A 56589-nucleotide genomic window follows, 5' to 3' on the forward strand; every position below is an offset into this window, starting at 1 on the left:
GCGGGGGGGTGCCCCCACGCCGCCCTTGGCCGGGGGGGGGGGCGGGCCCGGGGGGGGGGGGGCCCCGGGGGCCCCCGGGGGGGGCGGGGCCCCCTCGACTCCGTCGACGACTACCAGCGGCGGAAGTTGTGGCTGCTCAACGGCGCGCACAGCCTGCTCGCCTACGCCGCGCCGGGCCGCGGCCGGGCCACGGTGCGGGAGGCGATGGACGATCCCGTGCTCGCGGGGCTGATCGAGTCGTGGTGGGACACCGCCGCGCGGCACCTGCCGCTGCCCGCCGCGGAACTCGACGAGTACCGGGCCGCGCTGCGGCGGCGCTTCGCGGCACCGGGCGTCGAGCACCGGTTGCGGCAGATCGCGGTGGACGGTTCGCAGAAGATCCTGGCGCGCGTCCTGCCGGTGCTGCACCGCGAACGCGGCGCCGGTCGGCTGCCGGAGGCCGCGGTGGTGGTGCTCGCCGCGTGGATCGCCCACTTCCGCGGCGGTGACGTCCACGATCCGACGTCCGCGGACCTCGTACCGGCGGCGCGTTCCGGCGCCCGCGCGGTGCTCGCGGCCCTCGACGCGGACCTGGCCTCGGACGACGAGCTGATCGCGGCGATCGACGCCGAGGTCCCGGGCACCGCCGGCGACGAGCCCTAGCGGCGTGGGGGGGGGGGGCCGCCGCCCGCGACCCCGTGGCAAGTAGTGGCAACCGATTGCCGCGGATGTCCCGCCTCCCTAGCTTGAACGCACTCCGCACCGCCCGAGAGCCGCGCCGGCGGCGAACCCCCACAACGACGTGAGAGCCGGATTCCTCCGGCCAGGGAAGGGACACCACATGCACCCGTTGGACTGGGTGATCATCGCAGGGTACCTGCTGATCATGCTGGCGATCGGTGTCTGGGCGCATCGCCAGGTCGCCGACACCGCGGACTTCTTCACGGCGGGCGGCCGGATGCCGTGGTGGCTGGCCGGGATCTCGCACCACATGTCCGGCTACAGCGCCGTCGTGTTCGTCGCCTACGCCGGGGTCGCCTACGACCAGGGCATCGTGTCCTACGTCGTGTTCATGTTCCCGCTGGCCGTCGCCACCGGCATCGGGGCCTTCCTGTTCGCCCCCAAGTGGAACCGGCTGCGCACGCACTACCGCATCGCCTCCCCGCTGGAGTACCTCGCCCGGCGGTTCAACGTGCCGACCCAGCAGGTGCTGGCGTGGAGCGGTTCGCTGCTGAAGGTGTTCGACGTGGCGGCCAAGTGGTCGGCGATCGCGTTGCTGCTCAACGAGTTCGTCGGCATCCCGCTCGGCTGGGGCATCGTGATCACCGCGGCGGTGACGCTGGTGTACTGCACCGCGGGCGGGTTGTGGGCCGACGCGCTCACCGAGCTGGGGCAGTTCGTGATCCAGGGGGTCGCGGCGTTCGCGATGATCGGTGCGGTCGGCATCGCCTTGGCGGACCGGGGGTTCAGCTACGCGAACTTCTGGTCCGCGTTACCGGCGGGCCACACCTCGCCGACCACGAGCAGCTATCCGGCGTACTTCCTGCTGGTGTACGTGCTGGTGAAGACGTTCGAGTACAACGGCGGCATGTGGAACCTGGCGCAGCGCTACATCGCCACCCCCACCTCGGCGGCGGCGCGGCGCACGGCGCTGCTGTCCAGCGCGCTCTACCTGGTGTGGCCCGTCGTGCTGATGCTGCCGATGTTCGCGGCGCCGTTGCTGGTGCGGGTGGAGAACTCCGAGGACGTCTACGCCGAGATGGCCTTGCAGTTCCTGCCCGCCGGGCTGCTGGGGCTGGTGCTGGTCGGCGTCTTCTCGCACACGATGGCGATGGCCGCGTCCGACGCCACCGCGATCTCGGCGGTGATGACCCGCGACGTGCTGCCGCGGGTGTGGCGCCGTGCCGGGGAGTTCACCGACGAGCAGTTCCTGCGGGCGGGCCGGGTGCTCACGGTGGTGTTCGTGTTCCTCAGCGTGGTGCTCGCGTTGAACGCGGAGAACCTCGGCGGCGTGCTGGGCATCATCGTCGCCTGGGTGGGCGCGCTGATCGGGCCGATCTCGATCCCGATGATGCTGGGGATGCTGCGGCCGTTCCGGCACGTCGGGCCCACCGCCGCGCTGAGCTCCTGGGCGGGCGGACTGCTCACCTTCGCGCTCGCGAAGTACGCGTTGGGGCTGTCCGAGGCGATCACGGTGGTCTCGCCGGTGCTCGTGTCGTTGCTGCTGTTCGTGGCGGTCGGCGCCTGGTACCGGGATGCTCCGCCCGCGGCGGAGGAGATCGCCGAGGCGCTCACCCGCGATCCGGAGCCGGAGCCCGCCGCGACGTGAGCCCGCGGCGGCCGCGCGGGGTTCGGCGTTCGCGGCCGCTCGAACGCGGGTCACGGTTGCGATCGGGGCCGGGAGCGCGCGCCCCGCCCCGACACCGGTGCGAGCGCACCGATCGACAGCGACGCACCCACCCGGAGGAGCACCGGGCGACGGAGCCGTCCATCCGCGAGGCGGCCGGTGGCTCAGGCGGCGCCGGGGCCGGTCGCGCGGTGCGGGCGGCGGGTGCGGGCGCTGATCGTCTCGACGTGCCCGTCGGTGCCGGTGACGTGCGCGGGGCCGGTGACGGCGTCGCCGAGCGAGGTGCGCAGCGCCCGCGCGGCGAGCTGCCTGCGCACCGAGCGCGGCGAGAGCTCCGCCAGCAACCAGGCGATGGCGGGCGGCAGCACCCGCGGCAGCCGTTCCCGCGCGCAGTGCCCGGTGCCGGGCACCAGCCAGACCTCCGCCTCCGGCCGGTCGGCGAGCGCGATGGTGTCCCGCAGCGGCACGTACGGGTCGCCGGTGCCGTTGATCGCCAGCAGCGGGGCCGCGGACCGGGTGCTGAGCAGGCCCTGCCTGCGCAGCGAGAACTCCAGGGAGAACCGGTCGGCTTCGGCCCGCCCGGGCAGCTCGGCCAGGTGCAGCGCGTTGCCGACGGACCCGGCCATGCCGTGCGGCAGCCCGAGCACGTCGACGGCGGAGCCGCACGCCCCGATCGGCCCGCCGAGGTCGATGGCGGCGTCGACCCTGCCGGTGAGCGCGAGCTTCGCCGCCCAGTGCCCGCCGAAGCTCAGGCCGAGCACCGCGGTCTTCGCGCACCGGGTGCGGTCGGCGAGCTGCCGGGTGGTGCCCGCGAGCAGCAGGTCGGCGTCGGCGGCCAGCGGCACCCGGGATTCGCCGGTGCCGGGCATGTCGACGGCGGCGACGGTGAGCCCGCTGACCAGCGAGATGCGCAGCGCCATCCGGTGCAGTTCGACCTTCCAGGTGTCGACGCCGCCGCAGAGCAGCAGCAGCTGGTCGCTCACGCCGCGGCGCCGCCGGTAGACGTGCGCGGTGACGCGGGTGGACCGCTGCCGGTAGGGGACGTCGAGCTGGTAGCGCCGGAACGCGACGGGCAGGTTCGCGGTGGCGTGCCGGAAGCAGTCGAGCTGGCGGGCGTAGGCCTCCCGCCGGTCCGCGGTGGCGAGGCAGGGGAACCGGGCGGCGCCCCAGCAGGCGGCGGCGCGCGCCCAGTCCTGCTCGATCTCGGCGCGCCGGGCCTCCTCCGCCCAGACCGGGACCCAGCCGGTGCGGCCGCGCCCCCACACGTCGTCGACGCGGTGCCGGACGCGGGCGATCACCGCCGTCGGCACGCCCCAGCTCCGGAAGTTCCGAGCACGCTCGGTGAACAGGTCCGCTGGTTCCACGGGAAAGGTGAACATGGCCGCCTCCGTCGGCTCCGGGTGGGCTTGTCCGGTCCAGGAGGGTGGGTGGACCGGTGCCGCGAGCCTTGCTCCGATGGTCCCGCGCCAGGTGGGACCGTCCAAGCGCCGCGGCCGCACACTACCCGAAAGAACGTGCGCGAACGTGCGTCGATCTTGAAAACCCGCGCGTCCTCCCCCGTTCGAGAGCCCTTCCCGTCGCCAAGAATCGATTACGCAACGTTATGTAAGCACCGCAAAGCCGATCACCACCCCCATCTCTTTCCTGTCAGCGGCGAAGCCGCTGAGCCGCCGACCACCAGATCAACCGGACCACCCGCGGGTTCGCAGCGGCCGCCTCGCGAGGACGGCGTCTTCTCCTGTGGCGGAGCCACCGGTGAAAAAGATCCCGCAGCGAGGAGGCCGCTGAGGTTCCGTCACCCGCTCAGCAAGCAGCAGAAGGCGGATCAGCCTTCCGGGTAATGCCAGTTCGAGCCGGTGCCGCGGTACTGCTCCACCGGGATCGGCGCCACGTCCGGCGGCAGGTGGTCGCTGCACAGCACCCCGTAGAGGTGGTCCACCTCGTGCGCCACCAGCCGCGCCACGCCCCGCTCGAAGATCGTGATCCGGCGTTCCCCGGTGATGTCCTGGTGCTCCACGTGCACCACCGCCGGGCGCGGCACGAGGCAGCGCACGTCGAAGAAACTCAAGCACCCCTCGTACTGCTCGTCGCCCTGCTCGCCGGATTCGATGACGCGCGGGTTCAGCAACGTGATCAGGTCGTCGCTGCCGGGCGGGCGGACGATGGCCGCGGCCCGCTCGATGCCGATCTGCGGCGCCGCGATGCCCATGCCCTTGCCGAAGGTGTGCGCCTTCGAGATGCGCTGCGTCGCCGAGTGCAGCTCGTTGATCACGCGGCGGGCGTCCTCTGCCTCGGCAGGCAGCGTGAACGGCCGTGCCGAGCGGCGCAGCATCGGATCGCCCTCCTGCACGATGCCGAGCGCGGTCATGGTCTCGCTGGGTTTCGGCGGCCCGGACGGCGTGGTGGGGGAGTCGTTGCGGAAGTGCCACTCCAGCCGGTACCGCGCGTGCAGCGGCGGATCTTCGGTGGACCACGCGTAGATCGTGCGGCCCTGCTCGTGGCGGGTTTCGATCGCGGTGTGGAACGGCATGGATTCCGCGGTCATCGAGGTGTGCAGGCCCCACACCGCGGGGTCCAGCTCGGTGGGGAAGTTCAACGTCACCGATAACCGCGTCGTGGGCAGCCGCACGGCCCGCCGGAACCAGTGGCCCCACTTGTCGTCGCTGACGGTGTAGGTGTACTCGATCCACGCGCTTTCCCCGGGATACAGGGGAAATCGGCCCGAGTCGTTCGCGAAGAGCAGCCACACCTCCTTGAACGCGTCCCGGTCGTGCTGCACGCTCCAGCGCATCGGTTCCTGGCGCTTCTCCCCGTGCCAGGCCTGGAGGTCGATCTCCTCCCACGTCAGCGGATTGTCCCGGTACAGCCGGTTGGAGCGTTCGGGGTCGCCGGGGAACCGGTCCACCGAGACGCGGATCAGGTAGCGGGTGATCGGCTCGGTGCCGTTGTTGACCAGATGTCGCCGCATGGTGGCGCGGTAGGAACCGTTGACGTAGAACAGTTCCGCGTGATCGTGCTCGACCACCAGCCCGCCCGCGGGTTCGATGGCCGGGGCGGCGTGCTGGGGCGGGCTGGGCTTGCGCGGAGCGGGAACCGCGTTCTGCTCCCGCCAGGCGCGCCGCAGCGAGCCGCCTGCGTTCAACGCGCCGTCGGCGGCCTGCGCGAACTCGCGGGAGGCGTGCTCCCCGCCGCTCTCGACCTTCGACACGTACGACCGGCTGTAGCCCATCTCCCGGGCCAGCGCGGATCTGGAGAGGCCGCGAACGTCGCGCCAGCGCCGGAATTCGGCGACGAACGCGTCTTGTTCGGCTGCGGCGTCCAGGTCCGCTTTCGCCTGGCCGGTCATGGTCACCATCCCCATCGTGTCCGGCGTGCGTGTGCGTGAGCTCACCGTGAGCGAGCGCTCAGCCTACGCACACTCCCGGGGCGTGCGATCCCCTTGAGTCGAGGTTCTCCGACGGCGACGGCACGTTTCACACAGATGGCGGGTAGCTGAGCGAAAAATGTCCCCAGAAGTCTTCGCACGCACAACTATTTCGCGCCTTCCGGCCCCGTTCCCGCGGCGCGGACCCGAAGGATCTGATCATGTGAGCAGCCCCTTGGCGATCCACGGCGGTCCCCCCGTGGTGCGGACCGCAGGCCCGCAGATCTCCTGGCCGCCGGTGGACATCAACACCGCGGTCGCGGTCACCGCGCAGCTCTACAGCGCGGTGTCGCTGCCCGGCCGCACCGGGATCATCGCCGAACTGGAGGGGAAGCTGGCCGAGTTCTTCGGCGTGCGGCACGCGGTCGCCACCTCGTCCGGGACGGCCGCGCTGCACGCCGCGTACTCGGCGCTGGGGCTGGCCGAGGGCGACGAGGTGATCGTGCCCGCCTACACCGCGCACCCCACCGCGACGCCGCTGTTCCACCTGCGGGTCAAACCGGTCCTGGTCGACTGCGACGAGCTGGGCAACATCGATCCGCTGCAGGTGGAAGCGGCGATCACGCCGTTCACCAAGGCGATCGTGGCCACCCACCTGTGGGGCGTGCCCGCCCGGATCGAGGCGCTCGCGGAGATCGCCGAGCGGCGCGGGCTGCGGCTGGTGGAGGACGGCTCGCACGCGCACGGTGCCGCGGTCGGCGGGCGGCGCGTCGGCACCTTCGGGGACGTGGCGGCGTTCAGCATGGGCGGGTCGAAGCCGCTGTCGGCGGGGGAGGGCGGGTTCGTGCTCAACGACGTCGACGACCTGCACCACCGGGTGCTGCTGCACGGCCAGGACGGCGCCAGGTGCCGCGGCGAGATCCCCATCGACCACCCGCTGCGCCGCTACGTCGTCACCGGGACCGGGCTGGCGCAGCGGATCCACCCGCTGGCGGCGGCGCTCGCGCTGGGCCAGCTCGACGAGCTGGACCGCAGGCTCGGCGGGCGGCGGCAGCTGGCCGCGCACATGATCGCGGAGCTGCGCGGGTTGCCCGGCATCGGTGTGCCGGAGGTGCCGGCGCGGGTGGCGCCCGCCTGGTACGCGCTGGCGCTGGTCCACCGGCCGGAGGAGCTGGGCGGGCTGCCGGTGGACGCGCTCGTCGCCGCGCTGCGCGCCGAGGGCTGCCTGGAGGTGGACCACCCGCGGGCGCCGCGGCCGCTGAACGAGCACCCGCTGTTCGACGCGCCGAACCGGATGTTCCCGAACCTGCCGGAGGGGTGGCCGCGCTACCGCGCCGGGCAGTACCCGCGGGCCGAGCGCAGGCACCGCAACACCCTCACCGTCACCGTCCCGCACGACGACCCGGCCTTGGCGGAGGGCTACGTCCGCGCCTTCCGGAAGGTCGTCACCCACCACCGCACGCTGATCGAACCCACCTGATCGCCGGCGTCCGCTCCCGTGGCTCGGGCGCGGGCATTGCCCCGCCCCCACTTCCGCCGCGCAGCACCAGGTGGCGGAACCTCAGCGGTTCGCCCGCCCCGCGGCGGGACGGGACAGGCCGATCAGGGGAGCGTCCCGGTGCGGAGGTCGTCCAGGAGGGTGGACAGGAACGTCTCCTCCTCCACCGCGCGGGACGCGGTGGACATGAGCTCCGCCAGCTCCGGGTCCCACGGCGTCTCGACCGGGGTGCCGACGAGGTTCGGCAGGTCCAGCCGCTCCCGCGCGGCCCGGTCCACCGCGGCCCGGTAGTCGGCCGCCGACATGCGCCACAACCCCACCTGGCGCTCCGACCACAGCGAGCGGGCGACCGCGATGCCCGGCCAGTCGAAGTCCCCGTGGTGGCGCAGCAGCGCGCCGTCCGCCCGCAGCCGGTCCAGCAGCGCCAGCGCCACCGTCGACGGGGTGCCCGACACGCACACCAGCGGATGCCGGATCCCCGCCCGCACCGACGCCTCCACGAGCCGCGGCCGCTCGCACACCGCCACCACCGCGCCGGGTTCGACGAGCCGTTCCGGGGCGGCCGCCAGGTCGCGGTGGGTGAGGTGCGTGGGCAGGCCCAGCTCGGTGCGGCCGGTGATCGACCGGGACCAGGCGTCCGCGCCGCGCAGCGGCAGCGCCCAGCTCAGCACCGTGCCCGCCACGTCGTCCACGGTCACCCCGCAGCGCTCCCACAACGACCGGCGCTCCCGTTCGCCGGCGGGCGGGTCCACGTGGTGGGCGAGCGCGGCGGCGCGCAGCACGATGCGGCTCAGCGCGCCGCCGTCGTCGAGCTCGGTCGGCTCGTCCGGCGTGGCGAGGTCGGCGCGGGACACCCACACCGCCGGGGCCGCGCCCGGGTCCAGGGCGAGCGCGGCCAGCACCGACCCGGCCCGGTCGGTGAGCCGCGGCAGCTCGGCCTCGGCGACGCGGCCGTACTGGTGCAGCCAGCGCGCCCACGCCTCCGCCCACGGCGAGCGGTCCAGGCCGTGCGCGGCGAGGGCCGCGCGCGCCTGCGCGATCGCGGCGGATTCCGGTGCCGGCGCACCGGAACCGGCGGTGGCGACGGGCTCGCCGTGCAGCACCTCCAGCACCTGCGCCAGCCCGAGCCCGAACCGGCCGTCGGCGCGCAGCACCTGGTCCAGCTTCGCCACCATGATCCGGGAGTGCCCGAGGTACAGCTCCCGGCCGTAGATCTCGCTGACCGCGGCGCGGGTCGTCTCGTCGGGCAGCGCGACGGAGAACCGGTCCGGCCGCTTCGCCGATTCCAGCGCTTCCCGGGCCTGCGCCCAGAACTCGCGCAGCACCGCACCGCCCCACGCGGCGCGGACCTGCTCGCGGACCCGCGCGGACACCTCAGCCATCAGTGCGCTCCATGTCCCGACCGTCCCACGTCGTGTGGGTGCAGGCGATGCCGTGCCCGCTGCGCGGCCGCAGCACGTCGTAGATGTGCATCTTCGGGATCTTCGGCGACACGCCCCACCCGCTGGGCCAGGTGATCAGCCAGTCCATGTCCAGGTCCACCAGCAGCCCCAGCATCCGCGCGATCGTCGGATCGTCCAGCCGCTCGAACGCCTCGTCCAGCAGCACCAGCCGCAGCGGCCCGCGCCCGCCGGAGGACACGCTCACCGCGTCGTAGAACGCGGCGGCCGCGGCGAACAGCGTCACGTAGGAGATCAGCCGCGTCTCGCCGGAGGACAGCTGCCGCAACCGGCGCACCCGCGGCTTGCCCTCGGGGCCGGTGTCGCGGACGCGCACGGTGAACGCGAACCAGGAGCGGTAGTCCAGCGCCCGGGACAGGATCTCCGCGTAGCCGCCGGAGGCGCTGTCCCGCTCGGCCTCGATGAGGTCGGTGAACACCTTGCGCAGCAACGAGTCCTGGTCGTCGCTGCGGTCGGCGAACGGGGTGCGCACCAGGTCGACGGCCTGCTTGATGTCGTCGCCCAGCGACGGCGCCGGTTCCCACTCCAGCTGGACGTGCACGCCCTGGCTGGAGCGGGCGCCGTCGAGGACCTCGTTCATCCGCTTGCACAGGTCCTCGGCCACCGTCACCTGGCCGCGCAGGCGTTCGGCGAGGTCGCGGATCAGGTAGTCGGCGAAGATCGACCGGTAGCGCTCGTTGAGGAACCCGCGCTGCTCGGCGAGGCGTTCGGCGACGCGGCGGGCGGCGTCCGCGACCGGCTGCGGCCCCTCCTCGCCGGTGACGGTGACGGTGAGCAGGCCCTGCTGGTCGCCCGCGGTGATGTCGTAGCCGCCGCTGAGCGACTGCTGCAACGCCTGGAACCGGTTGAGCACGGCCGTTTCGCCCGCGGTCTTGCGGTCGCCGGCCGCGGCGAGCAGCTCGGCGGCCTCCGCCGGGTCGGCGGGCGGTTCCGCGTTCCGGTCCGCGTCGTCCTCGGCGGGCACCACCTCGGCCGCGGCCCACGCGCCCGGCACCCGCAGCGCGGCGGTGAACGCGGTGGACGCGGCCTCGGCGTCGGCTTCGCGGCCGGCGAGCTGGGCGTGCTTGGTCTCCTGCTGGGTCTCCAGCCGCACCACCTGCTCGCGGGCGGTGCTGATCCGCTCCCGCGCGGCGGGCAGGTCCTCGCGCAGCCGGGCGCGTTCCCGCTCCAGCTCGCCGACCTTCCCGGAGATCTCCTGCGCCTGCCCGCCGACGGCGTCGTTGAGCTCGGTGAGCCCGGCGGCCTGCTCGGTGTGCTCGGCGCAGCGCTGCTCGGCCTGCGATTCGGCTTCCATCCGGTCGGCGACCGCGGCGTCGTGGTGCAGCGCGATGTCGCGCAGGTCCGCCAGCGTCGCCAGGCAGCGCGATTCGAGCACCTCGTGCAGCGCGTCGATGGCAGTGCGGGCCTCGGTCGCGGCCCGGTTGGCCTGCTCCAGCGCCTGCGTCTCCGGCGGCAGGTCCGCTTCGCCCGCGGCGCGCACCAGTTCGGCGCGGGTCGCCTGCCAGCGCTGGTCGGTCTCGTCGAGTTCGCCGCGGGCCTGCTTGGCGTGCCGGTCGGCGTCCTCGGCGGCGTCGGTGGCGGTGGCGACCTGGGCGTGCGCGGTCACCAGGTCGGCGTCGTCGGGGAAGGATTCGAGGTGGCGTTCGAGCGCGTCGCCGTGCTCGGTGGCCTCGCGGTGCCGCTTCTCCACGTCACCGATCTGCTCGCGCAGCGCGGCCAGCTGCTCCTCCAGTTCGGCGATGCGCCGGGCCCGGGACCGCTCGCGGGCCCCCGCGCCGACGTACTCGGCGGATTCCTTGTGCCACGCACCCGAGAGCACCCCGGCGCGCCAGCGGCCCGAGGTGTCCACCGACAGCCCCGCCGCGTCCACTGTGGACACGGAGGCGAGCAGTGCGGCGACCTGCTCCGCGGGCACCGGGCAACCCGGCTCCGGCGCGGGCACCAGCAGCTCCGCCAGCGTCCCGGCCGAACCCGGCTCACCCGGCACCGCCAGCACGTCCTCGAAACCGGCGACGGTGCCCCGCGCGGACACCCACGCGTTGAGCAGGCCGGACGCCTGCAGCGCGGCCTCCAGCCCGGCGCGCTGCGCGTCGTCGAGGGACGGCTGGAAGTCCACCAGCCGGTAGAACGCGCGCCCGTCCTGCTCGGCGCGCTCCGCGGCCGCCCAGTCCGGGCGGGCCGGGGTGCGCTCGACCCCGGAGCGCAGTTCGGCGAGCTCCTGCTCCCCGGTGCGGACCTGGGCGCGCACCTCGCCGAGTTCCCGCTCCACCGCGGAGATCCGCTGCCGCGCCTCCTGCAGCCGCGGCCGCGCCCACTGCCGCGCGCGTTCCTGCGCGGCGCGCGCCGCGGACCGGTCCGCCAGCAGCCGTTCCTGCGCGGGCGGCTCCGGCACCGGATCGTCCACGATGGACTCCGGATGCTCGGATCCCCAGCGCTGCGCCCGGTTCCGCCAGTCCGCCGCCGCCTCCTGCAGCCGCTGCTGCGCCTGGTTGCGCCTGCCGACGGACTCGGTGGCGATCAGCTGCGCCTGCCGAGCCTGCTGCTGCAGCTTGCCGACCTGCTCGCGTTGCCGGTCCAGCTCCACCGCCTGCTGGTGCAAGGTCAACGTCCACGCCCCGCGGCGCTGCGCCTCCGCGCTCGCCTTCGCGGACCGGTCGGCGACGGTGCGGAACCGGCGCGCCAGGTCGTCGGTGTCCACCTCGGGTGCGCTGCGCCGGTCCACTTCCAGCGGCTCCGCGTCCGGTTCCGGCGCGGCCCGCACCCGTTCCGGCACGCTGATCGGTTCCGCCTTCGGCACCTCCGGCGGGCGCGGCACCAGGTTCCCGTCCAGACCGGCCGCGGCCAGCTGCCGGTTCGCGCGCTGCGCCGCCTGCTCCGCGGATTCCGCGTCGCCCACCAGCCTGCGCAGCGTGCCCAGCACCGACTCCGCCGACCGCTCCTCCTGCGCGCGGTGCCGGGCCGCGGTCTCCAGCGCCGCGACCGCCGCCGACCGCGCGCCCTCCACGACGCGTTCGCGGTCCCGCAGGTTCTGCAGCTCCGCGTACGCCGGGTGCGAGCGCAGCGCCTCGATGCTCGACTCCAGCGTGCCCTCGCGCTGCTCCAGCTCGGCGACGGTGCGCTGCGCGGTGTCCCGCTCCTCGCGGTGCGCGGTGACCTGGCGGTCCAGCTTCGCGAGCTCCTTGCGCAGCACCGCCAGCCGGTCCTGCGCCGAGCGCATCGACTCGGCGCGCTCCCGCAGCGCCCCCAGCGCATAACCCGAGTAGGTGGACAGGAACGCCCCGAGCGCCTTGTCGGCGCCGGTGAGCCGGACGATGTTCTCCCGGATCGACTCCAGGTCGTCGAACGAGCTCGCCAGCCGCTCGATCAGCGCCGGTTCCAGCGGGGGCAGCGCGTCGGACAGGATCTGCTCCAGCTGCCCCTCCAGCACCTTCAGCCCCACGTCCGGGTTCCGCAGCGTGCGCTGCAGGTGCAGCAGGTCGCCGTAGCGCGCCGCGGGCACCCCGTAGACCTGCGCGGCGATCTTCGCGCGGAAGCCCTGGTCGTCGAGCACGCAGTCCGCGCCCAGCAGGTCCCGCAGCTGCGCGGGACCCAGCGGCACCCGCTCCGGGCCCACCAGGTGCAGGTTGATCCCCACCCGCCGCGAGGTGACGAACCGCCACGAGTCGCTGACCGCCTGCGAGGTCTTCGAGGCCTTCACCCCGACCCCGCAGGTCAGGAACTCCTCGCCGCCGTCGGGGGAATCGCGGCGCAGCTCCACCCACGCGTAGCCGATCCGGTTCGGCCCGCCCGGGTACTCGTCCAGCATCAGCCGCCGGATGCTGACCGTGTCGAAGCCCTTCGAACCCAGCTGCCGCAGGTCCCCGTCCAGGCACAGCGGCAGCAGCAGCTCCAGCGTCCGGGACTTCCCGGAACCGTTGGTGCCCTGGAAGATCGCGCGCCCGCCGGAGAGGTCGAAGGTGTGCTCGGCGTACTGCCAGATGTTCACGATGCCGCCGCGGTGCAGCCGCCAGCGGTGCACCGGACCCGCGGAGAGCGTCGCGTCGCCCGGGCGGGGGGCGGTGGCGTCCACCGCTGCGGTCGCGTCGTCGGGGCTCACCGTGCACCGTCCTCTTCCAGGTCGTCGAACAGGGACAGGCCCGGCGGTTCCGGGGCCGGCGGGGGTTCCGGTTCCCGGCCGGGCGCGGGCGTCGCGTCGGGCTCCGGCAGCCACCGGTGCGCGGCCGGGCTCAGCCACCAGGTGAGCCCGCCATGATCCTCCCCGGTGGTGGCGGTGCCGTCGGCGGCCTCGCCGCGCAGCACGCCGAGGCGGCGCAGCAGGTCGGCGACCGAGCGGACCAGTTCCGCCGGTTCCTCGGTGGCCTGGCGGGACCACGCGGCCGGGTAGGACTCGACCAGGTCCGCGCACACCTCGGCGAGCTGGTCCCGGGTCACCGGGTGCCTGCCGTCGGACTCGCGGGGTTCGCCGAGCTCCAGCAGCCGCGGCAGCGCCAGCAGCGCCACCCGGGCGACCGTGCCGGTGCCGGGGAACGGGGTGTCGGTCAGGTAGTCCTCGGGGTCGCTGACCACGACGCCCTCGGAGCGGACCTCGGTGACCAGGCCGAAGAACCGCTCCAGCAGCCGGGATTCCACGCCGAAGTTCTTCAGCAGCCAGTCCCGCTGCTCGGCGGGCAGGTCGGCGTAGAGCACCACCGGGTCCTCCACCAGCCGCCGCCGCACCACGTGCTCGACGCTGCGCGGCCCGGCCTGCGCCGCGGCCGCCACCAGCTCGGCCGGGCCGTCCGCGGTCCCGATCGGGCCCGCGGGCAGCTGACCCAGCAGGTCGGTGTCGATGGTGATCAGCGCTTCGGCCGTGGAGTCGGTCGCGGTCACGGTGCCCTCGGTCTCGCTGATCACGCCGAGCGCCACCAGGTGCCGCAGCGCCGCGGTCAGCGCCCGCCGGTCCGCCGGGTCGTCCACCACCGGCACGCCCGCCTCCACCGCGGCGGCGCGCACGTCGGTGACCAGCCGGGACAGCAGCACCTGCCGCCCGATGCCGGTGAGGGTGGCCAGCGTCAGCGCCAGGTAGGCGTAGCCGCGCGGCGTCAGCGAGGGCTCGCCGCGGGTGGCGTCCGCGCCCGGCCCGGACTTGTAGAGCCGCGCGAACCGGCGCTCCACCACCAGCCGGTAGCCCAGCAGCGCCGAGAACACCTCGTGCAGCGCCGCCCGCTGCCGGTAGATCATCGGCAGCAGGTCGCCGTCCGGGGTGCCCTCCCGCAGCAGCGGGCGGCGCAGCAGCGCCCGGGCGCAGCGCACCACGTTCGAGGCGTCGATGGACGACAGCTCGTCGAAGGACCTCGTCGCCGCCGTCATCGGGTCGCCTCCGCCGGGATCGCGCCGTCGCCGCGCACGTCGAGCACGGCGTCGTTGAGGGTCAGCGCGCCCGCGCTGCTGCGGATGCGGGTGTGCGTGCCCGGTTCGGGCCGCACCGTGACCCGCAGCCGGTGCACCGGGTCGAGCGCGGTGCCCGGGTCGTGGGCGCTGTCGCGCTGCGCCATCGCCAGCGTCAGCAGCTCGCACAGCACGTCCAGCGCCTCCCCGGACAGCCGCGTCTCGGCGAGCGACCCGCCCGCCGCGGCGAGTTCGGCGACGGCCCGGCCGCGCCGCGCGTCCTCCTCGCGGGCTTCCGCGAGCAGCGTCTCCTCGGTCATCGGGTCGTCCAGCACCCGCGAGGTGCGGCCGCGCGCTCCGCGATCACCGCGGCTGCGCACGCTCACCACCACGTCCTGCACCGGGCCGTCCCGCCACGGCACGTCGTGGTTGTCGCTGTCGTAGTCCGGGGCGGGCAGCAGGTGCCGCGCCGAGTGCAGCCCGAACGCGGCCGCGTACAGCCGGTGCGCCTCGTGCGGTTCGGCCTCGTCGAACCAGCGGGCCAGCTTCAGCAGCTCCCCGCGGCGGCCCGGCAGCAGCCCGCCGCCGGAGGTCGCGCGCTTCACGCTCGCCAGCAGCGAACCGATGGCGCGCGCCGTCGCCTCGCGCAGCGCCGCGACCTGGCTGGGGCGGCCGGGCGCGTCCACGAACCAGTCGGTGAGCTCCTGCCAGTCCGCGGCGGTCCGCCCGCGCGCCCGCTCCACGTCGGTGCCCAGCTGGTCGGCCGGGCCCAGCAGCCGCAGCAGCTCGCCGCGCGCCCCGGCCAGACCGGCCAGCGAGCCCGCGATCGTCTCGGTGTGCCGCAGCACGTCCTCCACGACCATCTGGATGTACTCGACCAGCAGGTTCCGGAACCCGGAGATCTCGTCCGGCGCCAGGTGGTGGCGGGTGACGATCTCGCCGAGGTAGGCGTAGAAGTCGCGGACCGTGGCGGCGAGCTCGGCGTGCTGCAGGAACACGGTGGTGACGTGCTCGGCGAGCCGTTCCCTGGTCTGCCGGGCGCGCTTCGAGCCCGGTTCGCGGTGCTCGGCGGTGAGCGCGGCGGACAGCGCCGACCCGATCTCGCCGAGGCCGCGCTCGATGGCGGGCAGCAGCTCGCGGGACACCTCGCGGGCGCCCTCGGGGACCCGCAGCAGCGCGTCGATGTCCCGCTGCACCCGGACGGCGAGCTTGCTGACCTGGTAGCGGACGCTGCCGTGCTGGAACTCGGCGATGCTGGCCGCGATCGTCTCCCGGCGGCCCAGCACCAGGTTCCCCCAGCTGCGCAGCTGCTTGAGCCGCTCCACCACGGTGTCCACATCGGACTCGCCAGGGTCGATGCGGCCTTCGCGCTCGGCGGCGGCCAGCGCGGCGGTCACCTCGCCGATCGACAGGTCGGCGAGCAGCGTCGAGGTGAACAACCGCATGATCGCCAGGTAGGTGCGGTGCTCGCGCGCGCTCAGGTAGGCGAACAGCCGCAACCGCTGCTGGTCCGCCCGAACGTCGTCCGGTGCCTGCGCGGGGGCGGCGGAGTCGGCTTCGGTTCCCGCCACCCCCGCGCGCAGCACGTCAGCTTCGTGATCCGGGGCCGTCACGGTCGGCCACGATAACCCGTGGTGCCGGTGCTCCCGGTCGACAGCCCGGCGAACGCTCACCCTGCGTGCGTGCCGCCCGCCGCGGTGCTCCGGGACAGCGGTAGCGTTCTGTGCTGCCCGGACGGGCGAACGAAGGGGGAGACTCGGCGGTGAGAGCGGGACGAGCGGTCGGATTGCTACTCGGAGTCGCGGCGGACGCTGCACTCGGTGACCCACGGCGGGGGCATCCCGTCGCCGGCTTCGGTCGCCTCGCCCAGACCGCGGAGCGGGTGCTGCACCGCGACGAACGCGCCGCGGGGGTGCTCTACAGCGGGCTGCTCGTCGGCGGGACCGCCGCGCTGGGCGTGCTCGCCGACCGCGCCGCGCGCCGCGGCGGCCCGGCCGCGGAGGCCGCGGTGACGGCGCTGGCGACCTGGGCGGTGCTCGGCGGCGCCTCGCTGGCCGACGAGGGCACCGCGATGGGCAGGCTGCTCGACGCGGGCGACCTGGACGGCGCGCGCGGGCGCCTCGCGCACCTGTGCGGGCGGGAAGCGGCGCACCTCGACGAGCAGGGGCTCGCCCGGGCCACCGTCGAATCGCTCGCGGAGAACACCTCCGACGCCGTGGTCGCCCCGCTGGTGTGGGGCGCGGTCTTCGGCGTCCCCGGCCTGCTCGGCTACCGGGCGGCGAACACCCTGGACGCGATGGTCGGGCACCGCAGCCCGCACTACCTGCGGTTCGGCTGGGCCTCGGCCCGCCTGGACGACGCGCTGAACCTGGGGCCCGCGCGGCTGGCCGCCGTGCTGACCGCGCTGTGCGCGCCCGTGGTCGGCGGTTCCGCGGGCGGTGCCTGGCGCACCTGGCGGCGGGACGCCTCCGCGCACCCGAGCCCGAACGCCGGGCAGATCGAGGCCGCGTTCGCCGGAGCGCTGCAGATCCGCCTCGGCGGGCGCACCGTCTACGGCCACACCACCGAGCAGCGGCCGATCATGGGGGAGGGGCGCACCGCCGACGCGGGCGACGTGCGGCGCAGCGTGGAGCTGTCCCGGGTGATCGGCTCGGTCACCGGCGCGCTGGCCGCGGTCGCGGTGGTCGCGCTCGGCGTGCGGCGCCGCGGCTGATCACTCGCCGGAACCGGCCTGCTCGCGTTCGCGGCGCTCGTCCTCGGCGACCGCCTCGGCGACGGACATCTTGCGCGGCTTCCGCGCCCCGCCCGTGGCGGCGTCCTCCGGCGGCCGCAGCTCCGCGTAGATCAGATACCCGATGGCGGCCAGCGCCATCACGCCGAACGAGATCCACTGCAGCGCGTACGAGAAGTACGGCCCGGACGACAGCTGCGGCAGCGGCAGCGCGCCGAGCGTGCCCGGCTGGTCCTCCACCAGCGCGAAGTAGCCGGGCCGCAGCGCGATCCCGGTGCCGGCCCCGACGACGTGCGAGTCCACCGAGTAGGTCCAGCGGTGCCCCTGGCGGTCGAAGACCGGCCGGTGCTCCTGGTCCCGCTCGTCCATCCGGACCCGCGCGGTGATCGTGACCTGCCCGGCGGGCGCCGGGTCGTAGTCCGGCGCGTCGGTGCCGACCGGGCGCAGGAAGCCGCGGTCGACCAGCAGCGTCTCGCCGGTGGTGGTGCGGAACGGGGTGAGCACCTCGATCGCGGGCTCGCCCTGCACGGACCGCAACCAGGCCAGCGTCTCGCCCTCCGGCAGGTACGAACCGGTGGCGGTGATCTTGGTCCACTCGGTGTCCGGCCCGGGGGCGGCGCCGCCGGGCAGCACCTCGGCCAGCGGTTGCGGGTCCGCCGTGAACGAGTGGGTGATGGCCGCGTTGCGCGCCTGGGTCTCGTCGTCGCGGCCGAACTGCCAGGGCGCGAGGAGCGTGAAGCACAACGTCGCGAACAGCACGACCAGCAGGATCAGTCCGATCCAGCCGGGCCGGAGCAGGAACTTCAGGCGCACCCCACCACGGTAGGCGGCGCGGACCGGGAGGTCCCCTCCACCCCCGGCGCAGTGCGGTGCAGCACACGATCCCGGCCCAGGTGAGCGGGCCGGCGGCCTCAGCCCAGGGCTTCGCGGGCGGCGGCGACGGCCTGCCGCGCGTAGCCGCCGCCGAAGAGCACCGCGTGCACCAGCAGCGGGAACAGCTGGTGGACGCCCACCCGAGCTCGCCAGCCCTCGGCCAGCGGCCGCACCTCCTCGTAGGCGGCCAGCACCCGGTCCAGGTGGGGGCAGCCGAACAGCGCCAGCATCGCCAGGTCGGTCTCCCGGTGCCCGCCGTGCCCCGCCGGGTCGATCAGCCAGGCGTCGCGCCCGTCCCAGTGCACGTTGCCCGCCCACAGGTCGCCGTGCAGCCGCGACGGCGGCTCGTCGGCGCCCTCCAGCTCGGGCAGCCGTTCGCAGACCCGGTCGACGAGCGCGGCGGCCTCCCCGCCGAGCAGTCCGGCGTCGACGGCGCGGCGCAGGTACGGGCGGACCCGCTGGTCGGCGTAGAACTCGGGCCAGTCCGGGCACGGCTCGTTGCGCATCGGCGCGAGCCCGATCCACGCGTCGGTGGGACCGCCGGGCGGCGGTGCGCCGTGCGCGGAGGCGCCGGTGGCGTGCAGCCGGGCCAGGCCGCGGCCGCGCTCCTCGGCCGCGGCGGCCGACGGCGGTCCGGAGCCGAGGTGCTCGGTGACCAGGTGCCGCTCGGTGCTGCCGAGCACCGCGGGCACCGGCACCACCTCGGGTTCGGCGAGCCACGCCAGCGAGGCGGCTTCGGCGGCGACCGCCCCGGGCATCCCGTCCGGGTTGGTCTTCACGAACACCTCGCGGCCGTCGGCGAGCCGCACCGACCGGGAGTCCCCGGCGTCCCCGCCGCCGAGCGCCCGCACCGACACGGCCGCGGATCCGGTGCAGCGCAGCACCACGTCCTCGATCTCACCCATGGGACCTGCCTCGTCCTCGAACTCGTGCCGGGCGGCACTCGGGTCGCGTGCCCGGTCGGCGGCCCCGCCGCCGGCGGGAGCGGCGACGACCGCGGGTCCGACGACCCGGCGGCTCACATGTTCTCGCGGGTCCAGTCGAGCAGCTCGGGCATCGCCGCTTCGATCATGGCGAGCACGTCCTCGAAGCCGCGGTCGCCGCCGAAGTACGGGTCGGGCACTTCGGCGCCGTCGTCGGCGGCCGGGTCGAAGGAGCGCAGCAGCCGGGCCCGCTCCGGGTCGTCCAGCGCGTCCCGCAGCACCCGCAGGTGCCCGGCGTCCATCGCCAGCAGCAGGTCGGCTTCCAGGTGCTCGTCGCCGAGCTGCGCGGCGACGTGCTCGGTGGGGTAGCCGTGGTCGGCGAGGACCTTCAGCGTCCGCGGGTCGGCGCCCTCGCCGACGTGCCACGGCCCGGTTCCGGCGCTGCTGACCTCGACCTCCGCCAGGCCCGCGCGGTGGGCGTGTTCGCGGAAGACCACCGCCGCCATCGGCGATCGGCAGATGTTCCCGGTGCAGATGAACGAGATGTGCACGTGCGGCTCCTTGCGCGGCTACCGGGCTCGACATGTCCGGCCAACGACCGTACGGGGCGCCGCTGCCGGTCCGGGAATCGGCGCCGGTGATCATCCGCCGGTCGTTAGACTGCCTCCGATGACGAGCGGGGACGAGCGGGCGCTGCTGCGCCACCACGGTGATGTCGACGCCGAACCGGGATTGCTCGACTTCGCGGTGAACGTCCGGCTGGAACGGCCGCCGCGCTGGCTGCGCGAGCACTTGGCGTCCGCGCTGGACGACCTGGGCCGCTACCCGTCGGCCGCCGACGACCTCGCGGCCCGCGCCGCCGTCGCCGAGCGGCACCGCCGGGACCCGGCCGAGGTGCTGCTGCTGTCCGGGGCGGCGGAGCTCTTCGCGCTGCTGCCCGGGCTGCGCCCGTCGCTGGCCGCGGTGGTGCACCCGTCGTTCACCGAGCCGGAGTTCGCGCTGCGCGCCGCGGACGTGCCGGTGCGGCGGGTGCTGCTGGACGAGCACCGGCTGGACCCGGCGCTGGTGCCGGACGAGGCGGACCTGGTGGTGCTGGGCAATCCCACGAACCCCACGTCGGTGCTGCACCCGGCCGCGACGATCCGGCGGCTGGCCCGCCCGGGGCGGCTGGTCGTGGTCGACGAGGCGTTCTCCGACGCGGTGCCGGGCGAGCCGGAATCCCTCGCGGCGCAGCGGATCCCGGGTGTGCTGGTGGTGCGCAGCCTCACCAAGACCTGGGCGCTGCCCGGCCTGCGCGCCGGGTACGCGCTGGGCGAACCGGAGCTGCTGGCGCGGCTGGCCGCGCCGCGCCCGCACTGGCCGCTGGGCACCCTCGCGCTGGCGGCGATCACCGCCTGCTGCGCCCCGCAGGCCGTCGCGGAGGCCGAGCGGGCGGCGGTGGAGATCGCCGAGGCCCGGGACCGGTTCGCCGCCGACCTGGCCGCGGTGCCGGGCGTCGCGGTCGCCGGACCGGCCCGCGGACCGTTCCTGCTGCTGGAAGTCCACAATGGCGAGAAGGTGCGCGCCGCGCTGCGCGAGCGCGGCATCGCGGTCCGCCGCGGCGACACCTTCCCCGGGCTGGGGCCGGACCACCTGCGGGTGGCGGTGCGCGATGCGGCGCGGAACGCGGTGCTGGTCCGGGCGCTGCGCGAACTTCTCGGATAGTGCGAAGACCGAACCAAGGGGTGCGATTCGGATGACCGTGCGGATTCAGGACGTCGTGGAGTCGCTGGAGGCCGCGTACCCGCCGGAGCTCGCCGAGAGCTGGGACGCGGTCGGGCTGGTGTGCGGGGACCCGCAGTCGGTGGTGCAGCGGGTGCTGTTCTGCGTCGACCCGGTCGAGTCCACTGTGGACGAAGCGGTGGACTTCGGGGCGCAGCTGCTCGTCTCACACCACCCGCTGCTGCTGCGCGGCGTGCACGGCGTCCCCGCCGACGACCCGAAGGGGCGGCTGGTGCACCGGCTGATCCGCGCCGGCATCGGGCTGTACTGCGCGCACACCAACGCCGACACCGCCACCGTCGGCGTCTCCGACGCGCTGGCCGAGGCGATCGGCCTCACCGTCACCGGGCCCCTCGCGCCGCACCCCGAGGGCTCCGCCACCGGGCTCGGCCGCATCGGGACGCTGCCCGAGCCGGAACCGTTCGGCCGCTTCGTGCAGCGCGTCGCCGAGAACCTGCCCACCACCGCCTGGGGCGTGCGCGGCGCGGGCGACCCCGACCGGGAGATCCGCACCGTCGCCGTGTGCGGTGGCGCCGGGGACTCCCAGCTGGGCACCGCGCAGGCCGCGGGCGTCGACGCCTACGTCACCGCCGACCTGCGGCATCACCCCGCCGGGGAGCACATCGCGCGCGGCGACCTCCCGGGAGCTCAGGTGCCCGCCCTGGTGGACGTGGCGCACTGGGCGAGCGAGTGGCCGTGGTGCCAGCAGGCTGCCGACGTCGTCGGCGCGGCGCTACCGGATACTGTCGAGGTTCTCGTCTCCACACGCCGGACCGACCCGTGGACCGCTCACGCCGCCGGTACGGCCCCCGACTCTGGGAGGACTCCCGCGTGAAAGCCGACCCCGCCGTGCAGCGCAGGTTGCTCGACTTGGCGGAGGTGGACGCCGAGCTCAACCGCGTCAACCACCGCCGCCGCACGCTGCCCGAACTCGAGGAGATCGGCCAGCGCGAACGCGAGCTGCAAGCCCAGCGGGACTCGCTGGTGGCCGCGCAGACCTCGTTCGGCGACATCGACCGCGACGCGAAGCGGCTCGAAGGCGAAGTCGACCAGGTGCGCAAGCGCGAAGAGCGCGACCGCAAGCTGATGGAGTCCGGCGGCAGCGCCAAGCAGCTCGAAGACCTCCAGCACGAGCTCCAGACCCTCGCCCGCCGCCAGGGCAACCTGGAGGACGAGCTCCTCGACGTCATGGAGCAGCGCGAAGCGCTCGAATCCGACGTGGCCCGCGCCCGCGCCGGGGTCGAGGAGGCCGAGCAGCGCCTCGCCGACGTGCAGCACCGCCGCGACGAGGCCATGACCGACCTGGACACCGCCGAGGCCAAGCGCACCGTCGAACGCCAGTCGGTGGCCGGGACGCTGCCGGAACCGCTGCTGGCCCTCTACGACCGGATCCGCGAGTCCAAGGGCGTCGGCGTCGGCCCGCTTCAGGGCAACCGCTGCGGGGCCTGCCGCATCGAGCTCGACCGCTCCAAGCTCGCCGAGCTGCGCGACACCGCCGCCGACGACGTGGTCCGCTGCGAGGAGTGCGGCGCCATCCTGGTGCGCACCAAGGATTCCTGATGCGCGTCGTCGTCGAAGCCGACGGCGGTTCCCGGGGCAATCCGGGGCCCGCCGGGTGCGGAGCGGTGGTGCGCGACGCCGCCGGAGCGGTGCTCGCCGAGCGGTCGAAGTGGCTCGGCGTCGCCACCAACAACGTCGCCGAGTACCAGGGGCTGCTCGCCGGGCTCCGCGCCGCCGCCGAGCTCGGTGCCGACGACGTCGCCGTGCGGATGGACTCGAAGCTGGTCGTGGAGCAGCTCTCCGGCCGGTGGAAGATCAAGCACGAGGCGCTGCGGGCCCTCGCCGAGGAGGCGCGGGAGCTCGTCGCCGGGTTCACCTCCGTCACCTTCGACTGGATCCCGCGGGCGGAGAACGCGCACGCGGACCGGCTCGCCAACGCGGCGATGGACGACCGCGCGGACGGGGGCTCCGACGCCGCGCCCACCGGTACCGCCGCGCCCGCCGGCACCGCTCCGGAGTCCGGTACCGCCGCGCAGGACCGCACCCGGCCGTCCGGCTGGAACGGGGCCGTCGGCTCGCCCACCAAGATCCTGCTGGTGCGGCACGGGCAGACCGCGATGTCGGTGGACCGCCGCTACTCCGGCCGCGGCGACGTGCCGCTGACCGAACTGGGGGAGCGGCAGGCCCGGGCCGCCGCCGCCCGGCTCGCCGAGATGGACGGCGTCCCCGGCGCCCCGGTGCTCGCGTCCCCGCTGGGCCGCACCCGGCAGACCGCCGAGGCGATCGCCGCCGCCACCGGCTCCGAGCTCACCTTCCACGACGGCCTGCTCGAAACGGACTTCGGCGGGTGGGAGGGCCTCACCTTCACCGAGGCCGCCGCGGAGTTCCCCCGGCTGCACCGCAGCTGGCTCGGCGACTCCACGGTGGAACCGCCGGACGGGGAGAGCCTCGAAGCGGTCTTCGAGCGGGTCACCGCGGTCCGCGACGAGATCGTCGACCGCTACGCCGGGCGCACCGTCGTCGTGGTCAGCCACGTCACCCCGATCAAGGCGATGCTGCGGCTCGGCCTCGACGTGGGACCGTCGCTGTACTACCGGCTGCACCTGGACCTGGCCTCGTTGTCGATCGTCGAGTTCTACCCCGACGACAACGCCTCGGTGCGCCTGGTCAACGACATCTCGCACCTCTGAGCCCGGTCCGCGGGCGCCCCTCCCGCTCGGCTCAGGCCGCGGCGGGAGCGCCCGCGAGGTCGTCGGCGAAGGCGGTGAGGGCGCCGGTGAGGCGAGCCGTGGCGCGCTGGTCCCACTCCCAGCCGTCGTCGCCCGCGGTGAGCCACCTGTCGAACAGGAAGCACGCCGGGGCCACCCGCCGCGCCCCGCGGTCGGTGAGCAGCCGCCGCACCGCGTAGTCCGCCGCGCCCGACTGGGCCTGCGTGGACCCGAGGCACACCGGCTGCACCGGCCGCTCGCCCGCGGGCGGCACCACGTCCAGCCAGGCCCGCAGCAGCGGACTCCCGGACACCTCGTAGGTCGGGGTGATCAGCGCGATCCCGTCCGCGCGCTCCAGCAGCCGCCGCGACCAGCGCAGCGCCGGGGCGTCCGCGCGCCCGGCCAGCAGCGCCGATTCCGGCAGCAGTTCCAGCGGCAGCCGCCGCACCCGCAACCCGGCGCCGCGCAGCGCGTCGGCGGCGGCGCGGTCCAGTTCAGCCGCGCGCGAACGGGGGTGGGGGCTGGCGACGACGGTGACGACGGTGCGCATCGGGAGTTCTTCCTGCGTGCGGCCGGGATCCGGCCGGAAAGGGCGTGGCGGCGATCGTTCAGCAGGCGGAACAGCGCGCGGTGCCGACGCGGGCGAAGTCCACGAAGCGGCAGCGGGTCAGCCGGGCACCGGTCATCCGGGAAGTAGAGCAACGCCCGCGAATCCGGTCAATCCGGTTCCACCGGACGGGAAGAGGGGGTGGAGGAGTCGGCCTGTAAGCCGGATCCTGTTCCCGGCGATCTCGCGATCGTCCGGTCGGCGACCATCCATCTCGGCCTGCCGTCGCCGGCAGGCTCCAGCGGCCTACCCGCAGGCTCGGGCGGGCAACCCTCGAACACCTGCGCAGACGCCGTGGCGTCCTCTTGGCCTTGCTCCGGGTGGGGTTTACCTAGCCGCCCCGGTCACCCGGGGCGCTGGTGGTCTCTTACACCACCGTTTCACCCTTGCCCGTCCGGCGAACCGGTCGGGCGGTCTGTTCTCTGTGGCACTGTCCCGCGGGTCTCCCCGGGTTGCCGTTAGCAACCACCCTGCCCTGTGGAGTCCGGACTTTCCTCGACGCGGTCTCCCGCGACGCGGCCGCCCGGCCGACTCATCCACCGGCTCCAGTCTAGCGATCGCGGGTGCACGCCCGACGCGGCCCGGCCTGCGCGGATCCGGTCATTTCCGACGACGCCGAACCGGGTCGCTGGTCACTGCCCGTGCAGCGACCTGATCGCGGCCGTGACCGGTGCGGCCGCTACGCTGGATGCAGTCAAGATCACGTCCGGGTGGCGGGCGACGGTCTCGTCGCGCGATGTCCGGTGATCGGGTTCCGGTGCGCCGCGGCGAGGTGTGCCGAATTCCACTGACCGGCCGATTCGTGCACGGTCCGTGAGGAAGGGGCTCGCAACAGGGTGAACGATTCGTGGTTCCCGATCCGGCGCGTGCCCGCCTTCCGCTCCGCCGCGCGCACTGCTCCATCCGAGTCAAGCCCGATCGGCCCATTCGGTGACTGAGCCGGTGTGCCGACGTCATCTGTGGTGCTCGATCGACCACTACTGCTGGTGACCATGACATGTTCTACTCGTACCGTCGCGCCGGGGAGATCCGGTCGGCCGACGTACCCGCCCGACGACCCTTCACGCATCCAGGGGTAACAAGATGACCGCCATGTCGCTGGAAACGTTGGCGCACGTGCACGTGCTGGCCGCGCTCGACCCGTTGGCGCAGCAGACTGGTCTCGGGACCGAAGGCATCCGCGGCTGGATCCTCAACAACCTGCTGCCACTGCTGCTGCTCGCGGTCGCGCTGCTGCTGCTGTGGCTCGGTGGTGGCAAGGGCGACAACGCCGGCGTCATGCGCCGCGTGATGGGCGTGTTCGTGGCGCTGGCGCTGATCGGGTTCGCGGTCACCGGTGCGGGCGTGGACATCGGCACGTTCATCGCCGGCCTGTTCAGCACCAACGGGTGATCAGCCGTGCGGATCCGCACCGATGACGAGGTGTACCGCGTCGACGCCGTGTGGCTCGGCCCGCCGAAGGCGACCTTCCCGTGGCGGGCGCGCTACGTGGCCTGGGGCGTGGGGACCGTCGTGTTCCTGCTGGTGCTGGCCATCGAACGGCGGATGAACATCGGCTTCGGCTTCTTCTCCACCGGTTGGGCGGTCGTCCTCACGATCCTGGTTACGCGGATCGTGTGTTCCCGGATCACCCACGAACGGCCGCTGGGAGCCGTGATGGTGATGTGGTTGCGTGAGCTCACCGCGCCGCGGGAGCGCACCACCGGCAGCGGTGGTGCGGCGGGCGCCGCCCGGCTCAAGGTGCGCGCCGAGCGGCCGCGGCCCAAGCAGAAGCAGTCCGGACGAGCCAAGAAGTCCGCCCGGCGAGGCCGCCCCACCCCCGCCCGGCAGACCCGGCGGACGAACCGGGTCCAGCAGGGGACCCAGCCCACCGGCGGCGCGACCCGGCAGGTCCGCCGCCCCAGGAAGTCCGCGGAACGGACCCGGTCCGCAGGCGGGCGTGCGCGTAGCAAGGAGGTTCGCGGTGTTCGGTCGCCGTCGAGGCGGTGAGCGCCAGGCCCCAGGGCCGGGCGCACCCCAGCGCGCCCCGCAGGGCAGGGGCGGGGCGCGGGGCAAGGCGAAGCGGCAGGACCGCAGGCTCCCCGACGAGCAGTCGTTGCCGAGCTACACGCCGTCCATCGCCGCCCGGTCCATCGACGGGCACCTGCTGCGCACCGGCCAGGACGTGTTCGCCTGGTACCGGCTGTCCCCGCAGCGCTGGTCGTTCCGCTCCGATTCGCAGCGCCAGGACCTGATCGCCGCCATCGCGGGCCAGTACGCCGAGCTGCAGGGCCGGTGGATGCACCTGCGCGTCACCAGCCGGCCCTACCCGATCCGGATGTGGGCGGAGGCGCACGTGCACAACGCGCGCGGCGCCCTGCCGGACGTGCCCGGCGCGCTGAGCTTCGACGACTACATGGTCGGCGAGCAGCAGCAGCTGATGGGCCGCTCGATGGCGGAGAAGGAGGTCTACCTCGGCGTCCAGGTGCAGACCCGGAACGTGGTGGACCGCGCCGTGGAGCGCGCCGCCCCGCTGCTGCGCCGGGTGTTCCCGGAAGCGGTGGACGCCGAGCTGGTCGCGCTGGACAGCGAGATCGAGCACCTGGACCAGGTGATCGGTTCCGCCGGTCTGGACGGCCGGCCGGTGACCGCGGAGGAGATCTCCTGGCTGATGCACCGGTCCTGCTCGCTGGGCCTGCCCGCGCCGCGGAACCTGCCCGCGGTGCCCGGCGCCGAGTGGGAGCCGGAGGACCTGGCGTCGTTCACCGACGCCGCCGACATGTACCAGGAGCCGTACTCGCCGACCGCCACCGTGCGCGGCCGCACCGGTTCCAACGCGGGCATCACCCGGCACGTCGCGGTGCTGACGGTGGGGCAGACGCACGGCCTGCAGATCCCGGAGATCGACGACCCGTGGATCCAGCACTCCGACCGGCTGCCCGCGCCGGTCGAGTGGTCCGCGCGGATCTACGTCCGCCGCCCGGAGGACGTGGGCGGCGAGCTGCAGCGCCAGATGAACAAGGTGCGCTCGCAGGTCCGGCACTACACCGAGGAGCACGGCCTGGAGCCGCCGACCTCGCTGGCCCGCCAGGCGGGCCGGGTGCTGGAGATCGACGACGAGATGAGCACCGGGTTCACCGCGCTCGCCACCCGGGTCCGCTCGTGGTGGCGGCTGGCGGTGTCCGGGCCGACGGAGCGGGACGCGCTGCGGCTCGCCCAGCAGATCCTGGACCTGTACAAGCCGAAGGTCGCCATCGAGCACCCCGAGGCGCAGTACGCGATGGCCCGCGAGTTCATCCCCGGTGAGCAGCTGGCCTCCGGCGCCTACATGCGGCGCGGCTCGGTGGTGTGGGCGGCGTCCTCGGTGCCGCAGGCGACCGCGGAGGTCGGCGACCGCCGCGGCATCCTGCTCGGCGAGACCTGCACGGCGACGCGGCGCCCGGTGGCCTGGGACCCGTGGATGGCGCAGGAGGTGCGGGACGCCTCGGGCCTGACCGCGATGGTCGCCGGACTCGGTGGCGGCAAGTCGTTCCTCGGCGGCGGCACCGTCTACAAGACGTTGCGGGCCGGGGCGCACTGGACGCTGCTGGACCCGTCGGGTCCGCTGGCGGAGCTGTGCAAGCTGCCGGAGCTGCGGCCCTACGCGCGCCCGATCAACCTGCTCAACGCCCAGCCCGGCATCCTCAACCCGTACCGGGTGGTGGCGGAGCCGCAGCTGGAGCACTTCGTCGACGAGGACGACCCGGAGCGCAGCTGGCGGCGCGAACGCGCCCTGTCGGCGGCGACCCGGCGACGGCTGGTGCTGGACGTGCTCACCGGCCTGCTGCCCTACGAGGTGGCGCGGCTGCCGCAGACCCGGATCGTGCTGCTGCGCGCGGTGCGCGCCGTCGGCGGACGTCCCGACGCGCACCCGGGGATGGTGTTCGAGGCGCTGCGCCGCGACGCGTCCGAGCACCACGAGCACGCGGTGGTCGTCGCCGACTTCCTCGACGAGATCCGGGAGCGCATGTCGCTGCTGATCCCCGAGGCCGACGCCGACCCGTACTCGGAGACCCGCGAGGACCGGCTGACGGTGCTCACCATGGCCGGGTTGACGCTGCCGAAGGACGGTGTCGGTCGCGAGCACTGGACCGACGCCGAAGCCCTCGGCGTGGAGATGCTGAACCTGGCCGCGTGGCTGACCCAGCGCTCCGTGTACGAGCGGCCGAAGAACGAGCGCAAGGGCGTCTGGATCGACGAGGCGTTCTTCCTGTCCGAGGTGCCGACGGGCCGGGTGCTGATGAACCGGTTCGCCCGCGACTCCCGGAAGTGGAACGTCCGCGTGCTGCTGTCCAGCCAGATCCCGGCGGACTTCCTGCGCATCCAGGGCTTCGTGTCGCTGCTGGACTCGGTGTTCGTCGGCAGGCTCGACGACGACCAGGCCCAGTCGGACGCGCTGCGGCTGCTGAAGGTCCCGGTGGGCGCCGGCTACGAGCAGGTCGTGTCCGCCCTCGGGCGCAAGCCCGGCCCGGCGCGCGGCAGCACCGAGCGGGACCGGGCGCCGCGGCAGTTCATCTTCGGCGACGGTGCGGGCGGCGTGGAGCGGATCCGGATCGACTTCGGCGGACCGCACCTGGAGCACCTGCGCGAGGCGCTGGACACCACCCCGGCGAGCTCGGAGTCCGAGCAGGACCTGCGGGCGCTGCCCGGGGCGGAGGGCGCGGCGAACTCCGACACCCCGCCGCTGCCCTCGCCACCGCACGTGCCCGAGGACGACTACGCCGACGACATCGAGGGCTTCGACGAGTTCGAGCTCGAATCCGTCGGCATCGGGCCGGGCGAGGAACGCACGGTCGGCACCGAGCGCGCGCAGCAGCGGCCCGGTCGAGGCGGAGACGAAGTGCGGTGAGCGCGCTGGTCGCGCCCACGATCATGGCGGCGGTGATCGTGGCGGTGGTGCGGGCCGCGAAACGAGTGCTGCCCCGGCGCGCCCGGCGGCTCCCGGCGCAGCGCGCCCGCGGCCGCCGCTCGGCGGTGCTGCTGGTGGGCGCGCTCGTCGCCATCCAGGCGCTGATCGGGGCTCCGGCCTCGGCGCAGAGCCTGGACTGCTCGGAGCCGCCGAGCCCGGAGCGCCCCGGTTCCGGCATGGTCGGCGCGATCGACCCGGCGCCGCTGGGTTCCGGTCAGCCGGGCACCGCCTACGACGAGGTGGGCTACGCCGGGCTGGTGTGGCACACCTACGGGCTCGGCTGCGGGCCGCAGGGCGTGATGAACCCGAACGCGCTGGTCGACACCTGGCTGGGCAACGAGCTGTTCAACGTCTCGAAGAACCTGGTGGGCGCGACCAACGGGCTGCACTACGCGCTGCTCAACGGCGAGCTGATGGGCCCGCTGGACGACCTGATCGCTACCGGCACGGTCGCGCTCTACGACAGCGTGTTCACCCCGTGGTTCGGGGTGGCGGCGCTGGTGCTGGCCGTGCTGCTGTTCCGCTACATCTGGCAGGGCGACCTGGCCTCGATCGGCAAGCGCACCATGTGGGCGCTGGCCGGGCTGTGGTTCGCCTCCGCCACCTACCTGACCCCGATGATCTACACGCACGCGTTGGACGAGGTGGTGATCACCGGGACATCGGCGGTGCAAGCCGGATTCCTCCAGCAGGTCGGGGTGGACGAGGCGAACACGCTGCCGACCGTGCTGCACCACCAGGTGGTCTACCGGAACTGGCTGCGCGGCGAGTTCGGTTCGCCGGACACCCCGCAGGCCGAGCAGTACGGCCGCGAGCTGCTGCGCGCCCAGGCGTGGACGAAGCAGGAGGTGGCGGCCGGGGCCGACGCGGGGCCGTCGACGCCGAAGGAGACGGCGTTCACCAACGTCGCCGGGCAGCTCAGCACGACCAGCGCCTACGGCTACTTCCAGGGCAAGGACGGCAGCCGCGTCGGCGCGGGGATGCTGTCGCTGGTGCAGAGCCTCGCGTTCGCCTCGTTCCAGCTGATGGCGAAGGCGGCGATCCTGCTGGCGCAGGTGCTGCTGCGGGTGCTGATCCTGGCCGGGCCGCTGATCGGCCTGGTGGCGCTGCTCAACCACCAGATCCTGCGGGCGGTGGGCCGCGTGGGCGGGGCGGCGATGCTCAACGTGCTGGTGATCGCGGCGATGGCCGGGCTGCACACCTGGGTGCTGGCGTGGATCTTCAACCCGCTGCGCGGTTTCCCGGTGCTGACGCAGATCCTGCTGGCCGGGCTGGTGACGATCGTGTTCATCATGGTCGGGAAACCGGTCCGCCGGATGGGGCAGATGGTGCAGCTCTCGATCGGTGGTTCCGGCGGGGTGGCGCAGGCCCGCGGCGTGCTCGGCCGGTTCCGCGGCCGCAGGTCCGCCGACGATCCGAGCGGCGACTTCTGGGAGCAGGTGCGCGAATCCGACCCGGACGCGCCGCCGCCGGACCCGGCCGGGCAGCGCGGCAGGCGCCACACCCGCCCGGAGGCCGACCACCAGACGATGTCGGTGACGGCGCAGCGCCTGGACCGGCAGGGCGGCCCGTGGGCGGCGCTGCCCGGCAGCGGTTCGCCGACCGGCGGCGGGGCGGGTTCGCCCGCGCTGCCCGCCTCCGGTCCCGCCGAGTCCCGGCGACCCGGTGGCCCGGCGGCGGCGCTGCCGGAGGGCAGGCCGAGCCGCGTCGTGGACACCGCGCCCGTCGCGGATGCCTCGTGGGACCGGCGGGAGGAGGAGCCGGTGCTGGTGCCGTCCCGCGCGGACAGCTCCCCGATCCCCTCCCCGGCGGAGCCGACCGCGCCGCGCCGCGCGGACATGGAAGTGGTCGCGGGCAAGCCGGTGTACGTGGTGTACCGGCCGTCCCGGGGCTTGGAGGTGGCCGATGGGGACTGATCGGCCGCGACCGGTGATTCGACAGCTGCAGCGGGCCGGGCGGGCGCGAACCCGACCGGCCGGGTGAAGGGGAACGGGCCATGCCGATCCGGACGCATCGGGGACGCGCCGCGGTCTACCGGAGGTTGTGGGGCTGGCCGCTGCGCTCGCCGAAGCACCTGGTGACCGCGGTGATCGTGCTGGCGGCCGCGGCCACCACCATCGGGATCATGCTGCCGGAGCCACCGCCCTCGCGGAACTACCGCGACCCGTCGGGCGGCACCGAGCAGCACCAGGCGGTTCCGGCGCCGGCGAGCCCGACTCCCGCGCCACCGACGATCTCGGTGCCGAACACGCCGCCCGCGCCGGCACCGGCCGACCCGGCCGGGTTGCACGTGGTGGAGGCGTGGGGCGCCAAGTGGGCCACCCACCCGCCGGGCACCCCCGCCGGGAAGTGGGTGGAGTCGCTGCGGCCCTACACGACCGACGAGTTCATCACGGTGATGACCTCGGTGGACCCGGCGAACGTGCCGTCCACCCGGATCACCGGGCCTGCGGTCCCGCTGAGCTCCACCGCCAATTCGATCGCGGCCCGGCTGCCCACCGACGCCGGGGACATCGAGGTCGACGTGATGAGAACCGAGCAGGGATGGCGCGTCTCCGGCTACAACAAGGTGAGCTGACATGCGGAAACTCTTGGTCGCGGTCGTGGTGTTGTCCGGCTTCGCCGGACTGGTCGGGCTGGGCGCGTTCGTGGTCGTGCTCTCCGGCATGCAGGGCGGGCAGAGCTGGTCGGAGTGCAGCTCGGGCCTCGGCCCGTCCGGGGACGGCGCGGGCCGCGGGGAGCGGGACGCGGGCAGCCTCGACCAGGAGTCGGTGCTGATCGCCAAGGAGATCATCAAGATCGGTCAGCAGCGGAAGTTGCCGCCGCGGGCGTGGCAGATCGCCATCCAGGCGGGCAAGACCGAGTCGAACCTGTCGAACCTGACCTACGGCGACCGGGACTCGCTGGGCATCTTCCAGATGCGGCCGTCGATGGGCTGGGGCAGCGTCGCGCAGGTCACCAACGTCGAGTACCAGATCAACAAGTTCTACGACGTGCTGCTGGACATCCCCGGCTGGGAGCAGCTGCAGCCGGGCACCGCCGCGCAGCGCGTGGAGCGCTCCGCCTATCCGCTGCGCTACCACGAGTGGGAGCCGCTGGCGGCGCACCTGGTCAGCGTCGAGGGCAACGTGTCCGGGTTCAGCGGCTGCGAGAACCTGCCCGCGGCCGGGGTGCTGGCCACGAAGGCCATCAGCTTCGCCGACCAGCAGATCGGCAAGCCGTACGTGTGGGGCGCGGCGGGGCCGGACTCGTTCGACTGCTCCGGGTTGACGCAGATGGCCTGGAAGGAGTCCGGGGTGACCATCCCGAAGTACTCCCGGTCGCAGTACGCCGAGGGCGGCGCGCACGTCCCGCTGAACCAGGCCCAGCCCGGCGACCTCGTGTTCTGGGGTGCGGGCCGGGAGCCGGGGGCGATCCACCACGTGGCGCTGTACCTCGGCGACAACGAGGTGCTGCACGCGCCGCAGCCCGGCGAGTCGGTGGAGCGCACCGAGCTGTGGGACGGCGGCGAGCTGCTGCCGATGGTGGTGCGCCCCGCCGCGGACGAGCCCGCCCCGGCCGCGCAGCCCACCGTGCAGCCCGCGCCGGGCGGCGAGCAGCCGGGCGTCCCGGAGACCGGACCCGGCGGACGCCCGGAGGAGACCCCGGTGCGGCAGCCGGTGTAGCCGGTCCGGGAGCATCCGGGCCGGCACGCGCGGTGACGGGAGGATCGCGCTGCGACACGATCTCCGGTGGGCCGTCGGACCGCTGATCGCGGCGGTCCGCTGTGGCAATCTTGGTCTCGGGCCGTTCGCCGGCCCGGCCTGGCGGCGCGCGGGTCCGCGGCCCGCCCCGCCGCGTGCGCGGGACGACCACCGCCGAGCGGTGCGAGTCCCGCGGTGTGTCCTACTCCGGGAGGAAGCATGTTCACCCCAGACCCCATTCCGAGGCGTTCGGCACCTCCGGCGTCGAGCACGCCGCTGGGCGACTACCTCTCCCGCGCCGGGCACGGGGTCGACGCCGGGTACGCGGTGTTGCCGCGCTCGCTGGCGGAATCGATGCCGCTGCCCTGGCAGCAGCACATGCGCCACCTGCTCGCCGAGTTCCACCAGGCCTTCGGGCACCTGCAGTGGCCGGTGTACCGGGTGGTGCCGTCCCGGTACGAGCGGCTGGTGGACCTCGACGACGACCAGCTCGCCGAGGTCGGCTGCACCGTGGAGGTCGGCGACAGCGGCGAGCTGGAGTACCGGATGCGCGACGGCCGCCGCATCGAGAACCCGGAGAGCCAGCAGGTGCTGGTGTCCTGCCTGGACCCGATACCGCAGCGCACGAATCCGGCCGGGCACCACCCGGGTCCCCCGCCCGCACCGGGCGCCCCGCCGCCTCCTGCGTGGTGACCGGGTCCGCCCGCCCCTCGTGGTGATCGGGCCGGGCGCGCCACCGCCGCCCGCGTGGTGACCGGGCCGGGTGCGTGGTGACCGGATCGGGTGCGCCGTCCGGAGGCGTGACACGGAGCGGTTCCGCGTGCGAGGCTCGACGCATGGCCCGGGATGGTTGGTACTTCTGCCTGAAGCATCAGCAGGTCGAGCCCGCCGCGGGATGCCGCGCCGCCGACCGGCTGGGGCCCTACGCGGATCGCGCCGCGGCCGAGCACGCGCTGGAGCTGGCGAAGGAGCGCACCGAGGCCGCCGACGAAGCCGATCGCCGCTGGTCCGAGGGGGACTGAGCTCCGATGACTACGGCGGCGCGGGCACCACGGGGTGGTACCGATGCCGTCGCAGCCCCCGATCTCGGGGCCGGCCGCACGCCGCGGCCGCGCCGCTCCGCCGACGGGTGCGATTTCGCCGCCGTCCGCGCCGACTTCGGGCTCCCCGCCGAGTTCCCCACCGCCGCGCTGGGCGAGGTGGAGCAGAACGTCGCGCAACCCGTGTTGGAGGCCGACCGGGTCGACGCCACCGAGCTCCCGCTGGTCACGGTGGACCCGGTGGGCGCGAAGGACCTGGACCAGGCGGTGCTGCTGGCCCGCCGCGGCACCGGGTTCCGCGTGCAGTACGCGATCGCCGACGTGGCCGCCTTCGTCCGTCCCGGCGGGGCGCTGGACGCGGAGGTGCGCCGCCGCGGCCAGACGCTGTACCTGCCGGACGGGAACGTGCCGCTGCACCCGACGCTGTTGTCGGAGGGCGCGGCGAGCCTGCTGCCGGACCAGGTGCGCCCGGCGGTGCTGTGGACGATCGACCTGGATTCCGACGGGGTGGCGACCTCGGTCCTGGTGCGGCGGGCGTGGGTGCGTTCCGCCGCGCAGCTGGACTACGAGGCGGTGCAGCGCTCGCTGCGGGCCGGGGTCGCGCACCCGGCGATCGAACTCCTGCCGGTGGTGGGCCGGTTGCGCCGCGAGCAGGCGGTGCGCCGCGGTGCCATCGAACTGGGCCTGCCGGAGCAGCAGGTGGAGTCGGACGGCGCGGGCGGCTGGCGGGTCGCGCTGCGGCCGCGGCTGGTGGTGGAGGAGTGGAACGCGGAGATCTCCCTGCTCACCGGCATGTGCGCGGCGGAGATGATGCTGGACGCCGGGGTCGGGATCCTGCGCACGGTGCCGGACCCGGAGCCGCCGACGGTGTCGGCGCTGCGCCGGTCCGCGGCCCGGCTGGGCGTGGAGTGGCCGGAGGACCTGCCGCCCGCGGAGGCGCTGGCCGGGCTGGACCCGGTGCGGCCGGAGGCGCTGGCGGTGCACGTGGCGGCGACGCGGCTGCTGCGCGGCGCCGGCTACACGTCGTTCGATTCGGGTCCGCCGCCGAAGCCGCGGCACGCGGGGATCGGCGCGGCCTACGCGCACGTGACGGCGCCGCTGCGGCGCCTGGTGGACCGCTACGGCGCCGAGGTGTGCCTGGCGGTGAGCTCGGGTTCACCGGTACCGGAGTGGGTGCGGGAGGCGCTGCCCGCGCTGCCGTCCGCGATGGGCTCGTCGGACCGGGTGGCGACGCAGGTGGAGCGGGCGTGCCTCGCGCAGGCGCAGGCGTGGTCGCTGGCCGGCGAGGTGGGCTCGGTGTTCCCGGCGACGGTGCTGCGGACCGGTTCCGGCGACGGTGAGGTGTTCATCGCCGAGCCGCCGGTGATCGCGCGTTGCGCGGGGGACGACCTCACCGAGGGCCAGCGCATCCGGGTCCGCCTCACCCGGGCCGATCCGCACCGCCGCGAGGTCACCTTCACCACCGCCTGATCGGGGCCGCGCTCCGCCCGCCGAGTGCGGACCGCACCGCGCGGGTAGCCGCCGGGGAAGCGCGACTTGGACCTAGATCCACTTCCCGGGGGTAGTGCGAACGGGTGAGATCGGGTTCGAGAGGGTGGGCGCGTTCAGTGGGCATGAGCACAGCGGGCCCGTCTAGCGCCGGGTCCGCCGGATGCGGATCGTGGAAGGGCAGCGTCGCAAGGTGACAACGAGGAGGCCCGTCGTGGCTGAGGTGCGCGAGATGACCGTCGGTGTGCTCGGAGGCACCGGCGCGCAGGGCAGGGGGCTGGCGATCCGGTGGGCCGCGGCGGGCCTGCGCGTGGTGATCGGCTCGCGCAAGGCCGAGCGAGCCCAGGACGCGGCCCGCGAGATCGCCGAGATCTCCGGCGGGCAGGTCAGCGGCGAGGACAACGCGGCCTGCGCGGCCGCGGCCGACATCGTGCTGGCCGCGCTGCCGTGGGACGCGCACGCCGACACGTTGGCGGCGCTGCGCGAACCGCTCGCCGGCAAGATCGTCGTGGACTGCGTGAACCCGCTCGGCTTCGACAAGCAGGGGCCGTTCGCGCTGGACGTGCCGGAGGGCAGCGCCGCCCAGCAGGCCGCCGCGCTGCTGCCGGAGTCGCGGGTGACCGCCGCGTTCCACCACGTCTCGGCGGTGACGCTGGCGGACCTGTCGGTGGACCACGTCGACCTCGACGTGCTGGTGCTCGGCGACGACCGCGAGGCCACCGACGTGGTGCGCGGTCTCGCCGACGTGATCCCCGGGGTGCACGGTCTCTTCGGCGGCCGGTTGCGCAACGCCCACCAAGTGGAGGCGCTGACCGCGAACCTCATCGCGATCAACCGGCGCTACCAGGCGCACGCCGGGATCCGCATCACCGACGTGTGAGCGGCCGGCCGTGCGGAAACCCGAGCGCCAGGGGGTGAGCGGCGATGTCGAAACTGCCTGCCCAGCTGCCCCAGGAGGCGGCGAAGTGGACCGATGACGAGCGGGAGCGCGCGAGCCAGCTGCTCGACGGCCGCGCCACCGTGGTCAACGTCCGCAAGAACGGGCCGCACCGGCACCTGCTGCCGTGGCTGGAACGGGAGGGCCTGCTGACCTACGTGGGTCATTCCGGGCCGCGCCACTCGTGGCCCGCCTCGGACTTCGCGAGCCCGTTCGTCAAGGAGGCGAGGCAGGACCGGGCGGCGATGGTGCAGCACTACGAGCAGTGGCTCGACGAGCAGCCGGAACTGCTGCGGCGGTTGCGGCAGGGCGAGCTCAACGGGCGCGCGCTGGGGTGCTGGTGCGCACCGGAGCAGTGCCACGCGGACGTCCTGGCCCACCGCGCGCATTGAGTGAACGGACCGTTCGTCCGATAGAGCTGGACGAACGGTCCGTTCACTCCCACCGCGGGGTCAGTTGAAGGAGTGCTCCGCCGCCGGGAACGACCCGCCGCGGACCTCGTCGGCGAAGCGGCTCGCCGCGTCGGCGAGGGTGCCGCCGAGGTCGGCGTACCGCTTGACGAAGCGCGCGGTGCGCCCGGTGTTCATCCCGGCCATGTCGGTCCACACCAGCACTTGCGCATCGGTGTCCGGCCCGGCGCCGATGCCGATGGTGGGGATGTCGAGTTCGGCGGTGACCTGCTTGGCGGCGTCGGCGGACACCATTTCGAGGACGACGGCGAACGCGCCGGCCTCCTGCAGCGCGCGGGCATCGGCGAGCAGTTCGGCGGCTTGGTCGCCGCGTCCCTGCACCCGGTAGCCGCCGAGGCCGTGCTCGCTCTGCGGCGTGAAGCCGATGTGCCCCATGACGGGGATGCCCGCGGAGACGAGCGCCTCGACCTGGGCCGCGTAGCGCTTGCCGCCTTCGAGCTTGATGGCGTGGGCGCGGCCTTCCTTCATGAAGCGGGCCGCGGTGCCGAGCGCCTGCTCGGGCGAGGCCTGGTAGGAGCCGAACGGCAGGTCGGCGACGACGAGGGCGTGTTCGGCGGCGCCGGTGACGGCGCGGACCAGCGGCAGCAGTTCGTCGACGGTCACCGGTAGCGAGGACTCGTAGCCGTAGACGTTGTTGGCCGCCGAGTCGCCGACCAGGAGCACGGGGATCCCGGCCTGGTCGAAGATCCGCGCGGTGTACATGTCGTAGGAGGTGAGCATCGGCCAGTTCTCGCCGCGCTCCTTGAGCTGTTGCAGGTGGTGGATGCGGACGCGGCGCCGGGCCGGGGTGCTCCCGTACGGGGCGGCTGTCTCGCCTTGGGCAGGCTGCGGTGCAGCAGTCATCTTCGACCGTCCTTCTTCCTCAAGGCCCGTGCTGCGGGTCCCTGGGCGTTCTGCGACGTCTTGCGTTCGCCAGGGTCGCACGCGCGGGGGTGCGGGGAGGAGGGCCGGACGATGCACGTCACAGCCGCGGCCGGCGGCGATGAGCATCGTTGCAGCCGTTGGTTGCAACAGATCGCTCGTCTGGCGCGGAACCAGCGGTGCGGCCGGGATGGCGAACGGTTGTGTGCATCGATGCACTCGCGTTGCGCTCGGCGGATCAGGTGGTGGCAACCGAACGCAGCAGGCAGCGGGATCGACGCCCACCTTCGGCCCAGTGCGTTGCGCTCTCCGGGTCAAGTCAAGATCATCTACTGGACCTGTTCCGGTTCTGCTGCCTAGCCTGATCGGGTTTGCAATGCATCACAGAGGGAGCAGCATGACCGCGGCAGAAAAAGCTCCAGACATCCTGTCCCCGGATTTCGCCCGGGACCCCAACCCGTCGTACCAGGTGCTGCGAGATGACTTCCCGCTGCTGTGGCACGAACCGACCCAGAGCTACATCATCTCCCGCTACGCGGACGTGAAGCGGGCCTTCCGCGAGCCGGTGTTCACCACTCAGAACTACGACTGGCAGCTGGAACCGGTGCACGGGCGCACCATCCTGCAGCTGGACGGCCGGGAGCACGCGGTGCGCCGCGCACTGGTAGCGCCGGCGTTCCGGGGCAGCGAGCTGCAGGAGAAGTTCCTTCCGGTGATCCAGCGCAACTCGCGCGCGCTGATCGACGAGTTCCGCGGCACCGGCCGGGTCGACCTGGTCGCGGACTACGCGACGAAGTTCCCGATCAACGTGATCGCCGACATGCTGGGCCTGGCCGAGCAGGACCGGGGCCGCTTCCAGGGCTGGTACACGTCGATCATCGCGTTCCTGGGGAACCTGAGCCAGGACCCGGACGTGATCGAGTCGGGCATGCGGACCCGCGAGGAGTTCGCCGAGTACATGATCCCGGTGATCCAGGAACGCCGGGAGAACCTGGGCGACGACCTGCTCTCCACGCTGTGCACCGCCGAGATCGACGGCACGAAGATGAGCGACGAGGACATCAAGGCGTTCTGCAGCCTGCTGCTCGCCGCGGGCGGCGAGACCACGGACAAGGCGATCGCCGCGATGTTCCTGAACCTGCTGCGGCACCCGGAGCAGCTGGCGGCCGTGCGGGAGAACCGCGAGCTGGTCCCGCAGGCGTTCGCCGAGACGCTGCGCTACTCCCCGCCGGTGCACATGATCATGCGGCAGCCCGCGGAGGACGTGGAGCTCAGCGGCGGGGTGGTGCCGAAGGGCAGCACGCTCACCTGCTTGATCGGCGCGGCGAACCGGGACGAGGAGCACTACGCGAACCCGGAGCGCTTCGACGTGTTCCGCGAGGACCTGCCCGCCCGCACCGCGTTCACCGCCGCCGCCGACCACCTGTCCTTCGCCCTGGGCAGGCACTTCTGCGTGGGGGCGCTGCTGGCGAAGTCGGAGATCGAGATCGGCATCAACGACCTGCTGGACGCGATGCCGGACGCGCGGCTGGCCCCGGGTTTCGACCCGCCGGAGCAGGGCGTGTTCACCCGCGGCCCCGAGTCGGTCCCCGTCGTCTTCACGCCCGCCTGAGCCCGGCCCGCGGATCAGCCGAACGGCCCACCCACCCGAACCGCTCGGGCCGATGGGCCGTTCACCTGCCGGACGGGCACATCGAACCGGACACCGTCGTGCCTGTTCCTCGTCCTCATCAGCGGCGAAGCCGCTGAGCAGAGACCACCCGAGCAACAGGACCACCCGCGGGTTCTCAGCGGGATTCTCGCGAGGACAGCTTTTTCCCTCGTGGCGGAGCCACTTGGGAAAAGGATTCCGCAGTGAGAATCCCGCTGAGGTTCCGCCACCTGCTTCACTCCGCAGAACGAGCGGAAGAGGTCTCAGGCGCTGACCGTGTCGCTGGGGCTGAACTGGACTGGCAGGGCCTGGAGCCCCCGCATCCACACCGACGGCAGCCACACCAGCGCGTCCGGGTTGGCGGCCAGCACCACGTCCGGCAGCCGGTCCAGCAGCACCTCGATGGCGATCCGCGAGATCACCGCGCCGATCTCCGGCCCCGGGTGCGGGCAGCCGTGCTCGCCGTGTCCGAAGGACATGTGCGCGTTGTTGCCGATGGAGTCGGAGTAGGCGTCCGGCCGCACCTGCGGGTCGGTGTTGGCGGCGGCGAAGCCGAGCACCAGCATGTCCCCGGTGTGGATGCGCTGGCCGCCGAGCTCGGTCTCCCGGGAGGCGAAGCGGCCGATGAAGTTCTGGGTGGGCGTGTCCTCCCAGAGCACTTCGTTGAGCGCCTGCCCGACCGACCGCCTGCCCCCGGAGAGGGTGACCGCGAACCGCTCGTCGGTGAGCATCAGCCGGATGGCGTTGCCGATCCAGTAGGCGACGGGCTGCTGCGCGGCGGTGAGCACCACCAGCAGGTCCTGCAGGATCTCTTCCTCGGTCATGCCCGCCGGGTGCACCAGCAGCCGGGACGGCAGGTCGGCGCCGGGGTTCTCCTGCTTGCGCTTGACGAGCCGCTGCATCCGGTCCTGGATGCGCTGGTAGGCTCCGACGCCGTCGTCGCTGGCGACGGTGTCGGTGAGGTCCTGCATGAGCGCCCCGGCCTCGTCGTCGCCGAGGCCGAAGAGGCGGGCCATCACGCGCAGCGGCATCGGGTGCGCGAACTGCGCCATCAGGTCCGCTTCGCCACCGCCGGCGAAGCCGTCGATGAGCTCGTCGGCGATCTGCTCGCAGATGTTGCGCAGCTCGAACTGGTCGACGGCTTCGAGGCATTCGCCGATGGCGCCGGTGCGGCGGCGGTGCTCGTCGCCTTCGGTGAACATCAGCGAGGGCTGGTAGCCGACGAACGCCATCAGCCCCCAGTTCTCCGGCACCTTGTCCCAGGCGTTCCAGCGGCGGGTGTCGCGGGCGAACAGCTCGGGGTTGTTCTCCACCTGGTGGATCTCGCGGTAGCCGAGCACGAGCCAGGCGGGCACGTCCCCTTCGAGGCGCACCGGCGCGACGGGCCCGTAGTCGTTGCGCATCTGCCGGTACAGCTGCGACGGGTTCTGCTGGAACCGGGGTCCGTGCAGGGCGATGGGCTCCCGGCCGACCGGGCAGCCGCTCGGGCTCGGGTCGGTCGTGGGCCAGATGTCTGGGTCGGTCATGGGGATGAAGCTCCCGGGTTTCCGTTCGGACAGGGAGTGGCCTGATCTCCGGTGCACGACCGGGCCTGGTCCGGCCCGGTCGAGGTCGGATCACCGGATGTCGTCAGGTGACGTCGGCCCGGCTCGCGCGGCGAGCGGCCGTTGCCGACGACGGGTGACGGCATCCTCGGTCTTGCCGCGACCGGTGGACGTCGGCCGATCCACCGGGCGCGCCGGTTCAGGCGCCGACGACGTAGCTCGGGCTGAACCGCACGGGCAGCGCGGTGAGTCCCCGCATCCACACCGAGGGGATCCACCGGAGCTCGCCGGGCGGCACCGCGAGCCGGATGTCGGGCAGCCGGTCCAGCAGCACTTCGATGCCGGCGCGGGCGATCGTCTCGGCGACCTCCGGTGCCGGGTGGGGGCAGCCGCGGTCCCCGATGCCGAAGGACAGGAACGCGTTGTTGCCGACGGAGTCGGCGTAGGAGCCGGGCCGGATCCGCGGGTCGGTGTTGCCCGCGGCCAGCCCCAGCACCAGCATGTCCCCGGCCCGGATGAGCCTGCCGCCGAGCTGGACGTCCTGGGTGGCGTAGCGCCCGATGTAGTTCTGGGTGGGGGTCTCCTCCCAGAGCACTTCGTTGAGCGCCTGCCCGACCGACCGCCTGCCCCCGGCGAGGCCGATCGCGAACCGCTCGTCGGTGAGCATCAACCGCATCGTGTTGCCGATCCAGTGCGCCACCGTCAGGTGCCCGGCGGTCATCGTGATCAGCATGTCGTAGGCGATCTGCTCGTCGGTGACGCGGTCCTGGTGCCGCAGCATCCGGCTGGTGAGGTCGGGCCCGGGGTTCTCCCGCTTGGCCGCGACCATCGAGTGCATCCGCCGCACGATGCGGTCCAGCGCGGCGGTGCTGTCCCCGCCGCCGATGGAGCCGGTCATGTCGTGGACCAGGCCCTCGGTCTGCTCCGGCGCCACCCCGCACACCTGGGCCAGCACGTAGAGCGGCAGCGCGTCGGCGTACTGCGCGATCAGCTCGGCTTCGCCGCCGGTGGCGAAGGCGTCGATGAGCCGGTCGGCGTGCTGCTCGCAGTGCGCCTGCAGCTCGAACTGGTCGTACCCGCCCAGCACGTCGGCGAAGATCTCGACCCTGGTGCGGTACTCGTCGCCTTCGGTGAAGCCCATGGAGGGCTGGGCGGCGACGTACGGCAGCAGCGACCAGCCCTCCGGGACCCGGTCCCAGTGCCGCCAGCGGTGCGGCGCGCGGGCGAACACCCGCGGATCGCCGCACACCTCGTTGATCTCGCGGTAGTCGCCGACGAACCAGGCGGGCACCCCGCCTTCCAGTTCGATGGGCACGACCGGGCCGTGCTCGGCGCGCATGCGCCGGTACAGCCCGGCCGGGTCCTCGGTGAACTGCGGCCCGTGCAGCGCGACGGTGCCGTCGTGCCGCACGGGGCAGCCCGGCCGGTCGGCGGTACCGGGGTCGGCCGGTCTCATGGTCTCGCCCCTGCGGGCGCGGTGGCCAGCGCGTAGAGGTGGTTGACGAGTTCGATGAGCACGTTCTTGCTGGACGTCCGGTCCCGCGCGTCGCAGTCGATCAGCGGGATGTGCGCGGGCAGCGACAGCGCGTCGCGCACCGCTTCGAGGTCGTGGTCCTGCTCCCCGAAGTTGTTGCGCGCCACGATGAACGGCATGCCGTGGTGCTCCAGCCGGTCGATCGCGTACCAGGAGTCCTCCAGGCGCCGGGTGTCGACGAGCACGACCGCGCCGAGCGTCCCGGAGAACAACCGGTCCCAGAGGAACCAGAACCGCTGCTGCCCGGGGGCGCCGAACAGGTACAGCACCCGCTCGGCGTCCAAGCTGATGCGGCCGAAGTCGAACGCGACCGTGGTGGTGGTCTTGTCCCGCACCGCGGTCGAGTCGTCGATGCCCAGGCTCGCCTGGGTCATGGTCTCCTCGGTGCTCAGCGGACGGATCTCGCTGACCGAGCGGACCATGGTCGTCTTGCCGACCCCGAAGCCGCCGACGATGACGATCTTGAGCCCGTCGCTGGCGGTGCTGCGCAGCGGCCGGCTCGTGGGGTCAGAGCTTGTGGAGTCCAACGAGAACCTGCTTCAAGATGTCGGGGTCGGGGAGTTGCGCCTGCCTGCGGCCGGACGGCGCGGAGGTGGGGTGGCGGGCCGTGATCCGGTTCGTGTCGAGCAGGTCGCACAGCAGGATCTTCACCACCCCGACCGGCATGCCCAGGTGGGAGGAGATCTCCACGACCGCCATCGGCTGCTTGCACATGTGCAGGATCCGGATGTGCTCGGACTGCATGCCGGGGGCCGGGTCGCACTCGCTGACGATGAGCGTGACCAGGTCCAGCGACTCTTCGTTCGCGCTGCTGCGTCCCCCGGTCACGGTGTAGAGCCGGTCCGGATCTTCGTTGTGGAGGGGCCGCCAGGTCATGACAACCCGCTCGGCTGGGCCTGGCGCGGGGGAGCGCTGAGGTAGTCGCCGATCTGCTCGACGAGCTCGTTCATGTTGTGCCCGATGACGCCCACGTCGGCTTCCTCGTCGGCGAGCACGGCGAGGTGCGCGCCTTCACCGGCTTCGACGATGAACAGCAGGCCGCCGTGGAACTCGGTCATGGACTGCCGGACGCCGCCGCTGCCGTCGCCGAACTCGACGGAGGCGCCGTAGGACAGGCTCTGGATGCCGGAGGCGATCGCGGAGAGCTGGTCGGCCTGGTCGTTGCTGAGCCCGGGGGAGTGGCAGACCTTCAGGCCGTCCTTGGACAGCACGAGGGCGTGCTTGGCGCCTGGAGTGCGTCCCAGCAGGTTCTCCAGCAACCAGTCGAGGTTGTGGTCGTTGTTCATCGAGATGTCGGGGTTCCCGGCGTGGCCGGTCGCCCCTGCCTCCATTCCTTCTTTCGTCGGCAGGTCGATCAGCGCGCGTCGTCGGACTGCGAGCCGTCGCTGGGCCGGCTCGCCTGCCGGAACGCGCCGAAGCGGGCGCCCGCGTTCGGCCGCGGCCGGGACGGGGCGGGTTTCTTGGTGGTCTCGTCCTCGGGTCCGGCCGCCAGGGACGGTGCCGCGGCCGCGAGCGTTTCGCCGCGGCGGCGCTTGGGCAGGTTCTGCACGGTCGGCTCCCGTCGGTCGGCGGTGTCGGCGGTGCGGGTGTCGGTGGCGACGTCCTGCCGCGGCAGCGTTCCGGTGGCGGTGGTGGTGCCCCCGCTGGGGACGGAGCTCAGCTGCGCGGGCCGCGGGGTGACGCCGACGCTGCGGCTCGGCAGCGTGATCTCCTCCTGCTTGCGCGGCTGGGTGATCAGCTTGCGCGGGATCATCACGACGACGCCGGTGCCACCGCGCGAGGACGGGCGGAACGAGACGGTGAGCCCGTGCTTGCGGGCGAGGCAGCCGACGACGGCGAGGCCGAGCCGGGTGCCGTTGAGCTTGGTGAGGTCCAGCGGTTCGGAGCCGACGGCGTGCACGGCGCGCTTCATCGCCGCCTCGCTCATCACCAGGCCGCCGTCCTCGATGGTGACGACGACACCGGAGTGGACCTCTTCGACGTAGACGTGCGCGAGCTCGGACGGCGGGGAGAAGCTGGTGGCGTTGTCCATCAGCTCCGCCAGCGCGTGCATCACGCCTTCGGCGGCGTAGCCGACGATGGCGATGGTGCTGGTGGAGTGCAGCCGGACCCGCTTGTAGGCGGCGATGCGGCCGACCGAGCCGCGCAGGATGCTCTCCATCTTGATCGGCTTGGTCCAGCGGCGGCCGGAGCGGGCACCGGTGAGGACCGCGATGCTGTCCGCGAGGCGGCCGGCCTGCGCGGTGGTGTGGTCGAGTTCGAGCAGGTCGCCGAGCACGGATTCGTCGTGCCGCTCCTCCATCTCGCGGAGGCTGGCGAGCATGTTCGTCGACAGCGCCTGCATCCGGCCCGCGGCGTTCGCGCACGCCAGCATGGCGGCGGCGCGGGAGCGTTCCCCGTTGCCGATCTCCTGGCCGAGGGTGCGCAGGATGCGCTGGTGGGTCGGGTTGCGCGGGTGGTCGATCTCGCTGAGCGCGGTGTCCACCGAGGACCCGGACCGCAGCCGGGTGACCAGCGCGGGGAGCGTTTTGTCGGCGAGCTTCGCGGTGGCGCCGTCGGCCTTCTCCGCGCGCGTGCGGTAGAAGTTCGCGTTCTGCATCCCCCAGCTGGCCAGGGCTAACGCGATGCTGATCAGCGCGGCCGCGATGCCGGTGCTCCAGGCGATCACCAGCCGCGCGGGTTCGGGGCTCGCCAGCGCGGCCCAGGTGCTCAGCCCAGCGGTGACGACCCCGGAGATCAGCAGTACCAGCAGGGATCGGGCCAGGTGGCGGCGCTTGGCCGCGGATTGGGTGTAGGTGGGTGCTGACATCAATCAGGTCCTCGTCGCGGTCGGTGGCTCTGGCCTGCGCACCGCGGGCCCTCGGCGGTGCGGTGGGGGAGCGCAGCGCGGGTGGCGGGGCGGGTGCGCCCCCGGCAGCCCCTGGTCCGGCTTGCTCGGTGAAATCCCGCGGATCTCCCCTGGGCTCGCGATGCTACTCACTCTCCGGGGCGTGGAAACACCGGTAGGTGATCTCCGCTGGTGGAGTGCGTGTCCGCGCCGCGGTGCGCCTGGTCGGGGCGGGTTCGGGCCGCCACGATTCCTGCTGCGGGCCTTTTCGGTTCCGCTTCCGGGGTTCAGCCGATCCACGGTTCTGCTATCCGGTCGTACGTTCCGTCGTGCGTCCGCAGGTGCAGCCACTGGTTCACGAACTCCTGGAAGTCCACGTCGCCGCGGGGCAGCGCATAGGCCTTCTCGGCGAAGGTGAACGGCTGGTCGGGGTGCACGGCGCACAGTTCGGGGTGTTGCCTTGCCTGCCATTTGGTCTCGGAACCATCAGTGATCATGAGATCGGCTCGGCCGTTGCGGAGCTGGTCGAAAATCGTGTTGTTGTCGGGGTGCGGAACGATCTCCGCGCGGTGCAACTTCTCGCGGGCGAACTTGTCGTTGGTCCCGCCCGGGTTCACCACCACGCGTACTCCGGGCCGGTCGATCTGCTCCAGCGTCCGGAATCGCGCCGCGTTCTCGCAGCGGGTGATCGGAGTTTTGCCGTCGACCGCGTAGGGCTCGGTGAAGAACACCTCGCGGGCTCGCTCCAGGGTGATCGAGACGCCGCCGACCGCGATGTCGCACCGCTGCCGGAAGTCCTCGTTCAGCGTCGACCAGGTGGTGCCGACGAAGGTGGCGCGTACGTGCAGCGACGCGGCCAGGTCGCGCGCCATGTCGACGTCGATGCCGCTCCAGGCCCCGGCCTCGTCGCGGTAGGTGAAGGGCCGGTAGTCCCCGGTGCTGCACACCCGCAGCTCGCCGCGTTCGGCGACCTCGTCCAACCTGGACCGGTCCGCAGTGGACTGATCGGTTCCCGCGCTTTCCGGTTCGCCGCCGGGAGAAGCGCAGCCGCCGCCGAGCACTCCCGTCAACGCGGCGAGCGCGGCGGCGGACGCCGTTGTTCTCCACCCCATGCAAGCCCTCTCGGCAGCTCAGCTGTGCGGCTCGGTGACGGGGAGACTATCGGAACGAGTGCGCCATTCGTCCACCATGATCGGTCCAGTGATCCGTTCACCGGTTGCTCCACTCCGCGCAACCGGTGCGTCCGGCCGCGTTCCTACCGCGGTAGCCGGGTCACGAAGTCCCGCCACACCCGGAAGTTGAAATGGAGACGACCACCGCCGGGATCCTTCGAATCCCGGATGTCGATGCCGTGCGCGGTGAACCGTGCTTCGACGCAGCTGTTGTTCTGCGGGCCGCTGCGACTGCTCTTGAACCACGAGTTCGGTCGTTCATCTGTCATCTTCGAGTTCCTTCGCATGTTCTGCGATGAAGGCGCGTGTGTCATCGGGCCCCAGCGCGACCGCGCGCAGGCGGTCGAACAGGCGCGTGCACTCGCGGACATCGCGATCTTCCGTCAGGTAGACGCCGCCGCCGATGAAGGTTGGCTGGTGAACGATGTCCGCGGCAAGACCGCCGAACTTGAGGATCTCGAGATTGGAGCCGAGCAGCGGATGATCGGCGGCTGCCAATGGAGCAACCTGGACCGTCACTCGGCTGTTCTGCTCGATCACCTCGACGAGGTGGAGAAGTTGTTGGCGCTGCACATCTTTTCCGCCGACGGGGCGTCGGATCGCAGCCTCACCGATCACGAACCAGATCCAGGGGTGGTCGGGCTTCCGCAGCAGTTGCTGACGTTGCAAGCGGAACTCGACGCGGGCATCCACGTCGTCCTCGCTGTTCTTGAACACGTCGGGACGGTTGAGCCGCATCATCGCCCGGATGTAGTCCTCCGTCTGGAGCAGTCCGGGGATGAGCTCGCTGTCGGAGTAGCAGATCTCGGCGGCGTCCTGCTCGTGATCGCTGAGCCGCCGGAACGCGCCGGGCAGGTTGTCGGAGTAGGTGCGGCGCGGCAAGCGCTGCCGGGCGGCCTTGGCGAGCTCGGCGATCTGCGCTCGCCGGTCGGCCGGGGCGCCGTAGTGCCGCAGCAGCGCGTCGAGCTCCATCATCTTGATCGAGCGCTGCCCGCGTTCGAGCCTGCTGATCAGGCTGGTGTCGCTTTCGATCACCTCGGCGGCGTCCTTCTGGCTGAGCCCGGCGGCGATCCGCAGATCGCGGAGTTCCGCGCCGAGCTGCCTGCGCCCGATCGTCGCGCGCGTCGATCCCATCGGTCCGTCCTTCCCGGCGAAAGCGAAAGATCACCCGTCAGAGACCTGGGTAAGTCACCTATGACACTTTACGATCGGTGATCTGATCGACACGGAGGGTGTCGATCGTTCGCAGCCTAGACCTCCCAGAAGGACGTGATCCCAGTGCGTGCCTGCTACTCGCTCATGCAGCTCACCAGCCCGGAAGAGGGACTGGACCTGCTCGTCGAGCACGACGTCGACCCGGCGTCCGGCGACGAGATCTCGCTGCTGGAAGGGCTCCAGGTGTGGGCGGTGCGCGAGCTGACCGCGCAGCGCTGCCGGTTCGGCCTCTACGTCGCCGAGTTCGGCACCTACGACGCCGACGGCGCGCAGCGCGCGTTCCTCCGCGAGCTCTTCCTGGTCTGGGGCGGCACCGAACTCCTCGCCGTGCACCTCAACCACGGCCCGACCCCGGAGCTGTCCCTCGCCGCCCTCAAGGGGAACGGCCCGCCCGCCCGGCGGGAGCGGTGGGCGAGCCGTCCGCCCGGAAGGATCAGGGCCGGCTCTCCCGCCAGCGGTTGGTGATCGGCAGGCGCCGGTCCCGGCCGAAGGCCTTCAGCGTGATCTTGGTGCCCGGCGGGTACTGGCGGCGCTTGTACTCCGCCCGGTCCACCATCCGGATCACCCGCTCCACCAGGTCCGCGTCGAACCCGTCCGACACCAGGTCCGAGTAGTCCCGGTCGCCCGCCACGTAGCCGTCCAGCACCGCGTCCAGCACGTCGTACGGCGGCAGCGAGTCCTGGTCGGTCTGGTCCGGGCGCAGCTCCGCCGACGGCTCCTTGGTGATCGAGCTCTCCGGGATCGGCGGCACCTCGCCGCGCTTCTCCGCCTCCGCGTTGCGCCACTTCGCCAGCTCCCACACCAGCGTCTTCGGCACGTCCTTGATCGGCGCGAAACCGCCCACCGCGTCGCCGTAGATCGTGGAGTAGCCGACCGCCAGCTCCGTCTTGTTCCCCGGCGCCAGCACCAGGTGCCCGTGCTGGTTCGACAGCGCCATCAACGTGACGCCCCGGCAACGGGCCTGCACGTTCTCCTCCGCCAGCCCGGTCAACCCCAGCGGGCCCACGAACGCCGAGACCATGTCCGCGACCGCGATCTCCTGGAAGTGGCAGCCCAACCGGCGCGCCAGCTCCGCCGCGTCCGACCGCGAGTGCTCCGAGGAGTACTCCGACGGCATCGCCACGCCGTGCAGCGCGTCCGGGCCCACCGCGTCCGCCGCCAGCGCCGCGCACAGCGCCGAGTCGATGCCGCCGGAGAAGCCGAACGCCACCGAACCGAACCCGTTCTTGTGCACGTAGTCCCGCAACCCGGTGACCAGCGCCGACCAGATCTCCGCCAGTTCCGGCAGCGGCTCGGCCGGGGGCGGCGCGGGCAGCGGCTCGTACGGCGCCAGCGGCTCCGGCTGCAGCACCGTGCGCGTCACGTCGAACGCCGGCAGCCGCAACCGGCCCTCCGGCTCCGGCACCGTCGTCGACGTGTGCCCGCCCGCGGGCAGGTCCACGTCCACCACCAGCAGGTGCTCGGTGAACTGCGGCGCGCGCGCCAGCACCTCGCCGCCGGTGCCCACCACCATCGAATCGCCGTCGAAGACCAGGTCGTCCTGCGCGCCCACCATGTTCACGTAGGCGATCGGCGCCCCCGCCTCCGCGGCCCGGCGGGCCACCAGCGGCATCCGCACGTCGTCCTTCGACCGCTCGTACGGCGAGGAGTTCACGCACACCACCAGGTCCACGCCCACCGCGCCCAGCGCCGCCACCGGGCCGCCGTTCTGCCAGATGTCCTCGCAGATCACCACGCCCACGTCCAGGCCGTGCAGCCTCACGATCGGCAGGTCGAAACCCGGGGCGAAGTAGCGCGCCTCGTCGAACACGCCGTAGTTCGGCAGGTGGTACTTGTCGTAGGTCGCCACCACCTCACCGCCGTGCAGCAGCGATGCCGAGTTCCGCAGGCCCTCGTCATCGCGGTCCAGGTGGCCCACCACGACCAGCGCGTCCCCGCACCCGGCCTCGCGCAGGTTCACCGCCAGCGCGTCCACCGCCGCCCGGTTCGCCGCCGCGAACGACTTGCGCAGCGCCAGGTCCTCCACCGGGTAACCGGCGAGCACCGTCTCCGGGAAGGACACCACGTGGGCGCCCTCCTGGACTGCCTTGCGCGTCCAGTCCAGGACCATCGCCTTGTTCCCGGCGATGTCCCCGACCGTCGCGTTGACCTGGGCTAGAGCGAGACGCAACTGCGGCATGAACGTCATCTTCGCGCACCCGCCGGAAGAAGACCCACCGCCCGTGACCAACCCGACTCCGAACGCGTGACACCATCGCCTGAATGAGTCGCCTGCTGACCGCCGCCTGCGCGCTGTTGCTGCTCAGCGGTGCCGCCGCCTGCTCCACCACGCCGAGCGCGCCGCTGCTGGAACCGCACTCCGAGCGCAGCGGTCCCGCCGGGCCCGTGCCCGCCGGGCTGGAGCGGTACTACGGCCAGCAGCTCGACTGGGGACCGTGCGCCGACTACGCCACCAGCAGCGCCGACCGCACGGCCTTCCAGGACCGCGCCCTCGAATGCGCCCGGCTGCAGGTGCCGCTCGACCACGCCCACCCGGAGGGCAGGCAGATCAGCATCGGAGTGCTGCGCAAACCGGCCACCGACCCCGATCAGCGGATCGGCTCGCTGCTGATGAACCCCGGCGGGCCCGGCGCCTCCGGGATGAGCGCCGCCGCGAGCCTCGGCCCCGCGCTGCAGAACACCCCGCTCGGCACCCGCTTCGACCAGGTCGGCTTCGACCCGCGCGGCATCGGCGCCAGCGAACCCGCCGTCCGCTGCCTCACCGACCAGGAGTGGGACGCCGACCGGCTCGACTCCGACGCCGACCCCTCGCCCGAGGGCACCGCCGAGACCGAGCGGGAAGTGCGCGAGTACTCCGGCAAGTGCGCGCAGCGCACCGGTACCGACGTGCTCGCCCACGTCGGCACCCGGGACGTCGTGCAGGACATGGACGTGCTGCGCTCCGCGCTCGGCGACCCGAAGCTCACCTACCTCGGCTACTCCTACGGCACCCGCATCGGCTCCGCGTACGCCGAGCAGTACCCGGGCAACGTGCGCGCCATGATCCTCGACGGCGCCATCGACCCGAGCCAGGACGCCATCGACGAGCAGGTGCTGCAGGGCGCCGGGTTCCAGCGCGCCTTCGACTCCTTCGCCCGCTGGTGCACCGAACGCCGCGATTGCGCCCTCGGCCCCGACCCCGCCCGGGCCACCGCCGCGTTCCAGCGGCTCGCGCGGCCGCTGCTGGCGGAACCGGTGCCCGCCGGGGACCGGAAGCTGTCCTACACCGACGCCACCACCGCCGTCATCCAGGCGCTCTACGCGCAGAACATGTGGCCCGCGCTCAACACCGGCCTCGAAGAGCTCGCCCGGGGGCGCGGGACCGTGCTGCTCACCCTCGCCGACTCCTACTACGGGCGCGACGCCGACGGCACCTACAGCAACATCACCGACGCGTTCAACGCCGTGCGCTGCGTCGACGACCCGCGCGTGACCGACCGGAACGTCTTGCGCGAAGCCGACCGCCGCTACCGCGAAGCAGCCCCGTTCCTCGACGACGGGCTGCCCGCCAACAGCGCCATGGACATGTGCTCGTTCTGGCCGGTGCCCGTCACCGGGGAAGCCGAGCAGCCCTCGGTCAGCGGGCTCCCGCCGCTGCTGGTCATCTCCACCACCGGCGACCCCGCCACGCCCTACGACGCGGGAGTGCACCTCGCCGAAGCGCTGCGCGCCCGGCTGCTCACCTTCGAGGGCACCCAGCACACCGCGTTCCTGCAGGGGGACAGCTGCGTCGACCAGGCCGGCATCGACTACCTCACCGAGCTCGAACTGCCCGCCGAAGGCACCCGCTGCACGTGATCACCACCACCGGCGTCCCGCGAACCGGACGGTAACCAGGACGCAACGGGCGCGGTCCCGCAACCCGCGCAGCGCAGGAATTAGGCTGCGGGCATGAACCGCCAGCAGGAGTTCGTGCTCCGCACCCTGGAGGAACGTGACATCCGCTTCGTGCGGCTGTGGTTCACCGACGTCCTCGGCATCCTCAAATCGGTGGCGATCTCGCCCGCCGAGCTCGAAGGTGCCTTCAGCGAGGGCATCGGGTTCGACGGCTCCGCCATCGAAGGGTTCTCGCGCATCTACGAGTCGGACATGATCGCCAAGCCCGACCCGGCGACCTTCCAGGTCCTGCCCTGGGAGACCCCGGACGGCGAGCACTACTCGGCCCGCATGTTCTGCGACATCGCCATGCCGGACGGTTCCCCGTGCTGGGCCGACCCGCGGCACGTGCTGCGCCGCACCCTGTCCAAGGCCACCGAGGCCGGGTTCACCTGCTACGTGCACCCCGAGATCGAGTTCTTCCTGCTGAAGAACCTGCCCACCACCGGCGTCGAACCCGAACCGGCCGACTCCGGCGGCTACTTCGACCAGGCCAGCCACGACGCCGCCCCGCACTTCCGGCGCAACGCCATCGAGACGCTCGAAGCGATGGGCATCTCCGTCGAGTTCAGCCACCACGAGGGCGCCCCCGGCCAGCAGGAGATCGACCTGCGCTACGCCGACGCGCTCACCATGGCCGACAACGTGATGACGTTCCGGTACACGGTCAAGGAGGTCGCGCTCATGCAGGGCGTGCACGCCTCCTTCATGCCGAAGCCGTTCACCGCGCAGCCCGGCTCCGGCATGCACACCCACTTCAGCCTGTTCGAGGGCGACCAGAACGCCTTCTACCACCCGGAGAACCCCTACGAGCTCTCCGACACCGGGCGCGCGTTCGTCGCGGGCATCCTCACCCACGCGCGCGAGATCAGCGCCGTCACCAACCAGTGGGTGAACTCGTACAAGCGGCTCATCGTCGGCGGCGAAGCGCCCACCGCGGTGTGCTGGGGGCACGCCAACCGCTCCGCGCTGGTGCGGGTGCCGATGTACTCGCCCGGCAAGTCCTCCTCGCGGCGCGTCGAGGTCCGCAGCCTCGACTCCGCCTGCAACCCGTACCTGGCCTACGCGGTGATCCTCGCCGCCGGCCTGCGCGGGGTCGAGAAGGGCTACGAGCTGCCGCCCGCCACCGAGGACGACGTGTGGTCGCTGACCGAGGGCGAGCGCAAGGCCGCCGGGTACGCGAGCCTCCCGCAGAACCTCAACGACGCGCTCACCGAGATGGAGACCTCCGAGCTGGTGGCCGAAACCCTCGGCGAGCACGTCTTCGACTTCTTCCTCCGCAACAAGCGCAACGAGTGGGACGGGTACCGCAGCCGCGTCACGCCCTACGAGCTGCAGAGCCTGATGCCGATGTTGTGACCGGCACCCGACCCCCTGTGACCGGGCTCAAGCCGATCTCCTGGGGTCAGGCCGTGGGCAGCCGGAGGGCGGGGCGATAGGTTCGCCCCCGTGACTGATTCGCAGGCGCAGCCCGAGCCCCCCGGCGCCCCCGACGCCGAAGCCACCGCCGACCTGTTGGAGCACCGGGCCGACGAACCGGAATGGCCCGCCGAGCACCACGACGGCCGGGACGACGAAGCCGCCGGAGCCGCCGGTGACGCGGACTTCGACGCCGAGCAGGCCACCCTGATCGGCTGCACCGTCGCCGGGCCCGGCCAGCTGCCCGCGGCCCGCGTGCTGCGCGAATCGTTCCTGCGCCACCACCCCGGAGCCCGCTTCGTCGTGCTGCCGGTCGGCGGCGCGGCCCCCGGCGGCGACGTGGTCACGCCAGGGCGGATCGGCGTCGACGACGACGAGTTCGCCCGCCTCGCCGTCGCCTGCACCGCCGACCAGCTCCGCGCCGTGCTGCGGCCCCGGCTGCTGCAGCACCTGCTGGCGACCGGGGCGACCGCGCTCTACCTCGAACCGTCGGTGCAGATCTTCAGCGAGTTCGACGACCTGCTGCGCGAACTCACCCCCGATCGGCCCGTGGCGCTGGTGCCGCGCGTGCTGCGCACCCTCTACGCCGACGGGTTCCGGCCCAGCGCCACCGACCTCGTCGAGTCCGGGCCGTTCGACCCGAGCGTGCTCGGCGTCCGGCCCGGCGCGGAGGACTTCCTCGCCGCCTGGGCCGAGCAGGTCCGCGCCGACCCCAGCGTCGGGATGCTCCTCGACGGCGCGCCCGCGCTCGTCGACCACCACGTGCTGCGCGATCCGGGCGTCGGGCTGTCGGTGTGGAACGCGGCGCAGCGCGAACTCATCCCCACCGGCGACGGCGGGCACGCGGTGGACGGCGCGCTGCTGCGCAGCATCCACTTCGACGGGTTCCAGCCGCAGCGGCCGTGGCTGCTGTCCACCCACTACGCCGACCGGCCGCGGGTGCTGCTGTCCGAGCACCCGGTGCTCGCCGGGTTGTGCGCCGCCTACCGCAACGCGCTCGTCGAAGCCGGCTACACCCGCGAACAGCCGCACCCGTACGACGCGCTGCCCGACGGCACCCCGCTGCCCGCTGCGCTGCGCCGCGACTACCTCGACGCGTGGCAGCGCGGGACGGCCCCGGCCAGCCCGTTCGCGCCCGGCGGCGGTCCCGCCGACTTCCTCGGCTGGGCCTGCGAACCCGCCGACGACAAGCAGCGCGCCGCGGGCGGATCCCGGTGGACCGCCGCGGTGTGGGCGGACGACCAGGTGCTGCGCGGCAGCTACCCGGAGCCGTTCGGCGCGGACGCCGCCGGGTTCCGCGAGTGGTGCGCGGGCGTCGGCGTCGCCAGCGGCCGGGTCCCCGCCGCCGCCATCGGCGACCGCGGCGACACCGAGCGCTCGACGCTGGTCGACCAGCTCGGCGTGGCCGTCCTCGGCACCGGGCGCACCGCGGAACTGGTCCGCGCCGCCGTGCGCGCCTCCGGGCTGCCGTCCGCGGACACCCCGTACTACCCGGTGGTGTTGCGCTGCGAACCCGGGCTCGCGGTGCCCGCCGGGCGGCACCTGGTCGACGTGCAGCCCGACGGCACCGATCCGGACGGGGCCGTGGAGGCCTGGGTGCTCTCCGAAGCCGCCCGCCAGGCCACCCGCCGCGCGGGCGGACCCACCACCCGCGTCGTCGCGCTCCCGCTGCTCGACCCCGGCCCGGTGGACCTGCCCACCCGCAAGGCCGCCCGCGCCCGCCACGGGTTGTCCGAGGAGTTCGTCATCGGCGCCTTCGCCGACCACTCCGACGAACGCCGGGACAACGTGCTGGGCCTGGTCACCGCCTTCTTCGCCGCGTTCCCGGAACGGGAGGACGCGCACCTGCTGATCGCCGTCACCGGTGCCGCCGCGCACCCGGAAGCCGCCGAGCGGCTCCGGCTCGCGACCGCCTCCGACCCGCGCGTGCACCTGGTCGAGGACGAGATCGACACGGACGCGCTGCTCGCGACCGCCGACTGCGTCGCCTCGCTGCACCGCCCCGCCGGCGGCGACCGGTACGCGCTGCGGCTGCTGGAGGTCGCCGCGCACGGGGTGCCGGTGCTGGCCGCCGACCACGGCGCCGTCACCGAACTCCTCGGTTCCGCGGGTGCCACTCTGGTGCCCTGCCAGGGCCAGGGCGAACCGGACGTGGAGGCCGCCGCCGCCGCGCTCCGCGCCGCCGCCGACGATCCGGAGGCCATCGCGGCCGCCGGGCAGCGCGCCCGCGACCACCTGCTCGCCCAGCACAGCGTCAACCACGCCGCGGAGCGCCTGCGCGGGCACGTCGAGCACGCCTACCGGAACTGGCGCACCAAGTGGGCCAAGGACCGGCACGGCGACCTGGACGACCCGCTGCACCCGCTGCTGGTCGCGCGGCACGCGCTGCACCGGGCGCCCGACGTCGGCGCGGGCGGCCGGAACTCCGTCGCCCCTGCGCTGCGCAAGGCGGTGCTGCGGGTGCTCAGCCACTACGACGACCACATCCGCGACGTGCTGCGCTCGATGGTGGACGGCGTCGAGCAGACCGCGGCGGAGCTGCTGCGCCGCCAGTACGACGCCGACGGGGGCGGGGAGGAGATCGACCAGCTCCGCGCCGAGCTCGGCCGCGTCGACCAGCGCCACGACCAGCTCGACGAACGGCTCACCAGCATCGACGACGGCATGGTGCGCGCCCGGGCGGACCTCGCCGACCAGCACCGCAGGCTCCGCGCGCTGGAGGGCGGCTCCGCCGCGGAGCCCGGTGCGCAGGACGACCTGCTGGCGCAGCGCCTCGACAGCCTCACCATCGCGGTGGAACGGACCCTGGACCGGATCGACGCGCTGGAGCAGGAGCGCGAAGCGGCCCGGGAGCAGGAGCTGGAGACGACGCTGCGCTCCGCCACCAGCGACGCGGCCTACGCACTGCACCGGACCGACGTGCTGCAGCGCATCCTGCTGCGCGAGCACGAGCGCAACACCGGCGCGGGCGACGGCACCAGCACCCCGGTGCTCTGCGACGCCGGGCTGCTGCGGCTGCCCGCCGACGACGGCCTGATGCTGCCGTGGCTGTCCTCGCACGCCACCTGGGACGCGGAGACCTCGGCGCTGATCGATTCGCTGCTCGAACCGGACGGGGTGTTCCTCGACGTCGGCGCCTACGTGGGCTACCAGGCGGTCCGGGTGTTGAGCAGGCTCGGCAACAGCGGTGCCGTGATCGCGGTCGAGCCCAGCGCGGACGGCCGGGCCCTGCTGCAGCGCAACGTGGAGGTGAACGTGCCCGCGGCCTGGGGCCAGCGGCTCACCACCATCGAGGCCGCCGCGTGGGACGCCCCCGCCGACCTGGTCGCGGAGCGCTCGTTGGCCGGTGGGGTCTCGGTGCGTCCCGCCGAGGAGTCCGATCCGGCCGAGGGCCGGGTGCCCGGCGTCCGGTTGGACAAGGAGCTGGAGGGCACCGCGACGCTGCACGACATGACCCTGTCGGTGGTGCACGTCGACGTCGGTGCCCGCGTCCACCGGGTGCTCGGCGGCCTCGTCCGGCTGCTGCGGCGGGACCGTCCGTCGATCATCTGCTCGTTCACCCCGGCCGGCATCGCCGAACTCGGCGACGACCCGGCGACCGCGTTGCGCGAGTTCGGGACCTGGGGCTACGAGCTGGTCCCGGTCGGGCGCACGACGGCGGTTCCCGCGTCCGAGCTGTTGGAGGCCGTGGAAGCGGCGGGCACGAGCACGGTGAAGCTCTGGCTCCGGCCGAAGGGGAAGTGATCCTCCGCCGACGGTGGATGTCAAGGGTCTGACCAGGCGATTTGACATTCACGGAGAGTGTGCGTAACTTTCTCTTCGTCGCACGGCAAGCCGGACGGAACAGGACGCAAGAGCCTGGCGGGGACGGCGAAGGTGGCGGCGCCCGGGTTTCACCCGGAAGCGCGCACCGGACGGGACGAGCGGGTTTGACACCGCGAAGCGGACCGGGTAACGTACGGCAGTCGCTGAAAACGAGAGGCGCTCCTTCGCGGAGCGGGTCACGACTCAGCAGTGGACAACTCCAGAACAGGTCGACGATCGGGCCGGCCAGGGACGCGGGAAACCGCGGAAACGCGAAAGCGACCCCCCCTGAAACGGCCGGAAATCGGGCCTGCTAGAGTTTGGAACATCGCAAGAACGAAAGACGGAATGAACTGACTCCCCGGAGTTCGCGGCCCTGAATGCAGGGGTTGTGGGTGATGGTGCGGGTGTGTTCTTTGAGAACTCAACAGCGTGCCGATGATGGTGAGTGGTAAACTCATCTTGATGAATTATATGCCTCGGT

44 protein-coding genes, 1 other RNA gene and 1 pseudogene are annotated in these 56589 nt (G+C 73.2%); 24 read left to right on the forward strand and 22 right to left on the reverse strand.

All coding sequences use genetic code 11. The features are described from left to right. Both LCD31_RS04385 and LCD31_RS04390 read left to right on the forward strand, forming a co-directional pair. Window positions 1-642 (forward strand): annotated as a pseudogene (locus tag LCD31_RS04385) (hypothetical protein); the annotation flags it as partial. A 178-nt stretch (window positions 643-820) separates the two neighbouring features. Further along, on the forward strand, window positions 821-2308 hold the full coding sequence (locus LCD31_RS04390; protein ID WP_224956146.1) for a sodium:solute symporter family protein: 1488 nt from the start codon (window positions 821-823) through the stop codon (window positions 2306-2308). Window positions 2309-2490: 182 nt separating this feature from the next. On the opposite strand, the gene LCD31_RS04395 is transcribed toward LCD31_RS04390, so the two are convergent. Continuing rightward, window positions 2491-3705 (reverse strand): alpha/beta hydrolase, encoded by a 1215-nt coding sequence (locus LCD31_RS04395; RefSeq protein WP_224956147.1) that lies wholly within the window; start codon window positions 3703-3705, stop codon window positions 2491-2493. 446 nt (window positions 3706-4151) lie between these two features. Next, a complete protein-coding gene (locus LCD31_RS04400; protein WP_224956187.1) occupies window positions 4152-5672 on the reverse strand; it encodes a peptide deformylase in 1521 nt (506 codons plus the stop codon). 241 nt (window positions 5673-5913) lie between these two features. Here LCD31_RS04400 and LCD31_RS04405 point away from each other — a divergent pair, with 241 nt between their 5' ends. Next, window positions 5914-7170 (forward strand): aminotransferase class I/II-fold pyridoxal phosphate-dependent enzyme, encoded by a 1257-nt coding sequence (locus LCD31_RS04405; RefSeq protein WP_224956148.1) that lies wholly within the window; start codon window positions 5914-5916, stop codon window positions 7168-7170. A gap of 122 nt (window positions 7171-7292) precedes the next feature. On the opposite strand, the gene LCD31_RS04410 is transcribed toward LCD31_RS04405, so the two are convergent. Genes LCD31_RS04410 through LCD31_RS04425 form a run of 4 tightly spaced genes read right to left on the reverse strand, consistent with a single transcriptional unit; the run spans window position 7293 to window position 15628 of the window. Continuing rightward, complete coding sequence (locus LCD31_RS04410; RefSeq protein WP_224956149.1) at window positions 7293-8570, reverse strand: DUF2399 domain-containing protein; 1278 nt, start codon at window positions 8568-8570, stop codon at window positions 7293-7295. After that, the gene (locus LCD31_RS04415) at window positions 8563-12744 is read right to left on the reverse strand and encodes a TIGR02680 family protein (protein ID WP_224956150.1); all 4182 of its coding nucleotides are present in this window, start codon (window positions 12742-12744) and stop codon (window positions 8563-8565) included. The genes LCD31_RS04410 and LCD31_RS04415 overlap by 8 nt, the downstream gene beginning before the upstream one ends. After that, the gene (locus tag LCD31_RS04420; RefSeq protein WP_224956151.1) at window positions 12741-13997 is read right to left on the reverse strand and encodes a TIGR02678 family protein; all 1257 of its coding nucleotides are present in this window, start codon (window positions 13995-13997) and stop codon (window positions 12741-12743) included. The genes LCD31_RS04415 and LCD31_RS04420 overlap by 4 nt, the downstream gene beginning before the upstream one ends. Next, window positions 13994-15628 (reverse strand): TIGR02677 family protein, encoded by a 1635-nt coding sequence (locus tag LCD31_RS04425; RefSeq protein ID WP_224956152.1) that lies wholly within the window; start codon window positions 15626-15628, stop codon window positions 13994-13996. Before LCD31_RS04425 ends, LCD31_RS04420 begins: the two co-directional genes overlap by 4 nt. 149 nt (window positions 15629-15777) lie before the next feature. On the opposite strand from LCD31_RS04425, the gene LCD31_RS04430 reads away from it, so the two are divergent. Then, window positions 15778-16728: a cobalamin biosynthesis protein gene (locus LCD31_RS04430; RefSeq protein WP_224956153.1), complete on the forward strand. Its 951-nt coding sequence runs from the start codon at window positions 15778-15780 to the stop codon at window positions 16726-16728. Here the strand turns inward: LCD31_RS04430 and LCD31_RS04435 are convergent, their stop codons facing one another. From LCD31_RS04435 to LCD31_RS04445, 3 genes are all read right to left on the reverse strand, one after another. Beyond that, window positions 16729-17559 (reverse strand): SURF1 family protein, encoded by an 831-nt coding sequence (locus LCD31_RS04435; RefSeq protein WP_224956154.1) that lies wholly within the window; start codon window positions 17557-17559, stop codon window positions 16729-16731. Between the two features lie 98 nt (window positions 17560-17657). After that, on the reverse strand, window positions 17658-18524 hold the full coding sequence (locus tag LCD31_RS04440) for a fructosamine kinase family protein (protein WP_224956155.1): 867 nt from the start codon (window positions 18522-18524) through the stop codon (window positions 17658-17660). A 113-nt stretch (window positions 18525-18637) separates the two neighbouring features. Continuing rightward, window positions 18638-19093: a low molecular weight protein-tyrosine-phosphatase gene (locus LCD31_RS04445; protein ID WP_224956156.1), complete on the reverse strand. Its 456-nt coding sequence runs from the start codon at window positions 19091-19093 to the stop codon at window positions 18638-18640. A gap of 118 nt (window positions 19094-19211) precedes the next feature. Here LCD31_RS04445 and cobC point away from each other — a divergent pair, with 118 nt between their 5' ends. From cobC to LCD31_RS04465, 4 genes are read left to right on the forward strand one after another with little or no spacing between them, the layout of a single operon-like run. Continuing rightward, window positions 19212-20246 carry an Rv2231c family pyridoxal phosphate-dependent protein CobC gene (cobC, locus tag LCD31_RS04450; protein WP_224956157.1) on the forward strand — a complete coding sequence of 345 codons (1035 nt, stop codon included), beginning with the start codon at window positions 19212-19214 and terminating at the stop codon, window positions 20244-20246. Window positions 20247-20277: 31 nt separating this feature from the next. Then, window positions 20278-21138 carry a Nif3-like dinuclear metal center hexameric protein gene (locus tag LCD31_RS04455; RefSeq protein ID WP_224956158.1) on the forward strand — a complete coding sequence of 287 codons (861 nt, stop codon included), beginning with the start codon at window positions 20278-20280 and terminating at the stop codon, window positions 21136-21138. After that, window positions 21135-21863, forward strand: coding sequence for a zinc ribbon domain-containing protein (locus LCD31_RS04460; RefSeq protein WP_224956159.1), 729 nt, complete (start codon window positions 21135-21137; stop codon window positions 21861-21863). The genes LCD31_RS04455 and LCD31_RS04460 overlap by 4 nt, the downstream gene beginning before the upstream one ends. After that, window positions 21863-22993 (forward strand): bifunctional RNase H/acid phosphatase, encoded by a 1131-nt coding sequence (locus LCD31_RS04465; protein ID WP_224956160.1) that lies wholly within the window; start codon window positions 21863-21865, stop codon window positions 22991-22993. Before LCD31_RS04460 ends, LCD31_RS04465 begins: the two co-directional genes overlap by 1 nt. Before the next feature lie 31 nt (window positions 22994-23024). Here LCD31_RS04465 and LCD31_RS04470 read toward each other — a convergent pair whose 3' ends face one another. Together LCD31_RS04470 and rnpB are read right to left on the reverse strand one after the other, a co-directional pair. Continuing rightward, window positions 23025-23561 (reverse strand): NAD(P)H-dependent oxidoreductase, encoded by a 537-nt coding sequence (locus LCD31_RS04470; protein WP_224956161.1) that lies wholly within the window; start codon window positions 23559-23561, stop codon window positions 23025-23027. Between the two features lie 199 nt (window positions 23562-23760). Beyond that, an RNA gene (rnpB, locus tag LCD31_RS04475) (RNase P RNA component class A) lies at window positions 23761-24153 on the reverse strand. A gap of 548 nt (window positions 24154-24701) precedes the next feature. Between rnpB and LCD31_RS04480 the strand changes: the two genes are divergently transcribed. From LCD31_RS04480 to LCD31_RS04530, 11 genes are all read left to right on the forward strand, one after another. Further along, the gene (locus tag LCD31_RS04480; RefSeq protein WP_224956162.1) at window positions 24702-25010 is read left to right on the forward strand and encodes a hypothetical protein; all 309 of its coding nucleotides are present in this window, start codon (window positions 24702-24704) and stop codon (window positions 25008-25010) included. Between the two features lie 6 nt (window positions 25011-25016). Beyond that, entirely contained in the window at window positions 25017-25607 is a 591-nt protein-coding gene (locus LCD31_RS04485; protein ID WP_224956163.1) for a hypothetical protein, read from the forward strand. Then, on the forward strand, window positions 25582-28485 hold the full coding sequence (locus tag LCD31_RS04490) for an ATP-binding protein (protein ID WP_224956164.1): 2904 nt from the start codon (window positions 25582-25584) through the stop codon (window positions 28483-28485). The genes LCD31_RS04485 and LCD31_RS04490 overlap by 26 nt, the downstream gene beginning before the upstream one ends. Further along, window positions 28482-30461 (forward strand): hypothetical protein, encoded by a 1980-nt coding sequence (locus LCD31_RS04495; RefSeq protein ID WP_224956165.1) that lies wholly within the window; start codon window positions 28482-28484, stop codon window positions 30459-30461. Before LCD31_RS04490 ends, LCD31_RS04495 begins: the two co-directional genes overlap by 4 nt. 80 nt (window positions 30462-30541) lie before the next feature. Then, entirely contained in the window at window positions 30542-31123 is a 582-nt protein-coding gene (locus tag LCD31_RS04500; RefSeq protein WP_224956166.1) for a hypothetical protein, read from the forward strand. Between the two features lies 1 nt (window position 31124). After that, window positions 31125-32210, forward strand: coding sequence for a C40 family peptidase (locus LCD31_RS04505; protein WP_224956167.1), 1086 nt, complete (start codon window positions 31125-31127; stop codon window positions 32208-32210). A 237-nt stretch (window positions 32211-32447) separates the two neighbouring features. Continuing rightward, window positions 32448-32921 carry a hypothetical protein gene (locus LCD31_RS04510; protein WP_224956168.1) on the forward strand — a complete coding sequence of 158 codons (474 nt, stop codon included), beginning with the start codon at window positions 32448-32450 and terminating at the stop codon, window positions 32919-32921. A gap of 143 nt (window positions 32922-33064) precedes the next feature. Next, on the forward strand, window positions 33065-33250 hold the full coding sequence (locus LCD31_RS04515; protein ID WP_224956169.1) for a hypothetical protein: 186 nt from the start codon (window positions 33065-33067) through the stop codon (window positions 33248-33250). Between the two features lie 6 nt (window positions 33251-33256). Beyond that, complete coding sequence (locus LCD31_RS04520) at window positions 33257-34738, forward strand: RNB domain-containing ribonuclease (protein ID WP_224956170.1); 1482 nt, start codon at window positions 33257-33259, stop codon at window positions 34736-34738. Window positions 34739-34970: 232 nt separating this feature from the next. Continuing rightward, window positions 34971-35636, forward strand: coding sequence for an NADPH-dependent F420 reductase (gene npdG / locus LCD31_RS04525; protein WP_224956171.1), 666 nt, complete (start codon window positions 34971-34973; stop codon window positions 35634-35636). Between the two features lie 44 nt (window positions 35637-35680). Next, window positions 35681-36085, forward strand: a complete 405-nt coding sequence (locus LCD31_RS04530) for a DUF4326 domain-containing protein (RefSeq protein ID WP_224956172.1) — start codon at window positions 35681-35683, stop codon at window positions 36083-36085. A 60-nt stretch (window positions 36086-36145) separates the two neighbouring features. Here the strand turns inward: LCD31_RS04530 and panB are convergent, their stop codons facing one another. After that, a complete protein-coding gene (panB, locus tag LCD31_RS04535; RefSeq protein ID WP_224956173.1) occupies window positions 36146-37006 on the reverse strand; it encodes a 3-methyl-2-oxobutanoate hydroxymethyltransferase in 861 nt (286 codons plus the stop codon). A gap of 415 nt (window positions 37007-37421) precedes the next feature. Here panB and LCD31_RS04540 point away from each other — a divergent pair, with 415 nt between their 5' ends. Then, window positions 37422-38636, forward strand: coding sequence for a cytochrome P450 (locus LCD31_RS04540; protein WP_224956174.1), 1215 nt, complete (start codon window positions 37422-37424; stop codon window positions 38634-38636). 302 nt (window positions 38637-38938) lie between these two features. Here the strand turns inward: LCD31_RS04540 and LCD31_RS04545 are convergent, their stop codons facing one another. From LCD31_RS04545 to LCD31_RS04585, 9 genes are all read right to left on the reverse strand, one after another. Continuing rightward, window positions 38939-40201 carry a cytochrome P450 gene (locus LCD31_RS04545; RefSeq protein WP_374201640.1) on the reverse strand — a complete coding sequence of 421 codons (1263 nt, stop codon included), beginning with the start codon at window positions 40199-40201 and terminating at the stop codon, window positions 38939-38941. 217 nt (window positions 40202-40418) lie between these two features. Then, a complete protein-coding gene (locus LCD31_RS04550) occupies window positions 40419-41675 on the reverse strand; it encodes a cytochrome P450 (RefSeq protein ID WP_224956175.1) in 1257 nt (418 codons plus the stop codon). Beyond that, window positions 41672-42280: an ATP/GTP-binding protein gene (locus LCD31_RS04555; RefSeq protein WP_224956176.1), complete on the reverse strand. Its 609-nt coding sequence runs from the start codon at window positions 42278-42280 to the stop codon at window positions 41672-41674. The genes LCD31_RS04550 and LCD31_RS04555 overlap by 4 nt, the downstream gene beginning before the upstream one ends. Continuing rightward, the gene (locus LCD31_RS04560; RefSeq protein ID WP_224956177.1) at window positions 42261-42629 is read right to left on the reverse strand and encodes a DUF742 domain-containing protein; all 369 of its coding nucleotides are present in this window, start codon (window positions 42627-42629) and stop codon (window positions 42261-42263) included. Before LCD31_RS04560 ends, LCD31_RS04555 begins: the two co-directional genes overlap by 20 nt. After that, window positions 42626-43084: a roadblock/LC7 domain-containing protein gene (locus LCD31_RS04565; protein WP_373689972.1), complete on the reverse strand. Its 459-nt coding sequence runs from the start codon at window positions 43082-43084 to the stop codon at window positions 42626-42628. The genes LCD31_RS04560 and LCD31_RS04565 overlap by 4 nt, the downstream gene beginning before the upstream one ends. Window positions 43085-43107: 23 nt before the next feature. After that, the gene (locus LCD31_RS04570; RefSeq protein ID WP_224956178.1) at window positions 43108-44562 is read right to left on the reverse strand and encodes a sensor histidine kinase KdpD; all 1455 of its coding nucleotides are present in this window, start codon (window positions 44560-44562) and stop codon (window positions 43108-43110) included. Between the two features lie 305 nt (window positions 44563-44867). Next, window positions 44868-45692, reverse strand: coding sequence for a transporter substrate-binding domain-containing protein (locus LCD31_RS04575; protein ID WP_224956179.1), 825 nt, complete (start codon window positions 45690-45692; stop codon window positions 44868-44870). Between the two features lie 143 nt (window positions 45693-45835). After that, window positions 45836-46021, reverse strand: coding sequence for a DUF397 domain-containing protein (locus LCD31_RS04580; RefSeq protein WP_224956180.1), 186 nt, complete (start codon window positions 46019-46021; stop codon window positions 45836-45838). Further along, on the reverse strand, window positions 46011-46886 hold the full coding sequence (locus tag LCD31_RS04585; protein WP_224956181.1) for a helix-turn-helix transcriptional regulator: 876 nt from the start codon (window positions 46884-46886) through the stop codon (window positions 46011-46013). Before LCD31_RS04585 ends, LCD31_RS04580 begins: the two co-directional genes overlap by 11 nt. A gap of 135 nt (window positions 46887-47021) precedes the next feature. Between LCD31_RS04585 and LCD31_RS04590 the strand changes: the two genes are divergently transcribed. Further along, window positions 47022-47432, forward strand: coding sequence for a hypothetical protein (locus LCD31_RS04590; RefSeq protein WP_224956182.1), 411 nt, complete (start codon window positions 47022-47024; stop codon window positions 47430-47432). On the opposite strand, the gene LCD31_RS04595 is transcribed toward LCD31_RS04590, so the two are convergent. After that, window positions 47401-49146 (reverse strand): NAD+ synthase, encoded by a 1746-nt coding sequence (locus LCD31_RS04595; protein WP_224956183.1) that lies wholly within the window; start codon window positions 49144-49146, stop codon window positions 47401-47403. The genes LCD31_RS04590 and LCD31_RS04595 overlap by 32 nt on opposite strands. 83 nt (window positions 49147-49229) lie before the next feature. On the opposite strand from LCD31_RS04595, the gene LCD31_RS04600 reads away from it, so the two are divergent. The 3 genes from LCD31_RS04600 (at window position 49230) to LCD31_RS04610 (ending at window position 56045) form a co-directional block, all read left to right on the forward strand. Continuing rightward, window positions 49230-50804 carry an alpha/beta hydrolase gene (locus LCD31_RS04600; protein WP_224956184.1) on the forward strand — a complete coding sequence of 525 codons (1575 nt, stop codon included), beginning with the start codon at window positions 49230-49232 and terminating at the stop codon, window positions 50802-50804. Window positions 50805-50897: 93 nt separating this feature from the next. Further along, the gene (glnA, locus tag LCD31_RS04605) at window positions 50898-52241 is read left to right on the forward strand and encodes a type I glutamate--ammonia ligase (protein WP_224956185.1); all 1344 of its coding nucleotides are present in this window, start codon (window positions 50898-50900) and stop codon (window positions 52239-52241) included. A gap of 90 nt (window positions 52242-52331) precedes the next feature. After that, window positions 52332-56045: an FkbM family methyltransferase gene (locus LCD31_RS04610; protein ID WP_224956186.1), complete on the forward strand. Its 3714-nt coding sequence runs from the start codon at window positions 52332-52334 to the stop codon at window positions 56043-56045. Window positions 56046-56589: the final 544 nt, after the last annotated feature.

This window comes from Saccharopolyspora sp. 6M, assembly GCF_020176775.1.
GTDB classification, from domain to species: Bacteria; Actinomycetota; Actinomycetes; order Mycobacteriales; family Pseudonocardiaceae; genus Saccharopolyspora_C; species Saccharopolyspora_C gregorii.

What these genes read in the sequence shown, in the direction of transcription:
- LCD31_RS04390 (WP_224956146.1), top strand. Translation starts at nt 821, where the DNA reads ATGCACCCGTTGGACTGGGTGATCATCGCAGGGTACCTGCTGATCATG.
- LCD31_RS04395 (WP_224956147.1), bottom strand. Translation starts at nt 3,705, where the DNA reads ATGTTCACCTTTCCCGTGGAACCAGCGGACCTGTTCACCGAGCGTGCT.
- LCD31_RS04550 (WP_224956175.1), bottom strand. Translation starts at nt 41,675, where the DNA reads ATGAGACCGGCCGACCCCGGTACCGCCGACCGGCCGGGCTGCCCCGTG.
- LCD31_RS04465 (WP_224956160.1), top strand. Translation starts at nt 21,863, where the DNA reads ATGCGCGTCGTCGTCGAAGCCGACGGCGGTTCCCGGGGCAATCCGGGG.
- LCD31_RS04575 (WP_224956179.1), bottom strand. Translation starts at nt 45,692, where the DNA reads ATGGGGTGGAGAACAACGGCGTCCGCCGCCGCGCTCGCCGCGTTGACG.
- LCD31_RS04515 (WP_224956169.1), top strand. Translation starts at nt 33,065, where the DNA reads ATGGCCCGGGATGGTTGGTACTTCTGCCTGAAGCATCAGCAGGTCGAG.
- LCD31_RS04440 (WP_224956155.1), bottom strand. Translation starts at nt 18,524, where the DNA reads ATGGGTGAGATCGAGGACGTGGTGCTGCGCTGCACCGGATCCGCGGCC.
- LCD31_RS04480 (WP_224956162.1), top strand. Translation starts at nt 24,702, where the DNA reads ATGACCGCCATGTCGCTGGAAACGTTGGCGCACGTGCACGTGCTGGCC.
- LCD31_RS04420 (WP_224956151.1), bottom strand. Translation starts at nt 13,997, where the DNA reads ATGACGGCGGCGACGAGGTCCTTCGACGAGCTGTCGTCCATCGACGCC.
- LCD31_RS04510 (WP_224956168.1), top strand. Translation starts at nt 32,448, where the DNA reads ATGTTCACCCCAGACCCCATTCCGAGGCGTTCGGCACCTCCGGCGTCG.
- LCD31_RS04505 (WP_224956167.1), top strand. Translation starts at nt 31,125, where the DNA reads ATGCGGAAACTCTTGGTCGCGGTCGTGGTGTTGTCCGGCTTCGCCGGA.
- LCD31_RS04540 (WP_224956174.1), top strand. Translation starts at nt 37,422, where the DNA reads ATGACCGCGGCAGAAAAAGCTCCAGACATCCTGTCCCCGGATTTCGCC.
- LCD31_RS04585 (WP_224956181.1), bottom strand. Translation starts at nt 46,886, where the DNA reads ATGGGATCGACGCGCGCGACGATCGGGCGCAGGCAGCTCGGCGCGGAA.
- LCD31_RS04500 (WP_224956166.1), top strand. Translation starts at nt 30,542, where the DNA reads ATGCCGATCCGGACGCATCGGGGACGCGCCGCGGTCTACCGGAGGTTG.
- LCD31_RS04470 (WP_224956161.1), bottom strand. Translation starts at nt 23,561, where the DNA reads ATGCGCACCGTCGTCACCGTCGTCGCCAGCCCCCACCCCCGTTCGCGC.
- LCD31_RS04565 (WP_373689972.1), bottom strand. Translation starts at nt 43,084, where the DNA reads ATGGAGGCAGGGGCGACCGGCCACGCCGGGAACCCCGACATCTCGATG.
- LCD31_RS04560 (WP_224956177.1), bottom strand. Translation starts at nt 42,629, where the DNA reads ATGACCTGGCGGCCCCTCCACAACGAAGATCCGGACCGGCTCTACACC.
- cobC (WP_224956157.1), top strand. Translation starts at nt 19,212, where the DNA reads ATGACGAGCGGGGACGAGCGGGCGCTGCTGCGCCACCACGGTGATGTC.
- glnA (WP_224956185.1), top strand. Translation starts at nt 50,898, where the DNA reads ATGAACCGCCAGCAGGAGTTCGTGCTCCGCACCCTGGAGGAACGTGAC.
- LCD31_RS04545 (WP_374201640.1), bottom strand. Translation starts at nt 40,201, where the DNA reads ATGACCGACCCAGACATCTGGCCCACGACCGACCCGAGCCCGAGCGGC.
- LCD31_RS04530 (WP_224956172.1), top strand. Translation starts at nt 35,681, where the DNA reads ATGTCGAAACTGCCTGCCCAGCTGCCCCAGGAGGCGGCGAAGTGGACC.
- LCD31_RS04520 (WP_224956170.1), top strand. Translation starts at nt 33,257, where the DNA reads ATGACTACGGCGGCGCGGGCACCACGGGGTGGTACCGATGCCGTCGCA.
- LCD31_RS04410 (WP_224956149.1), bottom strand. Translation starts at nt 8,570, where the DNA reads ATGGCTGAGGTGTCCGCGCGGGTCCGCGAGCAGGTCCGCGCCGCGTGG.
- LCD31_RS04600 (WP_224956184.1), top strand. Translation starts at nt 49,230, where the DNA reads ATGAGTCGCCTGCTGACCGCCGCCTGCGCGCTGTTGCTGCTCAGCGGT.
- LCD31_RS04580 (WP_224956180.1), bottom strand. Translation starts at nt 46,021, where the DNA reads ATGACAGATGAACGACCGAACTCGTGGTTCAAGAGCAGTCGCAGCGGC.
- LCD31_RS04400 (WP_224956187.1), bottom strand. Translation starts at nt 5,672, where the DNA reads ATGACCGGCCAGGCGAAAGCGGACCTGGACGCCGCAGCCGAACAAGAC.
- LCD31_RS04570 (WP_224956178.1), bottom strand. Translation starts at nt 44,562, where the DNA reads ATGTCAGCACCCACCTACACCCAATCCGCGGCCAAGCGCCGCCACCTG.
- panB (WP_224956173.1), bottom strand. Translation starts at nt 37,006, where the DNA reads ATGACTGCTGCACCGCAGCCTGCCCAAGGCGAGACAGCCGCCCCGTAC.
- LCD31_RS04595 (WP_224956183.1), bottom strand. Translation starts at nt 49,146, where the DNA reads ATGCCGCAGTTGCGTCTCGCTCTAGCCCAGGTCAACGCGACGGTCGGG.
- LCD31_RS04455 (WP_224956158.1), top strand. Translation starts at nt 20,278, where the DNA reads ATGACCGTGCGGATTCAGGACGTCGTGGAGTCGCTGGAGGCCGCGTAC.